General features: G+C 60.3%; 59 protein-coding genes (2 of these 59 running past the window's edge). 21 read left to right on the forward strand and 38 right to left on the reverse strand.

Annotated elements, in window-relative coordinates; translation table 11 throughout:
* On the reverse strand, nt 1–71 hold the start of the coding sequence (locus PHA8399_RS16025) for a PQQ-like beta-propeller repeat protein (RefSeq protein WP_058287102.1). The gene continues 1,252 nt to the left of window position 1, outside the view; 71 of the gene's 1,323 nt are visible here — the first part of the coding sequence; its start codon is at nt 69–71; its stop codon lies beyond the left edge, outside the window.
* 52 nt (nt 72–123) lie between these two features.
* Nucleotides 124–795, reverse strand: a complete 672-nt coding sequence (locus tag PHA8399_RS16030; RefSeq protein ID WP_058287103.1) for a hypothetical protein — start codon at nt 793–795, stop codon at nt 124–126.
* Between the two features lie 290 nt (nt 796–1,085).
* Between PHA8399_RS16030 and PHA8399_RS16035 the strand changes: the two genes are divergently transcribed.
* The 3 genes from PHA8399_RS16035 (at nt 1,086) to PHA8399_RS16045 (ending at nt 8,662) form a co-directional block, all read left to right on the forward strand.
* The gene (locus PHA8399_RS16035) at nt 1,086–2,201 is read left to right on the forward strand and encodes an efflux RND transporter periplasmic adaptor subunit (protein WP_058287104.1); all 1,116 of its coding nucleotides are present in this window, start codon (nt 1,086–1,088) and stop codon (nt 2,199–2,201) included.
* Nucleotides 2,198–6,034 (forward strand): efflux RND transporter permease subunit, encoded by a 3,837-nt coding sequence (locus PHA8399_RS16040; protein ID WP_058287105.1) that lies wholly within the window; start codon nt 2,198–2,200, stop codon nt 6,032–6,034. Before PHA8399_RS16035 ends, PHA8399_RS16040 begins: the two co-directional genes overlap by 4 nt.
* 459 nt (nt 6,035–6,493) lie before the next feature.
* Nucleotides 6,494–8,662, forward strand: a complete 2,169-nt coding sequence (locus tag PHA8399_RS16045) for a methyl-accepting chemotaxis protein (protein ID WP_058287106.1) — start codon at nt 6,494–6,496, stop codon at nt 8,660–8,662.
* Nucleotides 8,663–8,748: 86 nt separating this feature from the next.
* Here the strand turns inward: PHA8399_RS16045 and PHA8399_RS16050 are convergent, their stop codons facing one another.
* Nucleotides 8,749–10,578 carry an ABCB family ABC transporter ATP-binding protein/permease gene (locus tag PHA8399_RS16050; RefSeq protein ID WP_058287107.1) on the reverse strand — a complete coding sequence of 610 codons (1,830 nt, stop codon included), beginning with the start codon at nt 10,576–10,578 and terminating at the stop codon, nt 8,749–8,751.
* 97 nt (nt 10,579–10,675) lie between these two features.
* Entirely contained in the window at nt 10,676–12,280 is a 1,605-nt protein-coding gene (locus tag PHA8399_RS16055) for a LysM peptidoglycan-binding domain-containing protein (RefSeq protein ID WP_244270237.1), read from the reverse strand.
* Nucleotides 12,281–12,404: 124 nt separating this feature from the next.
* Between PHA8399_RS16055 and PHA8399_RS16060 the strand changes: the two genes are divergently transcribed.
* Nucleotides 12,405–12,956, forward strand: coding sequence for an LOG family protein (locus PHA8399_RS16060; RefSeq protein WP_058287109.1), 552 nt, complete (start codon nt 12,405–12,407; stop codon nt 12,954–12,956).
* On the opposite strand, the gene rarD is transcribed toward PHA8399_RS16060, so the two are convergent.
* The 11 genes from rarD to PHA8399_RS16115 all read right to left on the reverse strand — a co-directional run bounded on the left by rarD (nt 12,893) and on the right by PHA8399_RS16115 (nt 22,464).
* On the reverse strand, nt 12,893–13,804 hold the full coding sequence (rarD, locus tag PHA8399_RS16065) for an EamA family transporter RarD (protein WP_058287110.1): 912 nt from the start codon (nt 13,802–13,804) through the stop codon (nt 12,893–12,895). The two genes, PHA8399_RS16060 and rarD, sit on opposite strands and share 64 nt — an antisense overlap.
* A gap of 71 nt (nt 13,805–13,875) precedes the next feature.
* Nucleotides 13,876–14,331, reverse strand: a complete 456-nt coding sequence (locus PHA8399_RS16070; protein ID WP_058287111.1) for a host attachment family protein — start codon at nt 14,329–14,331, stop codon at nt 13,876–13,878.
* 4 nt (nt 14,332–14,335) lie between these two features.
* Entirely contained in the window at nt 14,336–14,530 is a 195-nt protein-coding gene (locus PHA8399_RS16075; RefSeq protein ID WP_058287291.1) for a hypothetical protein, read from the reverse strand.
* A gap of 155 nt (nt 14,531–14,685) precedes the next feature.
* Nucleotides 14,686–15,288 (reverse strand): superoxide dismutase, encoded by a 603-nt coding sequence (locus PHA8399_RS16080; RefSeq protein WP_058287112.1) that lies wholly within the window; start codon nt 15,286–15,288, stop codon nt 14,686–14,688.
* A 171-nt stretch (nt 15,289–15,459) separates the two neighbouring features.
* Nucleotides 15,460–15,948: a hypothetical protein gene (locus PHA8399_RS16085; protein WP_058287113.1), complete on the reverse strand. Its 489-nt coding sequence runs from the start codon at nt 15,946–15,948 to the stop codon at nt 15,460–15,462.
* Nucleotides 15,949–15,994: 46 nt separating this feature from the next.
* Entirely contained in the window at nt 15,995–16,318 is a 324-nt protein-coding gene (locus tag PHA8399_RS16090; protein ID WP_058287114.1) for a hypothetical protein, read from the reverse strand.
* Nucleotides 16,319–16,569: 251 nt separating this feature from the next.
* A complete protein-coding gene (locus PHA8399_RS16095) occupies nt 16,570–16,899 on the reverse strand; it encodes a hypothetical protein (RefSeq protein WP_244270238.1) in 330 nt (109 codons plus the stop codon).
* Between the two features lie 304 nt (nt 16,900–17,203).
* On the reverse strand, nt 17,204–17,770 hold the full coding sequence (locus tag PHA8399_RS16100; RefSeq protein ID WP_058287116.1) for a sarcosine oxidase subunit gamma: 567 nt from the start codon (nt 17,768–17,770) through the stop codon (nt 17,204–17,206).
* Nucleotides 17,763–20,795, reverse strand: a complete 3,033-nt coding sequence (locus PHA8399_RS16105; RefSeq protein ID WP_058287117.1) for a sarcosine oxidase subunit alpha family protein — start codon at nt 20,793–20,795, stop codon at nt 17,763–17,765. The genes PHA8399_RS16100 and PHA8399_RS16105 overlap by 8 nt, the downstream gene beginning before the upstream one ends.
* A 49-nt stretch (nt 20,796–20,844) precedes the next feature.
* Nucleotides 20,845–21,186, reverse strand: a complete 342-nt coding sequence (locus PHA8399_RS16110) for a sarcosine oxidase subunit delta (protein ID WP_058287118.1) — start codon at nt 21,184–21,186, stop codon at nt 20,845–20,847.
* Nucleotides 21,187–21,219: 33 nt separating this feature from the next.
* A complete protein-coding gene (locus tag PHA8399_RS16115) occupies nt 21,220–22,464 on the reverse strand; it encodes a sarcosine oxidase subunit beta family protein (RefSeq protein WP_058287119.1) in 1,245 nt (414 codons plus the stop codon).
* Nucleotides 22,465–22,652: 188 nt separating this feature from the next.
* Between PHA8399_RS16115 and ccmI the strand changes: the two genes are divergently transcribed.
* Genes ccmI through PHA8399_RS16130 form a run of 3 tightly spaced genes read left to right on the forward strand, consistent with a single transcriptional unit; the run spans nt 22,653 to nt 24,598 of the window.
* On the forward strand, nt 22,653–23,891 hold the full coding sequence (gene ccmI, locus PHA8399_RS16120) for a c-type cytochrome biogenesis protein CcmI (RefSeq protein WP_058287120.1): 1,239 nt from the start codon (nt 22,653–22,655) through the stop codon (nt 23,889–23,891).
* Entirely contained in the window at nt 23,888–24,361 is a 474-nt protein-coding gene (gene ruvX / locus PHA8399_RS16125) for a Holliday junction resolvase RuvX (protein WP_058287121.1), read from the forward strand. Before ccmI ends, ruvX begins: the two co-directional genes overlap by 4 nt.
* Nucleotides 24,362–24,364: 3 nt before the next feature.
* The gene (locus tag PHA8399_RS16130) at nt 24,365–24,598 is read left to right on the forward strand and encodes a DUF1289 domain-containing protein (protein ID WP_039130524.1); all 234 of its coding nucleotides are present in this window, start codon (nt 24,365–24,367) and stop codon (nt 24,596–24,598) included.
* Nucleotides 24,599–24,833: 235 nt separating this feature from the next.
* Here the strand turns inward: PHA8399_RS16130 and PHA8399_RS16135 are convergent, their stop codons facing one another.
* The 3 genes from PHA8399_RS16135 to dusA form a co-directional block, all read right to left on the reverse strand.
* The gene (locus PHA8399_RS16135) at nt 24,834–25,631 is read right to left on the reverse strand and encodes a hypothetical protein (protein ID WP_058287122.1); all 798 of its coding nucleotides are present in this window, start codon (nt 25,629–25,631) and stop codon (nt 24,834–24,836) included.
* 10 nt (nt 25,632–25,641) lie between these two features.
* Nucleotides 25,642–26,496: a sulfite exporter TauE/SafE family protein gene (locus tag PHA8399_RS16140; RefSeq protein WP_058287123.1), complete on the reverse strand. Its 855-nt coding sequence runs from the start codon at nt 26,494–26,496 to the stop codon at nt 25,642–25,644.
* Nucleotides 26,497–26,582: 86 nt separating this feature from the next.
* Nucleotides 26,583–27,605, reverse strand: coding sequence for a tRNA dihydrouridine(20/20a) synthase DusA (gene dusA / locus PHA8399_RS16145; RefSeq protein WP_082649559.1), 1,023 nt, complete (start codon nt 27,603–27,605; stop codon nt 26,583–26,585).
* A 98-nt stretch (nt 27,606–27,703) separates the two neighbouring features.
* Here dusA and PHA8399_RS16150 point away from each other — a divergent pair, with 98 nt between their 5' ends.
* Entirely contained in the window at nt 27,704–28,795 is a 1,092-nt protein-coding gene (locus tag PHA8399_RS16150) for a tyrosine-type recombinase/integrase (RefSeq protein WP_058287125.1), read from the forward strand.
* Nucleotides 28,792–29,037 carry a hypothetical protein gene (locus tag PHA8399_RS22365; protein ID WP_145977047.1) on the forward strand — a complete coding sequence of 82 codons (246 nt, stop codon included), beginning with the start codon at nt 28,792–28,794 and terminating at the stop codon, nt 29,035–29,037. The genes PHA8399_RS16150 and PHA8399_RS22365 overlap by 4 nt, the downstream gene beginning before the upstream one ends.
* A gap of 42 nt (nt 29,038–29,079) precedes the next feature.
* Here the strand turns inward: PHA8399_RS22365 and PHA8399_RS22030 are convergent, their stop codons facing one another.
* From PHA8399_RS22030 to PHA8399_RS22380, 5 genes are all read right to left on the reverse strand, one after another.
* Nucleotides 29,080–29,523 carry a thermonuclease family protein gene (locus tag PHA8399_RS22030; protein WP_208856319.1) on the reverse strand — a complete coding sequence of 148 codons (444 nt, stop codon included), beginning with the start codon at nt 29,521–29,523 and terminating at the stop codon, nt 29,080–29,082.
* Between the two features lie 23 nt (nt 29,524–29,546).
* Nucleotides 29,547–29,813, reverse strand: coding sequence for a hypothetical protein (locus tag PHA8399_RS16160; protein ID WP_145977048.1), 267 nt, complete (start codon nt 29,811–29,813; stop codon nt 29,547–29,549).
* A gap of 80 nt (nt 29,814–29,893) precedes the next feature.
* A complete protein-coding gene (locus PHA8399_RS22370) occupies nt 29,894–30,412 on the reverse strand; it encodes a uracil-DNA glycosylase family protein (protein WP_145977049.1) in 519 nt (172 codons plus the stop codon).
* A 356-nt stretch (nt 30,413–30,768) separates the two neighbouring features.
* Complete coding sequence (locus PHA8399_RS22375; protein WP_145977050.1) at nt 30,769–31,011, reverse strand: hypothetical protein; 243 nt, start codon at nt 31,009–31,011, stop codon at nt 30,769–30,771.
* 9 nt (nt 31,012–31,020) lie between these two features.
* Nucleotides 31,021–31,257, reverse strand: coding sequence for a hypothetical protein (locus PHA8399_RS22380; protein ID WP_145977051.1), 237 nt, complete (start codon nt 31,255–31,257; stop codon nt 31,021–31,023).
* Nucleotides 31,258–31,586: 329 nt separating this feature from the next.
* On the opposite strand from PHA8399_RS22380, the gene PHA8399_RS16170 reads away from it, so the two are divergent.
* Together PHA8399_RS16170 and PHA8399_RS16175 are read left to right on the forward strand one after the other, a co-directional pair.
* Nucleotides 31,587–32,732 (forward strand): XRE family transcriptional regulator, encoded by a 1,146-nt coding sequence (locus PHA8399_RS16170; RefSeq protein WP_058287129.1) that lies wholly within the window; start codon nt 31,587–31,589, stop codon nt 32,730–32,732.
* Nucleotides 32,733–32,745: 13 nt separating this feature from the next.
* Entirely contained in the window at nt 32,746–33,225 is a 480-nt protein-coding gene (locus PHA8399_RS16175; RefSeq protein ID WP_058287130.1) for a hypothetical protein, read from the forward strand.
* A 79-nt stretch (nt 33,226–33,304) separates the two neighbouring features.
* Here the strand turns inward: PHA8399_RS16175 and PHA8399_RS16180 are convergent, their stop codons facing one another.
* From PHA8399_RS16180 to PHA8399_RS22725, 3 genes are all read right to left on the reverse strand, one after another.
* Nucleotides 33,305–33,697: a hypothetical protein gene (locus tag PHA8399_RS16180; protein ID WP_058287131.1), complete on the reverse strand. Its 393-nt coding sequence runs from the start codon at nt 33,695–33,697 to the stop codon at nt 33,305–33,307.
* Nucleotides 33,698–33,936: 239 nt separating this feature from the next.
* Nucleotides 33,937–34,443: a hypothetical protein gene (locus PHA8399_RS22385; protein WP_145977052.1), complete on the reverse strand. Its 507-nt coding sequence runs from the start codon at nt 34,441–34,443 to the stop codon at nt 33,937–33,939.
* 23 nt (nt 34,444–34,466) lie between these two features.
* Entirely contained in the window at nt 34,467–34,727 is a 261-nt protein-coding gene (locus tag PHA8399_RS22725; RefSeq protein ID WP_208856321.1) for a hypothetical protein, read from the reverse strand.
* Between the two features lie 209 nt (nt 34,728–34,936).
* Between PHA8399_RS22725 and PHA8399_RS22895 the strand changes: the two genes are divergently transcribed.
* Complete coding sequence (locus PHA8399_RS22895; RefSeq protein ID WP_280137384.1) at nt 34,937–35,068, forward strand: hypothetical protein; 132 nt, start codon at nt 34,937–34,939, stop codon at nt 35,066–35,068.
* Nucleotides 35,069–35,531: 463 nt separating this feature from the next.
* Here PHA8399_RS22895 and PHA8399_RS22390 read toward each other — a convergent pair whose 3' ends face one another.
* From PHA8399_RS22390 to PHA8399_RS16200, 6 genes are all read right to left on the reverse strand, one after another.
* Entirely contained in the window at nt 35,532–35,720 is a 189-nt protein-coding gene (locus PHA8399_RS22390; protein ID WP_145977053.1) for a hypothetical protein, read from the reverse strand.
* Nucleotides 35,721–35,731: 11 nt separating this feature from the next.
* Entirely contained in the window at nt 35,732–35,956 is a 225-nt protein-coding gene (locus tag PHA8399_RS16190; protein ID WP_058287133.1) for a hypothetical protein, read from the reverse strand.
* Nucleotides 35,957–36,195: 239 nt separating this feature from the next.
* Nucleotides 36,196–36,636, reverse strand: a complete 441-nt coding sequence (locus PHA8399_RS22395) for a hypothetical protein (protein ID WP_145977054.1) — start codon at nt 36,634–36,636, stop codon at nt 36,196–36,198.
* An 11-nt stretch (nt 36,637–36,647) separates the two neighbouring features.
* Nucleotides 36,648–37,295 (reverse strand): recombinase family protein, encoded by a 648-nt coding sequence (locus PHA8399_RS16195; RefSeq protein WP_058287134.1) that lies wholly within the window; start codon nt 37,293–37,295, stop codon nt 36,648–36,650.
* 355 nt (nt 37,296–37,650) lie between these two features.
* Nucleotides 37,651–38,292, reverse strand: a complete 642-nt coding sequence (locus tag PHA8399_RS22400) for an SLATT domain-containing protein (protein WP_145977055.1) — start codon at nt 38,290–38,292, stop codon at nt 37,651–37,653.
* Complete coding sequence (locus PHA8399_RS16200; protein WP_145977056.1) at nt 38,285–39,793, reverse strand: reverse transcriptase domain-containing protein; 1,509 nt, start codon at nt 39,791–39,793, stop codon at nt 38,285–38,287. Before PHA8399_RS16200 ends, PHA8399_RS22400 begins: the two co-directional genes overlap by 8 nt.
* A 1,380-nt stretch (nt 39,794–41,173) precedes the next feature.
* On the opposite strand from PHA8399_RS16200, the gene PHA8399_RS22405 reads away from it, so the two are divergent.
* A complete protein-coding gene (locus PHA8399_RS22405; protein ID WP_145977057.1) occupies nt 41,174–41,986 on the forward strand; it encodes a hypothetical protein in 813 nt (270 codons plus the stop codon).
* 290 nt (nt 41,987–42,276) lie between these two features.
* Here the strand turns inward: PHA8399_RS22405 and PHA8399_RS16205 are convergent, their stop codons facing one another.
* From PHA8399_RS16205 to PHA8399_RS16230, 6 genes are all read right to left on the reverse strand, one after another.
* Nucleotides 42,277–43,446, reverse strand: coding sequence for a hypothetical protein (locus tag PHA8399_RS16205; protein ID WP_158509273.1), 1,170 nt, complete (start codon nt 43,444–43,446; stop codon nt 42,277–42,279).
* Between the two features lie 251 nt (nt 43,447–43,697).
* Nucleotides 43,698–43,889 carry a hypothetical protein gene (locus PHA8399_RS16210; RefSeq protein WP_058287137.1) on the reverse strand — a complete coding sequence of 64 codons (192 nt, stop codon included), beginning with the start codon at nt 43,887–43,889 and terminating at the stop codon, nt 43,698–43,700.
* 45 nt (nt 43,890–43,934) lie between these two features.
* Nucleotides 43,935–44,708: a peptidoglycan-binding protein gene (locus PHA8399_RS16215; protein WP_058287138.1), complete on the reverse strand. Its 774-nt coding sequence runs from the start codon at nt 44,706–44,708 to the stop codon at nt 43,935–43,937.
* Between the two features lie 403 nt (nt 44,709–45,111).
* Nucleotides 45,112–45,453 carry a hypothetical protein gene (locus tag PHA8399_RS16220; protein WP_058287139.1) on the reverse strand — a complete coding sequence of 114 codons (342 nt, stop codon included), beginning with the start codon at nt 45,451–45,453 and terminating at the stop codon, nt 45,112–45,114.
* A 17-nt stretch (nt 45,454–45,470) separates the two neighbouring features.
* A complete protein-coding gene (locus PHA8399_RS16225; RefSeq protein ID WP_058287140.1) occupies nt 45,471–47,462 on the reverse strand; it encodes a hypothetical protein in 1,992 nt (663 codons plus the stop codon).
* Between the two features lie 43 nt (nt 47,463–47,505).
* Nucleotides 47,506–49,368: a phage tail protein gene (locus tag PHA8399_RS16230; RefSeq protein WP_058287141.1), complete on the reverse strand. Its 1,863-nt coding sequence runs from the start codon at nt 49,366–49,368 to the stop codon at nt 47,506–47,508.
* 2 nt (nt 49,369–49,370) lie between these two features.
* On the opposite strand from PHA8399_RS16230, the gene PHA8399_RS16235 reads away from it, so the two are divergent.
* The 8 genes from PHA8399_RS16235 to menC all read left to right on the forward strand — a co-directional run.
* Entirely contained in the window at nt 49,371–50,585 is a 1,215-nt protein-coding gene (locus PHA8399_RS16235) for a DNA cytosine methyltransferase (protein WP_058287142.1), read from the forward strand.
* On the forward strand, nt 50,582–50,842 hold the full coding sequence (locus tag PHA8399_RS16240; protein WP_058287143.1) for a pyocin activator PrtN family protein: 261 nt from the start codon (nt 50,582–50,584) through the stop codon (nt 50,840–50,842). Before PHA8399_RS16235 ends, PHA8399_RS16240 begins: the two co-directional genes overlap by 4 nt.
* Before the next feature lie 548 nt (nt 50,843–51,390).
* The gene (locus PHA8399_RS16245) at nt 51,391–52,269 is read left to right on the forward strand and encodes a MurR/RpiR family transcriptional regulator (RefSeq protein ID WP_058287144.1); all 879 of its coding nucleotides are present in this window, start codon (nt 51,391–51,393) and stop codon (nt 52,267–52,269) included.
* A 31-nt stretch (nt 52,270–52,300) separates the two neighbouring features.
* A complete protein-coding gene (locus PHA8399_RS16250; protein ID WP_058287145.1) occupies nt 52,301–53,077 on the forward strand; it encodes an ABC transporter substrate-binding protein in 777 nt (258 codons plus the stop codon).
* 33 nt (nt 53,078–53,110) lie between these two features.
* The gene (locus PHA8399_RS16255; protein WP_058287146.1) at nt 53,111–53,818 is read left to right on the forward strand and encodes an ABC transporter permease; all 708 of its coding nucleotides are present in this window, start codon (nt 53,111–53,113) and stop codon (nt 53,816–53,818) included.
* 1 nt (nt 53,819) lies between these two features.
* The gene (locus PHA8399_RS16260; protein WP_058287147.1) at nt 53,820–54,554 is read left to right on the forward strand and encodes an ABC transporter permease; all 735 of its coding nucleotides are present in this window, start codon (nt 53,820–53,822) and stop codon (nt 54,552–54,554) included.
* Nucleotides 54,551–55,309: an ABC transporter ATP-binding protein gene (locus tag PHA8399_RS16265; RefSeq protein ID WP_058287148.1), complete on the forward strand. Its 759-nt coding sequence runs from the start codon at nt 54,551–54,553 to the stop codon at nt 55,307–55,309. The genes PHA8399_RS16260 and PHA8399_RS16265 overlap by 4 nt, the downstream gene beginning before the upstream one ends.
* A 26-nt stretch (nt 55,310–55,335) precedes the next feature.
* A protein-coding gene (menC, locus tag PHA8399_RS16270) for an o-succinylbenzoate synthase (RefSeq protein ID WP_058287149.1) crosses the window boundary here: on the forward strand, nt 55,336–55,834 show its 5' end (the start). The gene runs 653 nt beyond the window's last position; only the first 499 of its 1,152 coding nucleotides appear in the window; the start codon lies at nt 55,336–55,338; its stop codon lies off the right edge, out of view.

Raw genomic sequence — 55,834 nt, forward strand, 5'->3', positions numbered from 1 at the left:
GCCAGCACGGCCAAAGCTGCGGTTGTGCACAGAAGACCCCGTGCCCGGGAGAAAGTCTTGGTTATTGTCATTGCCCTGCCCTGTCTGCCGTAGTCTTCCGCAAGTTCCCATCCGCGGAGCGCCCTACCCCTCTGGCGCAGCGTCCCCCTCCAGGGAGCCGCCGAGCGCCACAATCACCTGAGATGCGCGGTCTTTCAAGTCTCCGCTTACGGCGGCATCGGCCGCAATATCCCGCAGCCTGGCAATCGCAGCGTCGTTGTTGCCTTCTTCGATGTCCAGCAGCGCCAGCTGTTCGGACGCCAGCAGCGCCAGCGGCGCGCCGGGCTGCGCAAGGGCTTCATATTGCAGGCGGCGGTCCGCCACGCTGAGGGTCTCCGCCTGCAGCGACAGGGCCTTGAAGCTGGCGATATGGCGGTAGATCAGCGGCAGCTCGCCATCAATGGCCACGGCCTCCAGCCGGGCCGCCGCCTCGGCGGTTTTGCCTGCTTCGGCCAGCGCGCCCGCCTCCAGCATCCCAGCGATCGCGTGGCCGCCGGCACCCGGGGCTGTCACCGCCGCCAGCGCCGCGGCCTGATATTCGCTGCCCTCAACCTTCAGCGCCGCCGTGATCTGGTCGCCCAGATCCTCAGCCGCCGCACGCTCCTGCGCCTTGTTGTATTCGCGAAACGCCGCGCCGCCGACGATCAGCGCCACAGCCACGCCGCCGATCCAGCCATAGCGCTTCAGCATCAGGAAGAGCCGGTCACGGCGAACCTCTTCGGTCACCTCGTCGATAAAGCTGTCGGTATCGCTCATGAAAAGCCCCTGGTATGCGCGGCCCGGGCCTGCGCCCCTGCCGGTATTGAATGCGTCGCGCCCCTCTTACCCCGGCTCAAACGCCAAGCCAAGTGGCCCGTTTGCATCAGAAACATCCGTATTTGCGCCGCAAATGCAAGAAATGTGAACTAAACCACTTAGTTTAGAATGGACATATCCTATATCAGGCCTATCACATACGCGCGACTCTCCTTGTAATCAGGCCCTGCCGCCCGGCGGCACCAGAGCACAGCACACAGGGAGCTGACAGAAATAAGGAAAGGCCCGACATGCGTATCATTCCGATGCTGACCGCGGTGGTGGTGACAGCCAGCCTCTATATGGTGGTCATTCAGCGTGACGAACTGATGGCCTTTGCCCGCGGCGAAGATGCCGCGGACGCCGCCCAATCCGAAACGGCGGAGGGCGAAGGCCAAGTCCTGGCCCAGGCGGAGGAGACGCGTGTGGGGGTTGTGGCGCTTAAAAGCAAGGCGCGCACCATCGGCAGCGCGGTGATCCTGCGCGGCCAGACCCAGGCTATCCGCCAGGTGGAACTGAGGGCCGAAACCACCTCGACCGTGATTTCCGAGCCGCTGCGCAAGGGCACCCATGTTAAGAAGGGCGATGTGCTGTGCCAGCTGGATCCGGGCACACGCAACGCCGCGCTGCAGGAAGCGCAGGCGCGGCTGAAAGAAGCCGGAATCAACCTCACCGCGGCCTCGAAACTGTCCGAAGGCGGCTATGCCTCTGAAACCCGTCTGGCCGCCTCCGAAGCCGCAGAACGCACCGCCATTTCCGCGGTTGCGGCCGCGCAAAAGGAGTTGGACCGGCTGACCATCACCGCCCCCTTCGCGGGTCTGCTGGAAAGCGACACGGCCGAACTGGGCAGCCTGCTGCAGCCCGGCAGCCTCTGCGGCACAGTGATCCAGCTCGATACCATCAAGCTGGTGGGTTACGTGCCGGAGGCTGAGGTCAACAAGGTGGAACTGGGCGCAACCGCAGGTGCGGAACTGTCCACCGGCCAGACGGTTCAGGGCAAAGTCACCTTCCTCAGCCGTTCTGCCGATCCCACGACCCGCACCTTTGAGGTCGAGATTACTGTGCCGAACCCGGACCTCAGCATCCGCGACGGCCAGACCGCAGACATCGCGATTTCCTCGGCCGGCTCGCTGGCGCACAAGCTGCCGCAATCGGCGCTGACGCTGAACAACGAGGGCCAGCTGGGCGTGCGCGTTGTCGGCAGCGACAGCACCGTGGTATTCTATCCCGTGCAGCTGCTGCGGGATGAGGCCGACGGCGTTTGGCTGGGCGGCCTGCCCGAAACCGCGGACGTGATCGTCGTGGGGCAGGACTTTGTGACCGAAGGCGTCGCCGTGGCGGCCACCTACCGGGAGACTGAACAGTGATTGGCATCGTCGATTGGGCCGCCGGCCGCGCCCGGATGGTCCTCGCCTTCATCGCAATTTCGCTGCTTGTCGGCGGCTTCGCCTATTCGATGCTGCCCAAGGAGGGCGAGCCGGACATCGAAATCCCGGCCCTGTTCATCTCGGTCCCCTTCCCCGGCATTTCCGCCGAGGACGCCGAATCCCTGATGGTCAAGGTGATGGAGACCGAGCTTGCCGACCTCGACGGGCTCGACAAGATGACCTCCACCGCTGCCGAAGGCTATGCCGGGGTGGCGCTGGAGTTCGAATTCGGCTGGGACAAGACCGCAATCATGGCCGACGTGCGCGACGCCATGGACAAGGCCGAGGCGGAGTTCCCGGAAGGCGCCGAGAAATACTCGATCACCGAGATCAACTTCTCCGAATTCCCGATTGTCATTGTGAACCTGACCGGCGCCGTGCCGGAACGCACGATGGCGCGTATCGCCAAGGACTTGCAGGACGACCTTGAGGCGCTGGATGCGGTGCTGGAAGCCGGGATCGCCGGCAACCGCGACGAGATGGTCGAGGTGCTGATCGACCCCCTGCGGCTGGAGGCCTACAACGTCACGGCGCTGGAGCTGATCAATGTTGTGCAGAACAACAACCAGCTGATTGCGGCGGGTGAGATTGAAACCAGCCAGGGCGCGTTTTCGGTCAAGATCCCCTCCTCCTTTGACGATGTGAAGGATATCTACCAGCTGCCGGTCAAGACCAACGGCGACCGCGTGGTCAAACTTGGCGAACTGGCACAGATCAACTTCACTTTCGAGGACCGCGAAGGCACCGCCCGCTTCAATGGCGAGGACACGGTTGCCCTGCAGGTGGTGAAGCGAAAGGGCTACAACCTGATCGACACCGTGAACCTGGTGAAGGCGACCCTGGAAGAGTCCAAGTCCAAATGGCCTTCGGAGCTGCAGGCCGCGGTTGAGGTCGGCACCTCCAACGACCAGAGCCGCGTGGTCGGCTCTATGGTCAGCCAGCTGGAGGGCTCGGTCCTGACCGCGATTGCGCTGGTGATGATCGTGGTGCTGTCGGCGCTTGGCAGCCGCGCGGCGCTGCTGGTGGGCTTTGCGATCCCGACCTCCTTCCTGCTGTGCTTTGCCCTCTTGGCGCTGATGGGCATCTCGATTTCCAACATCGTGATGTTCGGCCTGATTCTCGCCGTCGGCATGCTGGTCGATGGCGCCATCGTGGTGGTCGAATACGCCGACAAGCGGATCAAAGAAGGCACCGGCCCGATGCACGCCTATGTCGAGGCGGCGCAGCGGATGTTCTGGCCCATCGTTTCCTCCACCGCGACCACGCTCTGCGCCTTCCTGCCGATGCTGTTCTGGCCCGGCGTTCCGGGGGAGTTCATGGGCATGCTGCCTGTGACCCTGATCTTCGTCCTCTCGGCCTCGCTGGTGGTGGCGCTGATCTACCTGCCCGTCATGGGCGGCGTCACCGGCCGCATCAGCCGCACGTTCGAGGGCGCCTCCCACGGGCTGCGGACGCTGGCGCCCTGGTGGCTGCGCGCGGCTTTGGTGCCGGTTTCCATGTGGGGCATGTTCGCTGGCGCCATGCAGATGCTGAACCCCTCCTACCTGCTGGGTGACGGCACCGGCCCGATGGCGGGTGTCCTGTTCGGCGGCCTGGTCTTCACCCTTGCCGCCTTCGCCGCGTCCATCACCCTCAGCGCCGTCAAGATCGAGCGCGAGGAAAAGGAAGTCGCCCCCGGCTACCACCACACGCCGTTCGGCCACGTGATCAAGTTCATCGCAGGCAACCCGGTGATGCCGGTGGTGACCATTGCCGCGGTGGGTTTCGCCATCATGACCGTGTTCTCGATGTTCAGCGAGAACAACTACGGGGTTGAATTCTTCGTCGACTCGGAACCGGAACAGGCCACCGCCTATGTCCGCGCCCGCGGCAACATCTCGCTGCAGGAAAAGGACAACATGGTCCGCGCCGCCGAAGAGGTCATTCTGGAGCACCAGGCGGTCATCAACGTCTTCTCCTTCGCCGGCGACGGCGGCCTCAACACCGACAGCTCCGGCGCGCAGCTGCCGCCGGACACGATCGGCCAGGTCCAGTTCGAGATCATCCCGTGGGAAGAACGCCCCACCGACAGCGAGCCGCTGGACGGCTGGTTCGGCGGGCTGCTGAGCAAATACCTGGGCTTTGAGAAGGAAATCATCGCCGAGGACTATGACGGCAACACCGTGATCGACCAGCTGAACGCCCAGCTTGCCAAGCTGCCCGGGTTCGAGGTTGAGGTCCGCGCCCTGGCCCAGGGTCCCGCCTCCGGCAAGCCGGTGCATCTGCGCCTGCGCGGCGACGGCTGGGAGGATCTGACCGCCGCCACCCTGACCGCACGGGAGAAGTTCGAAAACACCCCCGGCCTGATCCTGATCGAAGACAGCCTGCCGCTGCCCGGCATCGACTGGCAGATCGACGTGGATGTCGAGAAAGCCGGCCGCTACGGCGCCGATGTGGCGACCGTGGGCGCGATGGTGCAGCTGGTCACCCGCGGCATCCTCTTGGACACCATGCGGGTCGACAGCTCCGACGAGGAGATCGAAATCCGTGTCCGCCTGCCGGAACAGGACCGGGTGCTGTCGACGCTCGACAACCTCAAGGTCCGCACCTCCGACGGGCTGGTGCCGCTGTCGAACTTCGTCTCCCGCCAGCCGGTGCCGAAACTGGCCAAGATCAACCGCATCGGCCAGGAACGGTTCTATGACGTCAAGGCCGACGTCGAGGCGGGCCTGAACAAGGTCATCGTGGAAGACCCGGACACCGGTGAAATGACCCGGCTCGCCCTGCTGAAGGAAGTGCCGGAAGGCACGGCGGCCAACGGCGACAGCCTCACCGCGCCGAACGGCCGGGTGATGGAGCTGGTGACGCTGACCGGCGCCGAAAGCTTTGACGCGGTACTGGCAGCGCTGGACAATGGCGCCAAGATCAGCCCGGTGAACCCGAACGAGCGGATTGCCGTCCTCACCGAATGGCTGGAAACCGACCCGCTGCCACTCAGCATCGGCTGGGAATGGACCGGCGACCAGGAGGAGCAGGAGGAATCCGGCGCCTTCCTGTCCAAGGCCTTTGCCGGTGCGCTGGCCCTGATGTTCGTGATCCTGCTGGCCCAGTTCAACAGCTTCTACAACTCGGTGCTGGTGCTGCTGGCGGTGGTGCTGTCCACCACCGGCGTGCTGATCGGCATGATGGTGATGCAGCAGCCGTTCTCGATCATCATGACCGGCACCGGCATCGTGGCGCTGGCGGGCATCGTGGTGAACAACAACATCGTGCTGATCGACACCTATCAGGAGTTCAGCCAGCAGATGCCGCGGATCGAGGCGATCATCCGCACGGCCGAGGCGCGCATCCGTCCGGTGCTGCTGACCACCATCACCACGATGGCGGGCCTCACCCCGATGATGTTCGGCGTCAGCCTGGACTTCATCAACGGCGGCTACTCCATCGACAGCCCCACCGCCCTGTGGTGGAAACAGCTGGCAACCGCCGTGGTCTTTGGCCTGGGCATCGCCACCGTGCTGACCCTGGTCGTCACCCCGTCGCTGCTGGCAATCCGGGTGTGGTTCGCCACCTACATGCGCGCCCTGGGCCGGCTGCTGTCGCGCCTCACCCGCGGCCGCTCCAGCCGGATCGCGCAGGACTCGCGCCTGTTCAAAAAGGCCCGCGCGCTGCCGACCACGGAAATCCTGTGGGAGGGCGGCGAAACTCCCGCCGCGGCGGAGCCGGAGCCGCAGGCCGAGGATGGCGATGAGCCGTCGCCTCCCTCCGAAGGCCGACTGCGCGCCGCTGAATAACCAGCGCCCCGCCATTTGGCGGGGCGTTTTCATTTCAGCCGTCAAGTCTGCCTCAAGCGCCCCCCCCCCCCCCGCATAGCACCGGCAAAGGCACCGCTTCCCGGCAGCTTGCTGCACCGCAGGTGTGATTTTCCCGACAATTGCTACGACCCGGAAAAAATCTGCGTCGCCTTCAACTTCCCTAGCATCCACCGGCAAGCCTCTGAAAAACCTGAAAATTTCAGAAGCCCCCGGACCGCCGTTGCGTCGCAAAATTGACTCCGGATCACACCTTTGCGCCGGTTTGCGTCAGCGGCCGCCGCTGGATGCCGCAAACGCAGCATCCGGGATTTTCACGTGATTTCAAAGGCTTTCAGGCCAATGCCAACGTTCACAGTTTGTTAGCCCCTGCGTGCAACGGAGCGGCAGGAGCCGGAATACTGCCGCTCCGCATTTTCTTTCTGGTTGGGAAAAAGAAGAATGTCACTACGCTCGCAAATTCTGGCGCTGATCATAATCCCGCTTCTTGCATTAACTGGTGTCGGAGGCCTCAAGGCGCTGTCAGACTGGGACCGCTTTCAGGACGCGCAACTGACGCAGACCGAGACACAGGAATCCGTGGCTTTGATGAAAGTCATTCACGACCTGCAGGTCGAACGCGGCCTGTCTGCCGTCTTTTTGTCCTCCGGCGGCACGGCAGCCTCCCGGGCGCTAAAGGAGGCCCGGGCCAAATCCGACAACGCCATCCGGCAGGTGCCGCCCGCCGCTGCCGCCTCCTTGAAACATCTGGACGGGCTGTCTGGCCTGCGGGAAACTGTGACCGGCCGCCAGCTCCAGCCGGGCCAGATGGGTGCGCGCTACTCGGAGGCAATCGCCAATCTCCTGAGCGGCGTCAGCATCCGGCTGCTGCACCCCAAAGATGCCGAACTGGCGCAGCTTGGCACCGGGCTGGTGAGCCTCGCCTACGCCAAGGAAGCCGCAGGCCAGCAGCGCGCTGCCGGGGCCTCCGGTTTCGGCCAGGGCAGCTTTTCCCTGGAAACCTACCGCTGGTTCACCCGCACAGGCGCGGTTGAGGGCCAGCTTCTGGACATCGCCGCGCATGCCTTTGGCCAAAGCCTCCCGGCGCTGGATCTGCGCGCAGGCCTGGCCCCCAGCGGCCTGCCCGGCATCCGCGAGCAGGTTCTGGCCGCAGGCCCGGGCGCCCCGGCTCCGGAAGTCGCCGTCACAGACTGGTTTGAGCGGGCAACGCGCTGGGTCAGCTCCCTGCGGGCGGCAGAAACCGCCGTCACGGACGCGATGATGGCCCGCGCGCAGCAGGAGGCGTCGCAAGCCCGCCAGGCGTTGATCGTGACCGTGGCGGCGGTTGCGCTTGCCCTGATCCTCAGCGGTTTGACGGGCCTGCGCCTGATCCTGTCCTTCACCCGGCAGTTCGGCAGCCTGCAAGCGGACCTGGACCGGCTGGCGCGCAAGGAGTTCGACTTTGAACCGGCCCATTTGAACGACCGGACCGAAGCCGGCGGCCTGAGCCGGGCGATGGAAAAAACCCGCGCCGCCCTGGCCGAGGCCGAGGACCGGCTTGCCTCCATCGAGGCCAGCCGCATCGCCAACCGCGGCGCCGTCGTGGGCACGCTGGACGACCATCTCTCGCGCCTGTCCCGCCGCGATCTGGACTGCACCATCGAAGAGGCCTTTCCGGAGGAATACGAACAGCTTCGGCACAGCTTCAACACAACCGTGGAAACGCTGAAGGACACCATCGAACAGGTGATCGCGGCAACCCGCAGCATCCACAACGGCGCCACCGAGATCAGTTCCGCCTCGGACGATCTGTCGAACCGCACCGAAAGCCAGGCCGCAACGCTGGAACAGACCGCCGCGGCGCTGGAGGAGATGACTGCCTCGGTCAAATCCTCCGCCAATGGCGCCCGCGATGTCGAGCGCACCATGCAGGAAGCCCGTCAGGAGGCCGAAACCAGCGGCGAGGTGGTTCGCAACGCGGTCTCCGCGATGACCGGGATCGAACAGTCCTCTGTCCGGATTGCCCAGATCATCTCCGTGATTGACGACATCGCCTTCCAGACCAACCTGCTGGCGCTGAACGCAGGCGTTGAGGCGGCGCGGGCGGGCGAGGCCGGCAAGGGCTTTGCCGTCGTCGCCTCAGAGGTGCGGGCGCTGGCGCAGCGCTCTGCCGATGCCGCGACCGAGATCAAGGCGCTGATCACCGACAGTTCGGCGCATGTGAAGCAGGGGGTCGATCTTGTCGGCAAAACCGGCGAAGCCCTGACCAGCATTGCCGCCCGCGTCAACACCATTGCGGAACTGGTCTCCAACATCGCCGAAGGCGCTGCGGAGCAGTCCACCGGCCTTGGCGAGATCAACACCGGCGTCAGCCAGCTGGATGAGGTCACCCAGCAGAACGCCGCCATGGTCGAGGAAGCCACCGCCGCGGGCCACATGCTGCACACCGATGCCAGCAAACTGGCGGAGCTGATGGGGCAGTTCCGGATAAACGGCTTGGCCGGCGCCGCCACGCCCGCCGCATCAGTCCAGGCGCCTGCGGGCCCAAGCGCGCATGGCGGCGACATCGCATTCGGCGCCGCCGTTCCGATGCCCGCACAGGCCGCAAACGCCGCTTGGAGCAGCTTCTGAGGCCTTCCGGCAGATCAGCAAAATAAAAGGCCGGTCTCAGGACCGGCCTTTTCGTTGGACGCAGCAGGCCCGGGCCAAACCCGGTTTCAGGCCGCGTCCTGATCCGCCTGCTGGCGCTGCCACAGCCGGGCATAGCGGCCGTCCCGGGCCAGCAGTTCCTCGTGGGTGCCGGTCTCGGCAATCTCACCCTGCTCCAGCACCACGATCCGGTCCGCTTCGGCGATGGTCGACAGCCGGTGCGCAATAGTCAGCACCGTGCGCCCCTGCCCGGCGCGGGCCAGCGCCTCCTTGATCTCCTGCTCGGTATCGGTGTCCAGCGCCGAGGTCGCCTCGTCAAGCAGCAGCACCGGCGGGTTCTTCAAGAGCGTCCGGGCAATCCCCACCCGCTGCTTCTCCCCGCCCGACAGCTTCAGTCCGCGCTCGCCCACCTGGGTGTCATACCCCTCCGGCAGCGTCACGATGAAGTCGTGGATCTGCGCATCGCGGGCCGCCTGCTCCACCTCTTCCTGGGTGGCGCCATCCCGGCCATAGGCGATGTTGTAACGGATCGTGTCGTTGAACAGCACCGTGTCCTGCGGCACCACGCCGATTGCCTGATGCAGGCTTTTCTGGGTCACGTCGCGCACGTCCTGACCGTCGATCTTCAGCGCCCCGCCGGTAACGTCGTAGAACCGGAACAAAAGCCGCCCGATGGTCGATTTGCCCGACCCGGTGGAGCCGACAATCGCCACGGTCTGGCCCGGCTCCGCCTGCAGCGAGACGCCTTTCAGGATCTCGCGCCCGGCATCATAGGAGAACCGCACATTCTCCAGCGTGATCCGGCCGCCATTGACCTTCAGCTTCCCGGCGCCGGGCCGGTCGCTCACATCCGCGGGCTGTTCCAAAAGGTCGAACATCTCGCCCATGTCCACCAGGCTCTGGCGGATTTCGCGGTAGACGGTGCCAAGGAAATTCAGCGGCACGGTGATCTGGATCATGTAGGCGTTGACCATAACAAAATCGCCAACAGTCAGCCTGCCCTGCTCCACCCCGATGGCCGCCATCACCATCACCCCAATGAGCCCCCCGGTGATGATCACGCTCTGGCCGAAATTCAGCGCCGCCAGCGAATAGGCGGTCTTGAGCGCCGCCCGCGCATAGCCGCGCATGGCGCTGTCATAGCGCTCGGCTTCCCGCTCCTCGGCGACGAAATACTTGACCGTCTCAAAGTTCAGCAGGCTGTCGATGGCCTTCTGGTTGGCATCGGTGTCCTGCTGGTTCATCTCCCGGCGCAGCTTCACCCGCCATTCGGTGACGGCAAAGGTGAACCAGACATAAAGCCCGATGGTCACGGTCACCACGACCAGATACCAGGCGTCAAACAGCACCGTCAGGATCACCGCGACCAGCGTCAGTTCCAGGATCAGCGGGCCGATGGAAAACAGCATGAAACGCAAAAGGAACTCGACGCCCTTCACCCCGCGCTCGATGATCCGGCTGAGACCGCCGGTCTTGCGGGTGATGTGATAGCGCATCGACAGGCGGTGGATGTGGGTAAAAGTCTCCAGCGCCAGGCGGCGCAGCGCCCGCTGGCCCACCGGCGCAAACACCGCATCGCGCAGCTGCTGAAAGCCGGTGGTCAGGACCCGCGACACGCCATAGGCCACGGTCAGGCCAACCGCCCCCAGCGCCAGGGGCGGCACGCCCTCGCCTGCCAGGCTGTCCACCGCGCCCTTGTAGAGCATCGGCGTATAGACCGCGATCAGCTTGGCCAGCACCAGCACCGCCAGCGCCAGCACCACCCGCACCTTCACCGCACGGTTTCCCTCGGGCCACAGATACGGCCCTACTTTACGCAGGGTGCGCAGGCCGGAGCGGCGCTCTTCCTTGGCGATGTCTGCTTGGGACGGCACGGCCGCCTGGTCTGTCTGGGTCATGGCGTTTCCTGGCTAGACCGCTTCAGATATTCACCTGTTCACGGATTTGCGAGGGGCAGGCAGAAAAAACGCGCCGCAAAGGCGCGTTTTCCCGGGTTTATTCGGGGATGGTAAAGACCTGCCCCGGATAGATCAGATCCGGATTGCGGATTGCGCCCTTGTTGGCCTCGAACACCCGCACATACAGGAAGCCGCTTCCGAATTTTTCTTGCGAGATTGCCCAAAGCGTGTCGCCCTTCTGCACCGTCACCGCCCGCACCAGCGGCACCGGCTGATCCGGTGCGGCATCGCCCGCAGGCTGCGGCAGCGCATCCGGCGCCTCGCGCTTGAATGGGGTTTCCAGGCGGCTCACGACCTTGCCGCTGCCCGCCTCGATTTCATCGACGCGCAGCGTGTAGAGACCGGGCGGCACATTCGCCAGCTCACCTTTCCAGCGGCCGTCCTCAGCCGTGTCAATCTCGGCAACCTGCGCATTGTCGACATAGACCCGCACCCTCGACTTGGGCCGCGCCCGGCCCGTCAGCTGCACCGCGCCGGCACCGTTATAGCTGATCGCATCCAGCGCCACCTCGTCGCTCAGCTCCGGATCGTCCGGGACCGCGGGCTGCACCACTTCAATCCCGTCCTGCCCGGCGCGCAGCACGGCAACAGCTTGGCCCTGCAGCTGCGGCGCGGCAGGGTCAGCAGCAACCGCCGGGGTCTGCGCTGCCGGTGCGGTGCCTTGCTGGACGCCGGCCGCAGCTATGCCCGCGGCCTCTGCGGTTGCGTCTTCTGCGGCGCCAGCGCCATTCGGTTCCGCCTCAACTGCAGGTGCAGCCGGCTGCGCTGTTTCCGCTCCGGCCGCCGGTTCCAGCACCGCAACCTGATCCGCGGAGACGGGCGCGGCTGCTGCCGCCTCTGCCGGAACGCCGGTGCCCGCGCCAGAGGCGATTTCCGCCGCCGCCGGGCTGACCGGCGCCAGAATGAAGGTGTCGCCTGAGGCGCTCTGCTGGCCGCCGTGCTCTGCCAGCAGCGACACCACCCGGGCATCGGCACTTGGGGCAATGGTGGTCAGCGAGACAAATTCGCCGCCTGCCGGAACCTCCAGCTGCTCCAGCACCTTGCCATCCAGCATTACCGAAATCCGGACACCCGCCTGCGCGCGCCCGGCAATCACCACCGCGCCGTCGCGGTCCACCCGCACCAGATCCAGCTCCGGCGCTTGCAGGACAAAAATGTCGTCCTTGCTCTCCTCTGCCGCAGGATCAGAGGGCGCGGCCAGGGCAATCTCCTCACCCGCTGCAGGGACTTCAACCGGTGCGATTTCTGTTTCTGCACCGGCTGTTACCGGCGGATCTTCAGCCGCAGCCGCCGTGTCTGGGTCCACGGAAACCGCCGTTTCCCCCGCCGCAGGCTCCTTTGAAACCGCTGCGCTTTCCACCGGCTCTGCCTCCGCAGCCGCGCTGTCCTCCTCCGCGTCCACCGGCGCGTTTGCTGTGCGGTTCTGCAGCGGCTGGCCCGACTCCTCACCGTCGCCCGTGAACTCTTCACTGCCGCGTGCCGCCTGGCCGCCAGCCTGCCCGTTCGCGGCGTCGCCGTCCGGCTGGCCGGTGCCGAACACGCCTAGCTGGAACAGCACCACTCCGCCCAGCACCACGGCTACCCCGGCAACAGCGCCAAGTGTGAGAGCCCCCAGCCCCCCGCTTCCAGATGCATCCGCCATGTCTTCCCCTTCGAAGTTTGCGGAATGTTCCCTTCCGCTTAGTTGAGCAAACCTACCAATCCCGCTATCACGGGTCAAAACAGCAATTGCGTTTCATCTTGAAATTCCACGGAAAGGCTGGCCGATGAGCATCAAATCCGTCTGTGTCTATTGCGGATCGCGCGCGGGCGCGCGGCCCGCTTATACCGAAGCCGCCCGCGCCCTGGGTGCCGCGCTTGCCAGCAACGGCATGCGGCTGGTCTATGGCGCCGGTGATGTCGGGCTGATGGGCGAGGTTGCCCGCGCGGCCCAGCAGGCCGGCGGCGAAACCTTCGGTGTGATCCCCAGCCACCTGGAACGGCGCGAAGTCGGCAAGTCGGATCTCACCACCTATGTGGTGACCGAGACCATGCACGAGCGCAAGAAGGTGATGCTGTGGAACGCCGATGCGGTGATTGTGCTGCCCGGCGGCGCCGGATCTTTGGATGAGCTGTTCGAGGCGCTCACCTGGCGCCAGCTTGGCCTGCATTCCAAGCCGATCGTGATCCTGAACACAGCCGGCTACTGGGACAAGCTGCGCGCCCTGGTGGAACAGCTCATCGGCGAGGGCTTTGCCGGGCAGGACCTTGCGGATTACCTGATCTGGGCCGACACGCCAGTGGCCGCCATCGCCGCCCTGCGCGACGCCCGCTCCTGACGCAAGGCCGAGTAGGAAAACACCGCAACCGCGCTCCAGATCAAGGCAAAGGCAGCGCCGTGCCAGGAGGTGAAAGGCTCGGCAAACAGCAGCACCGCCACCAGGAACTGCAGCGTCGGGTTCAGATACTGCAAGACGCCCACGGTGCTCAGCCGCACCCGTTTGGCGGCAAAGCTGAACAGGATCAGCGGCAGCCCTGTCAGGATGCCGGAGAACGCCAGCATGGCCGCATCCGCCGGGTCGCCGAAGAAGCCCGCGCCGCCGGTCAGCCAGATCACCGCCAGCGCCACCGGCAAAATCAGCAGAACCTCAGCGGTGACCGACACCACCGGCCCCAGGGAAAGCCGTTTCTTGGCAACACCATAGAGCGCAAAGCTGACGCTCAGCACCAGCGGGATCAGGGGCGCAGCCCCCAATCCGAACGACAGCACCGCAACCGCGGCGCCGGCCAGCAGCACCGCCAGCAGCTGTGCCCGGGCCAGCCGCTCGCCGAACACCAGACGCCCCAGCAGCACGCTCAGCAAGGGAAAGATGTAATAACCCAGGCTGGCCTCGGTCGCATGGCCGGTCTGGACGGAAGAAATGAACACGAACCAGTTCAGCGAGATCATCGCGGTGGCGAACGCCAGAAGCAGCGCGCCGCGCCGGTCCGAGAAAGCCGCCCGCAAGGCGCCGATCCGCCCCTGCACCAGCAGCACGCCCGCAAAGAACAAAAACGACCACAGCACCCGGTGCGACAGCACCTGCTCCGGCGGCACGTGCGACAGCGCCTTGTAATAGATCCCCGACAGCCCCCAAACCACGCAGGCCGCGATCATCGCCATGACGCCTAACTGTGTGTCCCGCATGATTTGCCCCTGCCCGTGCGCCCTTTGACAGACACCGGACAGGGGCAAGGGTCAAGCCCCCGGCTCAACCGTCAGCCGTTCTCAAGCGCGTCTTTCACCATCTCCTCGATCTTGCTGGTCTCATGGTTGGTCAGGTTCTTCGCGACCTCGGCCACCACGCGATCGGCAACCTCCTTGTGAAGGTTCTTGCGCAGCTCGCCCAGCACCTCGGGGGCTGCCACCAGAACCAGCCGTTCAAACTGGCCCTTATGCGCCATCTTGTACAGCCGGTCCGCCAGATCCGACGCGAACCGTTCCTTGGCCAGCTGGTGCCAGTCGGTGTCATCCACCGCCGAACGGTGCACGCTGGGGCCGTCGTTGAACCGCCCCGGCCGGTTTGCCGACTGCTCGCGATTGGAGGGGTTTTCCTGCTCGTCCTTGCGCCGCACCTTCAGGTTCGGGTTCTGCGCGTCCGTGGTGTTTTCGAGAAACAGCGCTTTTTCGCTGTCCGCAACCAGCACCCAGGTGCCCTGCGTCAGAAAGGTCATGATGTCACTCCTCCTCCTTGGATTTCGTCACGCGTGTTGATCCCGCCGGACGCTCCTTGGCCCGTTTCAGCTCGTCTTCAGAGGCGATATCGCGCTGCAGCCCGCCGCCAGCCCGGCCTTGCTGCGAAACGCTCCCTTTCGCACCGGGGATCTCGTCCGTCTCGCGGCGTCCATCCGTCGATCGTTTGCGTTCAGCCATGGGAGCCTCCTTCTTATTGCACATGTGGAAGTTCAACGCGCAGCAGCAGGCCCTTGTTCCTAAGACAACCACGAAAAAGCCCGCGCAGCAACGCTGCGCGGGCGGAATCTTCTGATGCGGTGCCAGCCTGGAAACCGGCTTCCGCTCCTGCTGCCTTATCCCAGGCGGGAGGCGACGTTTTCCCAGTTCACCAGGTTGTCCAGGAAATTGGTCAGGTAGGCCGGACGCTTGTTGCGGAAGTCGATGTAGTAGGAATGCTCCCACACGTCGCAGCCCAGCAGCGCGGTCTGATCAAAGCACAGCGGGTTCACGCCGTTTTCGGTCTTGGTCACCGCCAGCGAACCGTCTGCCTTCTTGACCAGCCACGCCCAGCCGGAGCCGAACTGGCCTGCGCCTGCGGCAGAGAATTCTTCCTTGAACTTGTCGACCGAGCCGAAGCTTTCGGTCAGCGCCTTTTCCAGCTCACCCGGCATCTTGCTCTCGCCCGGGCCCATCATCTCCCAGAACTGGTTGTGGTTCCACAGCTGCGAAATGTTGTTGAAGATGCCGTTCTGGGCAACCGCGTTGGCGTCGTAGGTGCCCTTGATGATTTCTTCCAGCGACTTGCCTTCCCACTCGGTGCCGGCGATCAGCTTGTTGCCGTTGTCGACATAGGCCTTGTGGTGCAGGTCGTGGTGGTATTCCAGGGTTTCCGAGGACATGCCCTTGGATGCCAGAGCGTCGTGGGCGTAGGGAAGATCGGGAAGTTCAAAAGCCATTTTGGGCCCCCTGTCAAAATTGTTTGCGTTCCTGCGCAGATACATGCTGTGTGCGCGCTATCAGGTCAAGAGGCCAAGGCGCGAAAACCGTGCAGGCCCAATGTTCATCTATCCTCTCAGATGCTCAGGCAGTAGGTGCCTAGCCGCGCAGGTACACAGCCGCTTTCGAAGTCAGTATTGCAACTGATCGAGGCCGGGAATTTCGCTTTGAGCAATCTGCTCGCACTTCAGATCGCCACGGATCCTTGAATGGTATCCGAGAGACACTTTTGCCCGCATTACACCCGTTTTGGCTTGGGGATCTACCTCTGCGCGAAAGCCTACTGATGTCCAGATGTCTAAGCTTGTCGGGCGGCTAATCCGCCATTTGAACTTCAGCCTCCCATCTTTCAACTGTTTCACTTTTGCTTCGGCCTTTCCTTCCCGAGAAGTCACAACGCGTGAATCGATAACCTGCACCTGCCGCCAATCGTCAGAGAACTCAAAATAAGTCTGGGCGGGAAGCCATCCGCCACCGCCTTCAGACGTGGGTTTACCTCCGCCGAACCGGTCAATCTCACAACGAAAAACAGCATCCACTCCCGAAGCGCCAACCGCCGCCGGAAACCCCAGCAACAGCACGCTGACAACTCCGGTTGCAACAAAAATATCCTTAATCATTCTTTTCGTCCCAAAACTGTTTGCCGCAAAAAGTTAGCCAAGCGTATCAACCCTGCTGGACCTTGCACTTCCCGCGCCCGCGCGGCGCGTTTGCAAAGCCGGTGATCACACCCCGGATCGACAGAGTGCTTTTGTCCATGTCAAAGACGGCCGAATACAGCCCGTCCACCTTGGTCCGCGCGTTGGAAACCGGGATGTCATTCACCCGCCACGCCAGGTCATAGGAATTCCCTTTCCGGTGTTCGACCTTGGCGGACAAGGGTTCACCGACCAGTTGGTGAATGTAGCCGTCATAGACCTTTGCAGTTTTAGTGCTGTCGTCCCACAGCACCATAACCCGCGGCGCAATCCAGCCGTTGTTTGTAAACATCTTGATGTCGCAATCAAAAACGGTCTCAGCCGAGACCGCTTGACCAAGAAAACCTGCAGCCGCAATACAACCAGCTTGAACAAAACATTTCATTTGCCGTAGCCCTCAAATCAGTTCCTGAAAACCGAATGCAACCCGGTTGAGCAAAATGCAACCACGCTCCCGGGTAAGTTGGGTTTAAAACAGCCGCAATAGGCGATCCTGCGACAGGCCTTGTCCGTTCGCGGTGCCGCGGCACCCCAAGGCACCGGTTATTGCAAATAGACCTGGAACTGCGCCAGCAGCGACAGCGAGTCCAGCCGCTCGCAGCTGCCGGAGCCGCGGGGCAGCATCGTGCCCTCTTCCGGGCGGATCGACTGAATGCTCATTTTCAGGTTGGACATATTGAGCACCGCCCGGAACCGCGGCTCAGCCCCGCCGCTTTCCATCAGCACCGCAAGCCCCGGCAGCGACCAGCTGAGCGCATATGACGATCCGCTGCGTTTGACCACCTTGGCGGGCACAGAGACACCAAAGGCGGCATCGGTGATCTGCGCCGTTTTGAAATTGTCGGAGAAATAAATCGCGATTTTGCTGGGCACCCAGGCGTCGCCGGAAATCGGTTCAAGGTTGCAGCGGAAACTGGAACCCGCTGCGGCAGCCGCCCCGGCGAGCGTAAAAAATAGTGCAACATAGCTGCAATTCAGCAGACCCATCAACCGCCTCCGAAACATCTTCACACAGCCGCCCCACAGACAGGTAACCGGCTGTTAAATATAACTTTTTTAATCCCTGCGAAGGAACATCTCCAGCGGCATCGGTTCAAATAAAAAGGTGCCCCGGATCATCTCCAGGGCACCGTAGTTGACGCGTCATGGCGTCACAAGCAAAAAGCGAGTGGCAATTTTAATAAACACCCACTTTACTTTGCGGGTGAGCGGCCGCGCTCAGCAGTTTGAACACGTACTCGCCCACAGAGCGGAAACAGACGATGCAGAAGCTGCCATCCTCGTTCAGCCAGTAGGCGCCAGCCACCTGTGCCAGGCGCGAGCGGCGGAACTGGCCGGGGGTGAAGGCGGCAGCGTCAAAGTCGACCGGGCTCACCTTGCCCAGCACCTCGCGCGCGCCCTCACCGGACAGGCGGAAGAACGCACGGGCGTCGGAGACGTTCACCGCCAGAGCGTGCTCGCCCTTCAGAGCCTCGGCCACTTCGGCGGTCTTGGCCACTGCATCTTCGTAAGGCACCAGCAGCAGCAGCTCATCCGGGGACATCCAGGCGGCGGCCCCGTTCTCGGCAACCGAGATGGCGCCCTGTGCCGGAACCCCGGCGCCGGTGGCGGCCTTGACGGCTGCCTTCAGCGCTGCGGAGCCCAGATCGCCGCGCAGGGTGATCATCCCCTGCAGACCGGCATCCTCGACCTTGGCCAGCCCGGAGTACCGGGCGCCGTTCAGTACGGAAACAGCCTTAGACATTCTGCTTCTCTCCATCCTTGTCGTAGAAGACCGGGTCAACGATCTTGGCTTTGTAGGTCTTGCCGTCGGTGCCCGGGAACTCGATCACTTCACCCATTCGCTTGGGACCGTGCTTGACGAGGCCCATGGCGATGCCGCGGCCCAGCGTTGCGGAGTGATAGGTCGAGGTCACCCGGCCGATCATGTTGCGCTGGCCGTTGGCATTGACGCCTTCACCCAACGCATAGGCGCCGTCGGGCAGCACCGATCCGTCCACGGTTTCCAGGCCAACCAGCTGCCAGCGGTCCGGATCCGTCATGTGGGACCGCGCTTGCGCGCGTTTGCCCAGATAGTCGTCCTTCTTCTTGGACAGCGCCCAGTGCAGCCCCAGATCCTGCGGGATCACGGTGCCATCGGTCTCATCCCCGATCATGATGAAGCCCTTTTCGGCGCGCAGAATGTGCAGGGTCTCGGTGCCATAAGGCATGACGCCGAATTCCTTGCCCGCGTCCATCAGCGCATCCCAGAACGCCTGGCCCTCAGAGGCCGCAACCGCGATCTCGTAGGACAGCTCGCCCGAGAAGGAGATCCGGTAAGCACGGGCGTCGAAGCCGCCGATCTGACCGTCGCGCCATTCCATGAACGGCAGCGCCTCTTTGCTGACATCCATGCCGCCGCCCGCTTGCGCGTTCAGCTTCTCCAGCACCTTGCGGGCCTTGGGGCCGACCACGGCGATCTGCGCGTACTGCTCGGTCACGTTGGCAACGTAGACTTTCCAGTCCCACCATTCGGTTTGCAGCCATTCTTCCATGTGCCCATGGATGCGCTCGGCGCCGCCGGTGGTGGTGTGGCACAGGAAAGTGTCCTCGTCGATGCGGGCCACCACACCGTCGTCCATCAGGAAGCCGTTCTCGGTGCACATCAGGCCATAGCGGCATTTGCCCGGCTTCAGCGTGGACATCATGTTGGTGTACAGCATGTCCAGGAACTTGCCGGCATCGGGGCCCTTGACGATCAGCTTGCCAAGGGTCGAGGCGTCCAGCAGGCCGAGGTTCTCGCGGGTGTTCTTCACCTCGCGGTTCACCGCAGCATGACGGTCCTCACCGGGTTTGGTGATCGCAAACGGGCGGCGCCACTGGCCGACCGGCTCCCAATCCGCGCCGTTCTTGTCGAACCAGTCGTAGATCGGCGTCTTGCGCACCGGCTGGAAGATCTCGGCCCGTGCCTCACCCGCGATCGCGCCCAGCGAGATCGGGTGGTACGGCGGACGGAAGGTGGTGGTGCCCACCTGCGGGATTTCCGAGTTCAGGCTGTCGGCCAGAATGGCCAGGCCGTTGATGTTCGACAGCTTGCCCTGGTCGGTGGCCATGCCCAGCGTGGTGTAACGCTTGGTGTGCTCGACGCTTTCATAGCCTTCGCGGGCCGCCAGCTGCACGTCCGACACTTTCACGTCGTTCTGGTAGTCCAGCCAGGACTTCATGCGCAGCTTGATGTCCGCCTTGGCGGGCATCAGCCAGACCGCTTCCATCTGCGCTTCCGCCTCGGACTCGCCCTTGGCCGCCGCCACGGATTTCGCCGGAAAACCGGCAGCTTCCGCTGCTTTCGAACCAGCCGCCGCTGCATCTTCCAGCAGCGCGCCCAGGCCGAACTCGCCGTTCGCGGCACCTGCCGGAACCACAAAGCCGTTGCCGTCATGGCCCAGCGGCGGGCGGGAGGCATCGGGACGGAAGTTGGCGTTCACCTCGTCCCAGATCAGCTTGCCGCCGCAATGGGACCACAGGTGGACCACCGGCGACCAGCCGCCGGACATGGCAACCGCGTCGGCCTGCACGACCTCACGCGCACCGCCTTCGCCGTTCTGGGCGCAGATGGCGACCTCGGTCACGCATTTGCCGTCCTTCACCTTGGCGATGGCGCGGCCCAGCTCGACCCGGATACCCTTTTCGCGGACCGCTTCCATCAGCGCGCCGCCGCCGGTTTCGCGGGTGTCGACCACGCGGACCACTTCGACGCCCGCGTCATGCAGCACAAGTGCTGTGCGGTAGGCGTCGTCGTTGTTGGTGGCAACCACGACCTTGTTCCCCGGGTTGATGCCCCAGTTCACCACATAGTCGCGCATCGAGGCCGCCAGCATCACGCCCGGCACATCGTTGCCGGCAAAGGACAGCGGACGCTCGATCGCTCCGGTCGCGGTGACGATCTGGGAGGCACGGATCCGCCACAGGCGATGGCGCGGGCCGCCCTGCCCCGGCGCGTGGTCGGTCAGGCGCTCATAACCCAGGGCATAGCCGTGATCATAAACGCCGGAGCCCATGCAGCGGTCGCGCAGGGTGACGTTGCCCATTCCACGCAGCTCTGCCAGGGTCTTTTCGATCCAGGCCTCGGGCGCTTCACCGTCGATGGTGCCGCCGTCGACCGGCGCGCGGCCGCCCCAGTAGTTGTTCTGCTCCAGCACCAGAACCTTGGCGCCCGAGCTAGCTGCCGCCTTGGCCGCCTGCAAGCCGGCCACGCCGCCGCCGATGACCAGCACATCCGCAAAGAAGTAGAAGTGCTCGTAGGTGTCGGCGTCCTTCAGCTCCTTGTCGGGGGCAGCGCCCAGACCGGCAGACTTGCGGATGATCGGCTCATAGACGTGTTTCCACAGCGGGCGCGGGTGGATGAACATCTTATAGTAGAAGCCAGCGGTCAGGAAGCGGCTCAGCTTGTTGTTGATCGACAGGACGTCGAACTCCAGGCTCGGCCAGTGGTTCTGCGACTGCGCGGTCAGCCCTGAGAACAGCTCGGTGGTGGTGGCGCGCTGGTTCGGCTCGTAACGGTCGCCCACACCCAGCTGCATCAGCGCATTAGGCTCTTCCGAACCGGATGCGACAACGCCGCGCGGGCGGTGGTATTTGAACGAGCGGCCCATCATCACCTGGCCGTTGGCCAGCAGGGCGGATGCGAGCGTATCGCCGGCATAGCCCTTCATGGACTTACCGTTGAAAGTGAAGGCGATCTGTTTGGAGCGGTCGATCAGCCGGCCGTGCTTGGCAAGACGCGTGCTCATGTGCGCAGACCTTTCAAGAGAAAAGCGGATGTTTCAGTCAGGCGGCGGATCATTTCTGACCGTCCGAAAATTCGCGCCAGGTCCAGCCCGGGCGTTTGGCAGAGATCTTCTCCTGAAGCTCCTGCGGCGGCTCAGTGGTCTGAGCGCTGTAGGTGCCAAAGACCTCCAGCGTCATGGTGCAGCGGGCGGCGTGGAACCACTTGCCGCAGCCGTTGGCATGGCGCCAGCGCTCAAAGTGAACGCCTTTGGGGTTTTCGCGCATGAACAGGTAGTCATGGAACGCATCGTCGCTGGAGCCGGGGCCAAAGCGCTTCAGATGCGCTTCGCCGCCCGCGGCCAGTTCGGTTTCTTCGGCTTTGACGCCGCAATAGGGGCATTCAAGGATCAGCATGGTGCTTGCTCCGTAAAATTGAATTCTGCAGCGTTAGTGCGCCACACCGGCCGCGACGCTCTCGTCGATGAACTTGCCTTCCTTGAAGCGCATCATTGAGAACTCCTCGGTCAGCGGCGAATGGCCGGTGGCCATCAGCTCCGCCATTGCCCAGCCGGAGCCCGGGATCGCCTTGAAGCCGCCGGTGCCCCAGCCTGCGTTGATGAAGCAGTTCTGGACCGGGGTCTTGGAGATCAGCGGCGAGCGGTCGCCGGTCACATCCACAATGCCGCCCCACTGGCGCAGCATCTTGAGGCGGCTGACCATCGGGAACGTCTCGACCAGCGCGCGCACGGTTTCCTCGATGTGGTGGAAGCTGCCGCGCTGGGTGTAGTTGTTGAACCCGTCGGTGCCGCCGCCGATCACCATCTCGCCCTTGTCGGACTGGGACATATAGCCATGCACGGTGTTGGCCATCACGACCACGTCCATGCAGGGCTTGATCGGCTCGGACACCATCGCCTGCAGCGCCACGGATTCCATCGGCAGGCGGAAGCCAGCCAATTCAGCCAGAACCGAGGCGTTGCCCGCCACAACCATGCCCAGCTTGTCGCAGTCAATCGGGCCTTTGGTGGTGTCCACACCCACGGTGCGGCCGCTCTCAACGCGCACGCCGGTGACTTCGCATTTCTGGAGGATGTCCATGCCCATGTCGGAACACGCCCGCGCATAGCCCCAGGCCACCGCGTCGTGACGGGCGGTGCCGCCGCGCTCCTGGTACAGGCCGCCCAGCACGGGGTAGCGGGGGCCGTGCAGATTGATGATCGGCACGATTTCCTTGACGCGCTCGGGCGTGATCCACTCGGTCTGCACACCCTGCTGCTGGTTGGCATGCGCGGTGCGCTTGTAGCCGCGGATCTCATGCTCGGTCTGGGCCAGCATGATCACGCCGCGCGGGCTGAACATCACGTTGTAGTTCAGGTCCTGCGACATGGTCTCATACAGGCTGCGGGCCTTTTCATAGATCGCAGCAGACGGATCCTGCAGGTAGTTCGAGCGGATGATGGTGGTGTTCCGGCCCGTATTGCCGCCACCCAGCCAGCCTTTCTCGATGATCGCGACATTGGTGATGCCGAAATTCTTGCCCAGGTAATAGGCGGTGGCGAGGCCGTGCCCGCCCGCGCCCACGATGATCACATCGTAGTGGCGTTTGGGTTCCGGCGAGCGCCAGGCGCGCTCCCATCCGGTGTGATAGCGCAGGGCTTCCCGCGCGACAGCAAAGACTGAATAGCGTTTCATGAGCGAATCCGATGGTTCGTGTCTGTTAGCGGGTATGCCTGAAACGCATGGCCGGCCAGTGCCGTTTATCGCCCTGTTTCTGCGCTATTGCGACATAGACCCATGACGCATTGCAGCATCCCGCGGCAGTTTGGCCCTTTTGTTCGGGCCGCCCCGCATATAGATGAAAACCAAACTTCGGAGACGGCATGGTTTTCTGGACAGTCACCGCCCTTATCGCATTCTCGGCAGCGCTGCTGCTGGCAATGATCATCATTCGCGCCCGCGAGCAAGGCGAACCTGCTGCGGCCTTTGATCTGCGGGTCTACCGCCAGCAGCTGCGCGAGGTCGACAAGGACCTGGCGCGCGGCGTCATCAATGAAGGCGACGCAGAGCGCATCCGCACCGAAATCTCGCGCCGCATTCTGGCGGCCGACGCCCAGCTGCAAAATCGCAAATCCGGCCACGCCCAGCCCAAATCCCTGTCGCTGGTCTCTGCCGTGGCCATCGCGCTGCTGATCACCGGCGGCACCCTGGGCCTTTACTGGCAGCTCGGCGCGCCTGGGTATGGCGACCTCGGCCTCAAGGACCGCATCCGCATGGCGGGCGAGCGCGCCGAGAACCGGCCCTCGCAGGCGGAGGCCGAAGCCGGGATTCCCGCCCTGCCGGAACCGCAGGTGGAGGAAGGCTACATCAAGCTGGTCGAACAGCTGCGCAAGACCGCAGGCGAGCGCGAAGGTGACGCCCGCGGCCAGGCGCTGCTGGCCCAGCACGAGGCCAACCTCGGCAACTTCAAGGCCGCCTATGAAGCCAAGGCCAACTACATCCGCCTGGCCGAAGGCAAGGTCAACGCCCGCGATTTCACCGAACTCGCCGAGCTCAAGATAATGGCGGCCGGCGGCTATGTTTCCCCCGAGGCGCAAACCGACCTGCAGAAGGCCCGCGCGATTGACCCCGCCCACGGCCCGGCCCGCTATTACTGGGGCCTGATGCTGGGCCAGATCGGCCGCCCGGACCTCGCCTACCGCGAATGGGCCGCTACCCTGCGGGACGGCCCGGCGGACGCGCCGTGGGTCAAGGGCATCCAGGGCCAGATCGAGGAGATGGCCTTCCGCGCCGGTGTGGAATACCGCCCGATCACGCCCGGCGGCGGCACCCCCCCCGCCCTGCCCGGCCCCAGCGCCGAGGATATGTCCTCCGCCAGCGAACTCTCCGCCGAAGAGCAGCAGGAAATGATCCGCGGCATGGTCACGCGCCTGTCGGACCGGCTGGCGAGCGAAGGCGGCAGCGCCGAAGAATGGGCAAGGCTGATCGGCGCCCTGTCGGTCCTTGGCGAAACCGAGCGCGCCCGCACCGTCTATGCCGAGGCCCGCGGTGCGTTTGAGGCTGACGCCGAGGCGCTGGCCCTTCTGGAAACCATCGCCGCCCAGTCCGGAATTACCGAATGATCCACGATGTCTTTGAAGACTTCGCCGCCGCCCTGCCGCCGATGAGCGCGCTGATGGGGCTGGACCTAGGCACCAAGACCATCGGCGTCGCCGTCTCCGACCGCATCGGCGCGGTGGCCACGCCCCTGGAAACCGTGAAGCGCAAGAAGTTCTCAGCGGACGCCGCGCGCCTCCTGGAGATCATCAAGGACCGTGACATCAGCGGCATCCTGCTGGGCCTGCCCCGCAACATGCACGGCACAGAGGGGCCCCGCTGCCAGTCCACCCGCGCCTTTGCCCGCAACCTGATGCAACTGACCGATCTGCCGATCAGCTTCTGGGACGAGCGCCTCAGCACCGTGGCGGCCGAAAAAGCGCTGCTTGAGGCGGATACGACACGCAAACGCCGCGCAGAGGTTATCGACCACGTCGCAGCCTCCTATATCTTGCAAGGCGCATTGGACCGGATGCGGCATTTGAAGAACGGGTGAATGATGACAGACGACGTTTGGAAACGGGACGAAATCCAGTCCCCCTGCATCAAGATCTGCGTCGTCCACCCCGAGGCCCGCATCTGCACCGGCTGCTACCGCTCCATCGACGAGATCCGCGACTGGTCGAAAATGACCAATGACGAGCGCGCCGGCATCATGAACGACCTTCCCGCCCGCGCCAGCAAGCTGGTCAAGCGCCGCGGCGGCAGGGGCGCGAGGTTAAAACGCAGCTAACGCGGCGCGCGGTCAGGTAACCGTTTGCAAATCATGCGGAATAAGCACTGACCCAATGTTTCGCGCGCGAAACATTCAGGCAGGATTGCTGACCTTTTCACCAAGGTGGCGATGGCCATAGCGAGGCTGATTAGATACCTTGCAACCTCCCAGCGGACCGGCGTTCAAAAAGTGCAACTCAGCCAGGACCTACGTCGGGTTTCCACCGGACGGTCTCTGATCGGTTGAGGTAAGACTACCCTTCCGCCAGCCACCCCGTGGTCCAATCCTCCAGCTCCGGACGGAAATAGGCGATCATACGCCCCTCTTCCGGCGCGCTGGCCCCCTCGCCCCAGGGCGCAACCCCGTGCAGGCACAGCCGGTGCATCAGATAGGACTCGCCGGGTTTGGCATGAACGGTGATCCGCAGGCAGGTCTCGAACACCTCGGCGCGGGCTGCTGTGTAGGCATCGGTCACATCCACATCTGCCCAGTCCGCCTGCGGCACGCCTTCAAACGCGGTGGCAAAGGCGCGGCGCATGATCCTGTGGCTGCCCTCCCAGACTACCAACGGCGAAGCATCCGGGCTGCTTTCATTGAGCGGGATACCCAGCACCCAGGCATGCGGCTCCTCCACCTTGCGGCGGCGGTGCTCGCCATACATCTTCACCCCGTCCACATGCGCCGCATCGCGCCTGACGCGGTAGCGGAAGGCGGCCTCCCCCTCGCCCGGACGCGGACGCGGGTAGCCGGGGAAGACCGAGGACACCTGCGCCCGGTGCAGATCCGGAATGGGGCCGAGGTTTTGCGCGATTAAGCCGACCGGCGCCCCCGCCAGCGGCGGACCGCCGGGCAGGCGTCCTGCGGCATCATTCGGCAAGGCATCAACCCCGATGAACCAAGTGCGCTCGCATTGGAACCACTCTGCGTTTTCGGGGTCGTCCAGCGCCTTCACCCCATGCGCCAAGGCATCCGCCGCCCAGGCCGCGATCTGCGGATCATGGGCAAACCTCACCCAGCCCTTATCCCCATACTGCGCAAACGGATCTTGCATCTTCACGCCCTCAGTAGCCAAAAGCTTTGCGCAGCATATTCAGCGCCACCAGCACCAGGAACGCCCCGAACACCCGCTTCAGCGGCTTGGGATCCATCGCATGGGCCAGCTTCACGCCCCAGGGCGCGGTGATCAGGGTCATGGCAATCACGATGAAAAAGGCCACCAGATTGACCGCCCCGATGGTGAAAGGCGGCCGTGTCGCCGGGTCCACCTCCAGCAGCAGGAAACCGGCTACCGAGGGCACCGCGATGATCACGCCGAACCCGGCGGCCGTCGCCACCGCCCGGTGCACCGCGACCCCGTGCAGGGTCATCAGCGGCACGCCGAAGCTGCCGCCGCCAATCCCCATCAGCACCGACAGGAAGCCGACCGCAGGCGACAGCACCATCCGCTTAGCGCCCCTGGGCATCGCCTCGGCCAGCCGCCACTCCGACCGGCCCAGCCCCAGGTAGCAGCCAATGACCAGTGCCAGCCCGCCAAACACCCCCTGCAGCACGGTGGAGCGCAGGGAGGACGCAGCCAGCACGCCCGCAACCGCGCCCAGGGCAATGCCGATCCCCCAGCCGCGCAGGATCTCCCAATCCACCGCGCCCTTCTTGTTGTGGCTCATGACAGAGCGCAGCGAGGTCACGATGATCGTTGCCAGAGAGGTCGCCAGGCAGATCTGCATCAGCTGATCGCCGCCATACCCAAGTGTCTGAAACGCATAGAAAAACGCAGGCACCAGCACGATGCCGCCGCCGACGCCCAGTAGCCCGGCCAGAACGCCTGCAAAGGCGCCGATCACCACCAGAAGCACCGCCATCTGGATCAGCAAGGCGGGCTCCGGCCACAGGGCGGCTGTCAGGGCGGGGTCGGTCATGCGGAGCACCTCGGGCTTTGGTTCACCGGCAAAGGGTTAGCCGCCGCTCCCCGCTTGCACAAGGCACTAGCGCGTGAGGCGTACCGTCACGCTGCGGCGCGCTTGCCGACCTGCACCAGCGCCTCCTCTACCAGCTCCGGCCCGGCCCCGGCCCGGCAGGCACCCTCTGAGAGCATCCGCCGCCACTTCCGCGCCCCCGGCTTGCCCGCAAACAGCCCCAGCATGTGGCGGGTGATCTGGTTGAGCCTGGCCCCCTCGCTCAGGCGCGCCTCGATATAGGGCAGCATCTGCCGCACCGCCTCAGCCGGGTCGCTGACAGAGCCTGTGCCATAGATCTCCGGGTCCGCCGCACACAAAACATCGGCAGGCTGGTGATAGGCCGCACGCCCCACCATCACCCCGTCCAGGCCGCGGTCCAGATGCGCCTTGGCCTCAGCCAGCGTGGCAATGCCGCCGTTGATCGAGACATGCAGGTCCGGGAACGCCGCCTTCATCCGGTGCACCAGCTCGTAGTCCAGCGGCGGAATGTCCCGGTTTTCCTTCGGAGACAGCCCCTGCAGCCAGGCCTTGCGCGCATGAATGGTCACCCGGCCGCAGCCCGCGGCGCGGATCTTTTCCAGGAACTCCGGCAGCACCTCTTCCGGCTCCTGCTCATCCACACCGATGCGGCATTTGACGGTGACTTCCACATCCACCGTTTCCCGCATCGCCGCCACGCTATCGGCCACCAGTTCCGGCGTCTGCATCAGCACCGCCCCGAAAGCGCCGGATTGCACCCGGTCGCTGGGGCAGCCGCAATTGAGGTTAATCTCATCATAGCCGGCCTCCGCGCCCAGCCGGGCGGCCTCTGCCAGTTCCCCCGGATCCGAGCCGCCCAGCTGCAGCGCTACCGGATGCTCCTCAGCAGTGAACTCCAGCAGATGCAGCGCCCCGCCGCGCACAAGGGCCGGCGCGGTCACCATTTCGGTGTAAAGCAGCGTTTCCAGGCTCAGCAGCCGGTGCAGATAGCGGCAGTGCCGGTCGGTCCAATCCATCATCGGCGCAACGGAAAGGCGTGCAGAGCGCCAAAGAGGCTCATTTCCCTTATTTTTAGAGCTAACTCCACTCATTCCACTTGCCCATTCACAGTCGGTTTTTGCTTGTTTTTGCCCATTTTGCCGGATTAGAACAACAAAAGTTGTCCCGATTTTGAAAAAGTTGTTCCGACATGGCCCATATTATCGAGCGCAAGCGCAAAGACGGTTCCACCGCCTATCTGGCACAGATCGCCATCAAAAGAAAAGGCCGGTGGGCACACCGCGAATCCCGAACATTCGACAAGAAGCCCGCCGCAAACGCCTGGCTGAAGAAGCGGATGAAGGAAATCGATGCGGCGGGCGATGACCTGCGCAAGATCAAGGCCAAAGGCATAACCCTGCGGGACGCGCTGGACAAATACCTTGACACCGCAGGCGACAAGATAGGCGCCACCAAGGCCCAGGTACTTCGCACCATCAGGGACGAATATGATCTTTCGGACAAAGTGGCAGACGAGATCCTAAGCAGCGATATTGTGCAGTTTGCCCAAGAGATCGCCGCACGGCCGGGCGTTGCCTCTGCCGCCACGGTTCAGAATTACCTCTCCCACCTATCGGCTGTTTTCCGCATTTCGCGTTCTGCCTGGAGCATCCCACTGGACTACTTGGCCATGCAGGAGGCGATGCACGCCTGCAAGCGCCTGCAGATCACCGCTAAGTCGAGGTCAAGGGACCGTCGACCGACCTTGGTCGAATTGGAGGCCCTGCTGGCCCACTTCATAGAAGCCACGGCAGCGAACCCGCGCACGATGCCCATGCACAAGGTGGCACTGTTCGCCCTCTTCTCAAGCCGCCGCGAATCCGAAATCACTCGCGCAAGATGGGACGGGCTGGATCAAGAGCATTCCCGGGTGTTCGTGAAGGACATGAAGCATCCAGGACAAAAGGTCGGGAACGACGTGTGGTGCGATCTGCCGGAGCAAGCCCTAAAAATTGCGAAGTCCATGCCCCAGAAGGATGAACGGGTGTTCCCCTTCAACCCTGATACCATCTGCACACGGTTCACCCGCGCCTGCAAACTTCTACAGATCGAAGACCTGCGGTTTCATGATCTACGGCACGAAGGCATTTCCCGGCTCTTTGAGATGGGCAATTCAATTCCGCAGGTTGCTGCAGTCTCCGGCCACCGTTCATGGGCTTCACTCCAGCGATACACCCACCTCCGCCAAACAGGGGATAAGTACGAGGGCTGGGATTGGATTGACAGAGTGTGCCGCGCATGAAGGCCAAAGACTATCCGCTGCCTGTGGTCGAAATAGCCTGCGATCACTGTAGGCGGCACGGCAAATACAGAAAGAGCAGGTTCATTGATCTGGTCGGCGAAAACACAGAACTGCCGCATGCGCTTTCTATCATCGCTGCTGACTGCTCAGAGGATCGAGTTACCCCGGACAGCATGCGCGGGCGCTGCCGCCCCTACTACGCCCAGAACTGGTGGGGTGCTGTCTGCAAGGAACCAAGCTGACCCCGCCCTCCTCTTCTAGATCTCAGGTGGAACTTGGGTAGTTTACGGATTGCAGTAGCCGGGCATCTTTCCGCGGAATGGCCCAGCAGCGCGCTGTACAGAGAAATAGGCACCGCCCCGGTCATACTGAGCACATCGCCCGCATTGCCCTTGCGCGATCAGTACGATGCCCAAATCGCGCCCATCTGGCAGAGAGCAGCGCCCGACCTCCCGGTCATATGTTTTTTCGCCGGTGAGATCGCAGGAAACGGCCTTGCCGCGAACCAGCGCCTTCATGGCGCGAGTGGCACTGTCGCCCAGCGGACTTCCGCGTTCATCACAGGTGAGGCCCTGCAATCGCACGGGAACACCGCTCACCTCAATTGTGTCGCCGTCCCGTACACGAGTCACTGCGCCGACCAAATCGGCATCGGGTTGATCCGTAGTGATGCAGGCGTGAAGCACCAGGCCAGCCAGAGCTGAGAACAGGAAGGGCTTAAGGGTCATTTCACCACTCTATTCGCCGCGGGTTAAGATTCATCCTGCTCATCATATTCGGCGCCCCATTCCGAAACACCGCGCGCGATCTGCACCAAAAGTCCGAGGACAACAGCGCCCAGAATGTACATCAGGCCCTGGTTGATAGCCTCTCCCGTTGTGTCTGACGCAAGATACCGGCGCGCCGCGAACTGGTGGTCGGTGACGGTCGCAGCAAGGTACAGGCCGAAGCCAGCCTTGTAGGTGCCGAGCGCCAGTATGCAGTAGCTCAGCAGAGATCCTAGCCTGATGAAAATCATTGCCATGCTCCTTTGATGGACAATCATGAGAGCAATTCTGAGCCAAACGTTCAACCAAGCCTCTACTCAATCGCTCCAAACTAAAGCACAGCTTGAGCGAATCGTTCATTGAAGGCGCGTTTCGCCGAGGCGAAATCCGGTAGCCCCTCTCGACGCCGGAAACCTTGTATTCCTCTAGTGGACGGGTGCGGCATGTGGGCAATCTTGACGTCCTGATCCAAGAGGGGCGCCAAATACTTTTCACTACGTTGCGCCTCGTTCCCGAACAATAATACCCTCTTTATCCGATGCGTGGAGATCAGCTCTGCATTCATTACTGCGCCTTCTGCGAGTCCTTCAGCAGTTGCAATTCCATCGTACCAAGGAATCGCATTCATGGGCAGATATGCCGTGAGAGGCAGGCCAGCGGCCAGAAGAGCGGCATGGCAATTTTTTGCCGTTTGGTCATTCGGCTTCACGCGGTAGTTTAAAACGCCGATTTCACCGGTAATTTCCGCACCGCATCCAGCTTCGGGCCGACCGGGATCGCGCAAAACCGCTGCTACCCTGTAAGGTCCGGAGTGATAGGGTGCAATTATCGGGTATCGCCGCTGGTTCATCAGATGTTCCTATTTGGACAATCCATAAAACAAATTCCACCACACGGAGGTACGTGGCTGAACATCGCGAAGGCACTCAACAGCTTCAGGTGAAATGCTAACCGATGGGCATAAGCCAAGTATCAACGCGTACCTCTGGCGCTCAACATCCGCGAGCCTCAGAGATACGAAGGTCAAAGACACAGCTAGACCCAGAACCAGGATTACTCTCACCGCCCGCTCCTTTTTCAGACCGCACCCCATGGGGCAGACGAACGCGGGTGGCTCATCTCGGCGACCGGCGGCCGCCTCCAGGCCTTCGAACCATCACCCAATACGCCAAACCCCATAGGACCTCTCCCCTTTCAGACTTTCGATTACCCGGTCACATACTTGGAGCCTTCAGGCATCACCATGTACCCGGAGCCTTTAAAGCCGCCGCCGACAGATCCGCCGGTAAAGTACTCTGCATAGCCTATACGACGGAGTTCGTGACACGCTCTCTTCACGCGCTCTCGCGGCAGTTCTGAGTACGAAGAGATTTGTTTGAAGTTTAGAATTTTACCATCCTTGGCAGCAAGGATGCGGATTACGGTATTGGCATCTACAGAAATCGACACGACTTGCTCCTATTTGGACTTCTGTTTCGCCGCCCGCTGCAATTCGGTCCAGCGATCGACAGCATCGTTGATGTCTTTGAATGGCGGCGTTTTCGTCCAGCAGTAATTGCACACGATCCGAACCCCAGTTTTCGTCGGCTCCGGCGTTACGGGGCCGCCCTGATCGCAGTGCCGGCAACTGGCAACACGGTCCATGCGCGCACCATGAGCGACGAACTGTTCGTTGATCAGATCCCGTGACGCCATATCGCCAGCACTCCTTAGATGGAAACCCGCTCGCCGCAAGTCGGGCACGTAGGTTTCATGGCATTGACGGCCTCTTCGAGTGTACAATGCGGCTCAACGTAATGTGTGCCTCCGCCAAACCCGACCAGACTGTAACTCTCATAGTTTGCTGTGAACGGAGCATCATTCTCCTTCATCTTTACTTTCCCCTTGTGCCCACAGCTGCACTCAAGATCGTAGTAAGTTCTGGTCGCCATCTAACGCCCCTATCATGCCAAGAATTGCCAGTTTGCGATTTTTCGCATATCGCCCATTGCTAGGTCAACAGCCCATGGCTATATACTGCAGATATGGAAGACTCAGAATACAAATCGCCAGGACAGATGCTGACTGCGCTCCTCACCGAGCGCGATTGGAGCAAGCGCACGCTTGCTGTGATATCTGGGCTTGACGAAACCGCAATCAGCAAAATCGCGTCCAACGTCCGCAAGATCGACGCAGAGACCGCCCTCATCTTTGAGGACGTTTTTGGCATTCCAGCAGAGCGTTTTCTGCTCGTTCAAAAGACGTACGAACTGGCTGTCGCTAGGATCGACAATACGCCCAATCCCGAGCGGAAAATTAGGGCTAACCTTATCGGCGATCTGCCGGTCAGTGCCATGATCAAGCGTGGGTGGATTGACGCCAAATCCGTGAAGGACATCGAGAATGTCGAAAGGTCACTGCTCAGGTTCTTTGACGCCAACCGCCTCGAGGATATTGAAACTCTCCCTCACGCCTCAAAGAAGACTGATGTAAGCATATCAGCCACACCAGCCCAATTGGCCTGGCTGTACAGAGTGAAGACACTTGCTTCCGAAATGCTGGTAGCGCGGTACTCTCCAGCGTCAGTTAAGTCCGCCATTTCAAAGATTAAGACGCTCATCCATTCTGCAGAAGAGCTTCGGAAAGTTCCCCGAATCCTAGCAGAAGCTGGGATCCGGTTTGTTATTGTGGAAGCCTTGCCCTCAACGAAGATCGACGGTGTTTGCTTCTGGTTGGATGAGAAATCCCCGGTGATTGGTATGTCGATGCGGTTCGACCGCATCGACAACTTTGTCTTTGTCTTGCGCCATGAGCTTGAGCACGTTCTCAACCGCGACGGCTTGGAAACAATGATGCTCGACGTTGACGTAAACTCTGGTGAAGCAACGCAGGTCACGCAGGAACTTGTAGACCAAGAAACCCGCGCCAATGAAGCAGCGGCAGAATTCTGCGTCCCGAAGAAGATGATGGACGCTTTCATCGCTCGAAAGGCTCCTGTTTTTGCCAAGCGCGACATTGTCGGCTTCGCGAGAATGCTGAAAGTCCATACCGGCCTGGTGGCCGGCCAACTTCAATTCAAAACTCAAAAGTACCACCTCGGGCGAGAGTACCTTACCCCCGTCCGATCCATCATCACCCCGAATGCTGTCACCGACGGCTGGGGCGATGTCGCCCCTACAGATGCCTATTAACTGGAGGACCTTCATGAGTAAAAAGAAAGACATGCAGAGGCTTATCCGCCACTACAAAGATGAGACCGGTGAAATTGAAGTCGACATGAAAAAGGTTGCCAAGTTTGCGCAACTTGTCGGCTGGAAGATGCCGGTTCCGAAGGACCCTTTGGACATTCTGGCTCAGGAGTTGGCCAGGGCAGCTCGCGACGAGATCAAGCACGACAAGGACACCGGGCGTCCCTACCGGGTCAATCATGCTGTCCCGCAGAAACAAGGGCAGCAGACTGTCTTCGTCTGGGTTGATATCGACGAAGCACCCCGGAACGTGATGGTAAAGTCCCTCAATCTAAGGAGGGAGCAGATGATCGGTGACGGCTTGCAGCTTACATACGATGCTGACCACTGGAACGCTCTCCACCCAAAGGAGAACCAAATCCAGTTGGAGATGGACTTATCCTTCGACATCGAAATCCGCAAACATGCGGCAGACGCAGAAGACGAAGAAACGTAGAAGGGGCCGATCTATTCGGCGCCCTCTCCTTTTCTGGACCGTATCTTCACGGCTAGCCTCCATCACAAAATCGATAGAGCTATACATGCGAAGCAATAATCGGACCAAGCGTCCATATTGAGTAAACAAAGGCCCCAACGGAACAAACACCCGCTAGAACGGCCCCAACAGCCAGCGATTTCCAGAACCACATTCTTGGCCCTTCGCCAGCGTTAATGCGGGCGACTGCTTGATACTGGGCATGGATACACCAATAGGTAAACATCAAAGCCAGAGGCGCAAGAGCCGCACCGATTGACAGGTTCACCAATGCACCAGCGACACCCCGAACAATCTCAGGCTTTCTTTGAATGTTCTCGGTTGCAAGAAAACCCAGCAAGGCGACCGCCCCCGCCCCATTCAGCAGGAATGCGAATTTGACCGCCTCTAGGCCAACCGTTACCGCCCCACTGCCGCTTTCCACTTTTGCCATAGTGCGACCTCTCCTTTACTGGCCTCTAGCCGTCACGTCGAACGGACCAGATCTCCGCACCACTCCCGTCAACATCAATAATTCGCGCGAAGTCGCAACTGTGCCGGATCAGACCATCACGAGCGAACTGCTTGGTTGCCTCTAAGTCCTTGTCCCACGGCGAGCTACCAATGAGCTTACCCTCTCGATAGTATTCTACTTTGTACGCCATTCTCTTTCCTCCTTTGTTGGATCTGAAACTAAGCTAGTACCGGCATTCCAAACACATAAGGCAAAAGGCCTTGAGGCCGCACCTTAACCAGCCGCTCAAGGTTCTGGATAACGACCTGATCGCTGGAACACGCTGCAAGCCATTCTTCAACAGCTTCACAAAACTTGTCGCAAAAAACGCTCACTGTTTCGACGTATGCGTCTTCCAGCCTTCCATCTGAAAAGGTTGTATCAGCGTCGGACAGCACTAGAATGTAGCGTCCAAAACTATCAGTTGGATCTCCAAACCTACCAGAGTGCGAAACACCACAGCGCAATGACCAAATGTCTTCTGGTGTAAGATGCGGGAAAGCTGTCGAAAGATTGTCTTCGCACCACTTCTTGTAACGCCGACCTCGATCTCGATGGTCGTCTCGAGGATCAGACAGGGAAACGCATAAATCCGGCAGCGTTAGCGCGGCCGAAACAGCCAATTGGGCGAACGGCGAACGCGAAGCCGCTTTTATCTCCGTCAAAAATGGCGCCAGTTCACTCATTTATTTCTCCTTTTCTGGATCTGCTACTCGACCAGGTTCGCTGAGTAAAAGCCATCGCCACTGTCAACTTGAACCGGCAAGCCAAATCCGGCGCGATCCAACACTGCAGAGCGCTGCCTACTTCCACGCCGAAGTGAAGCGCTTAAGATCTCTTGCGGTTTCAATGACATGCAGGCCAAGCGCTGGAGAACTTGAAGAATTTCACTTTCACTCAGGTTCCCAGGCATCTCCCCCACGCTCTTCTCTGAAGTTCCATCCCAGTGTCTTATTTCCCATTTTGCCATGAGCCGCTGCTCCTTAACTGGACAATTCTAGGTGTAGTCCTAGCTCCCCTACCATCCCACAACTTTCCAAGGGGTGGGGCAGAGCGGCCTGCACAACCTGGTATAGTTCCTTCGCAGGCCGCTCGACGATCTGGGAGCTAGTTCTGAACCCAGTCTTGCACCTTATAGTCATAGCGCCACTCTTGAGTGGGGGTAGGCAAGGCGGCACCGTGGCCGATGGCAACAATCCGGCACGAACACTTCTTGCAAATCTCCTCATCGGCATGCGCCATAGCCTCGGCGAGTGTTTTGCAACCTTTCGCGACAAGCGCACCCTCTACAAACAAATGGTAAATCAATGACTTAAGTCCTTTCTTGGACTGCTCCGCTTACAGAGCTACAATCTTTACATCCCGATCTTTCCGGGGCGGGATAGAGCGGCCCGTGGTACCATCTTCACAGGTGCGAATGCCCCGCGGGTCGCTCGCTCTCCTTAGCTGGATTGGGGGCGGGCCATCCCAGACAACCGCCCGCCCCTACCTGTAGCGCCCCGAAAAGGCGCATGAATTCCAATTCATTCGCCGTCTTCTGGTGCCTGCCAGGGTAAACTTTCAATTGGGGGCTCATATCGATTTGCCCGATAGCGCGACTCCGGAAGGTCATACCCCATACCGCGGTCATCGACCCAAACGTCGTCTTCGACCCCGAGTGAGCGCTTTGTTCGGTGAATGCCCGTTGGCCTCTTCATAACCATTTCCTTAGCTAATTTTCTTGCGGCGCTTGGCCACCTGTTCGTTCATTAGTTGGCTTGAATGCCCCTGCTCCCTAGCCAGACTGGCGTTTCAGTACTTCACCAACACCAAAACATTCCGTGCACGCTTGCGTGTCATCGCTCCCCGGCACCGGAATTTCACGCGAGCCAAGGCAGAACGGGCATGTTGCAACCTCGCCTTTGGCCTCTTGAATTGCTTCAGGGCTGCGCTCAGCAACCAAATTTGTCTCATCTACAGACACTTAAGCTCTCCCTAGATAGACAATCCAGTCTCGGCGCTATCCATGTCACGCTCTAGCTGGTCGGCAAGCTCATCGGGAACTTCTGTAGCAAATACAAGCCTCCTCACGTCTTCGACGAGGAGATTGAGCGCTCTCAAGGCATCAACCGGGTCCTTACAAACTGTATCCTCGGCCGTCTGCAAAGACCGAGACAACTCCTGAACTTGATCAGCAGGAATATAGAATCTGCTTGCCATTTTGCTCTCCTTTTCCCTAAGCAGCCTTGCCGACAGCTATAATGACGACAATAAGCACGATGACGGTGAGCAACACTTTCACCGAATTCTTAAGCACCCAGTTTAAAAATTCCCTCAACTCATTTCTCCTTACTTGGATTGCGCCTTGACCAGAGATCGCAGCATTGCGTCAATCTCGGTCAGAATTTCCTCGGTTGCCAGTTCGTGGCCGCTCGACGACCAAACGGGCAGCTCTCAAGTCACAGAATTTCGTGGGCATCTAAACCTATCCAAATAGTAATCCCCAGAAGTCCCAGCCAGAACACTACCCTAAATAACAACGTCCACCCCCCTTGACCCTGGGATGCACAATAGTTTTCCCACCCTGTATTGGACGCCTGGCAGCTACATGAAGCGGCAAGATGATCCTCAATCTTGCGTGTATATTCCGCGGCGGCACGGATGTAGGAGCGCTGCATAGCCATACGCAAACCTGCCAGTAGGATGAACACTGGTGGTATCCACAAGGTCTTCTCAACAAGATCTAGGTAAGCACCAGCTTTTCCAACAATTGAAACGTACCAAGCGTAGAAGATCGCAGGGGCTAATATTGAATATAGCTCGATTTTCTGAACTTCTGACACTGCAACAGCCATCTTGGCATGGAGAAGTTCAAGCTCCTTCAGCCCAAATTCACACATCTCTGTAGCTCCTATTCAGACCCATCATCCGGGGCGCTGCCGCCAGCGCGGCCGGCATCCCAGTCCTTTTGCCAGGCATAGTATGCGGCCCGGCTGATCGGCGGCCCCTTCAGATCCTTGATCTTTTCAAACACGGTCATTCCGCGGTCGCCCATCTGCAGCATCATTGAGGCGACCTCGGCACGCTCCTCGGTCATTGAAATCGGGCGGCCAGGCTTTTCGCCCCGCGCCTTGGCCCGTTCGATCCCGGCCTTGGTGCGCTCAATGATCAGGTTGCGCTCCAGCTCCGCCACCACGCCCATCATCTGCAGCATGGCCTTGCCCATAGGGGTTGTCACGTCCACCCGCTCAGTCAGGCTAAAAAAGGAAATGCCGCGGTCACTGAGCAGGTTCAGGACTTCAAGAATGCCCTCAAGCGTGCGCCCCAGGCGGTCGAGCTTCCAGACGACAAACTCCGTCCCGGGTACCTGCGCCAGCCGCAGAGCGCGGATGAAATTAGGTCGATCCATGGCCCCGCCGCTGGCCCGGTCCACAAAGATCAGTTCTTCCGGGACGCCGTAATCCTTGAGCGCTTGGATCTGCATGTCGGGGTTCTGGTCCGCTGTCGAAACGCGGGCATAGCCGATCTTGCGAACCGGTTCTTTTTCGGATTCGGACATCGCTTTCTTACTCAAAATTCGGCCTCACGCGGCCAATCTGGACAGAATTTCTGGACAAGGCAACCTGTGCGATACCGTCCCCCACTACTTTCCCCTATGGGCGCACTACGAGCGTAAGGCGGGACCAACCCGACATTCGCCGCAGGTGCAGCTTAGGCTACCTCGCGCGGTCGCTTCGGGCAGTGAGCAGGCGTTGCAAAGTCGTGGTGGGATTGCTCGGGATAAAGCACAAGGCAAAACTGACAACAGCCGCATGTCGTCTCTCCATGAAGCTCAAGTTCCAGACTGATATTCTTTCGCACCGCTTTTTGTATGCGAAATTAGAATGTGCAAGAATGCAGTAAGAGCATCTAACCTATGAGTACCCAATTGCTCGGAGGAAAAGAAAGTAGAAGCCGATAGCGCAAATCCCAAGAATCAACAAATAGAGCCACCAGTCCAAGAGAAGGCGTTTCGACCAAAGATATTTATGCCAAAAGTAAAACCAGAGACGACTAAAAAATCCATCGCGCCTCATGCCTTCTAAAGTTTCGTACAACTCATTATCCCAAGCTTGATGGTTCTGTCCCTGGCGTTCAATTGCGCTATGATACTCTCCAACAAAACCTTTTAAATTGTCAGAATCGGGCGCAGAAGACACCAGCTCACAGTCCATTCTGGAGACAATTTCAAGAATCTTTTGAGCCGATTCTCTCATTTCTCGGGCGTGAAGCGCTCTACCTTCTGCGTTATCAAGGAGGTTGACAACGAGGAGTGAGACCGAAGCAATAATACCTATCAATGTTACTGCATGCCCATCTGCAGACGACGCAAGGTTACCGTTTGCAAAGAGTGCTACAGAAGAGCAAATCAGATAAACACTCAATAGAGCCGAGAAGATAACCGATCCTTTTTCGTATCGATCCATTCGCTCTGCAAGGTTGAACCTTATATATGCGGTTTTCTCCATCTTCCCCTTAGTCTTGAAGAAATGGTTTTTCTCGCTTTCGTTAATCACCGCTGTCACCTCCCGGCTTTTCGACCCCTAGCGAACCATGTTGCGCCCAACACTTTTTAGAAGCTCTCCATGCCAAAACAAAACTAGGCGCACTAACTTCATACTCATACTTCTTCCGGTCGAACCAAGAACCAGAAATAATTTCGCTCTTCGACAAAACATCCCAGTTACTCTTGGAGCATTTTTGTTTGATAATCTTGGCCCGTTTTACAAGCGCACGCTCGATTGCCCAGACAAGCCAACCGTCAAGTCTAGAGAAGTCAGACACAGTATCGGATAGGCAGTAGTAGGAGACACATCCCGACAGCACTTTAATTCTCTTCTTGCCGTCAAGAAATGCCTTGAGTTCCTCGTTGGTGTAGGGTCCATTAATGTAACTTCTCAACCTGTGAATGCAGGAGACAAAATCCCAGTCCAGCTTGTTTCCGTCAAGCCTTTTGCAGTTTAGTGCACTGTGTCTCTTTGGATAAAGAAGCAGAGATTCATATATTATCTGAGCGCAGCGTTTTTTTATACGCTCCACTCCCGGATCGGAGATCGTTATCCTGTCTTTCGAGAAGCTATACCCCAAAAACTCAACGATTTTTACCGTTCGCATCTCTTCTTCCCTTGTCGAGAATATGCTTATACCGGTAGTCTTGAGTTGATTGACCACAACACCCGTTTCGCGTGAGAATTCGCGATAGGCAGAAATCGCACCTACCGCATCCTCATAGCTATAGTTTACCAGAACGCTGTCATCTGCATATCTGATATAGTTCCCACTGAGTTTATCAAGCTCGGTGTCGAGTGCATGGCCAACAGCATTAGCCAGGAATAAGGAAATAGAATTTCCCTGCGGTATTCCTATCTCGCGCACCCCTGTGGTTCCATCTTGATCTTCATATTCATGATCAAGATATCCACGAATCACCTTTTCTTCAAACTTTGTGATCAAAAAACTCTCGGATTCGAGTACTTCTCTCTCAATGAAATCTGTGCGAATCGATCCGAAATAATCGGAGAAGTCGTATTTTGAGATGTAGACTTTGCCTGAATCCAGATATTGTTTAAGCCGAAATACGGCATCCAGAGAGGTCTTGCTGGGCATGTAAGCGAAGCTGGTAGACGAGAAAATCTTTTGATTTCGAGATCTCATAGCCTCGCTTAAAAGGCTTGCAAGTGCCGAATCCGGTATTCCAAAAACATCAACGCGCCTTCTGTCGCCAGAGGATTTTCGAAAGCTAAACCTGTAGGATTTTATCGGCCTATACTTTCCCTCCCGAACGGATTTTACGATTGATTTTGCTAAGAAGCGAGCATGACTAAGGCAATATGCCGGGTCAAACTGTCGATGATAGTTCCAGATTTTTGGTCTTGCTACGATCGGTGAGCTAACTCCGACACCGGTTCTCTTCTTTACTCTTTCCAGGTATTTTCTGCGATACTCGAGCCGTTCTTCATACTTGTGAAGTCGAATCTTAGCTTCTGCGATTATTTCTCTTTCTAGAGCTTTTTCCAAAGGAACATTCCAAGAGGTGCGCCAGCAGGGAGCTGTAGTATGTTGTCGTTTCCATTTCGAATGACGCGTGGATCACGTCAAACTGCAAAGATACGCCGCCCCTTGCTGACGACTAACGCTTCTCGCATATAGACTACTTACTCACTCAAGGGTTGGTCCTTGTCAAGGAGCCCCTCTACAAGCTTGTAATTCTGCTTTGCAACGTTGAGCGCCATCCAAACTGCTGGAGGCGCTTGCCTACGCATGACTTTATCTCTGGGAGTGTCCGCTCTGACTTACGTCCACGACATGCTGCACGAACGAACTCTGACACTGTGACCAAGGTCCGCTGAGGGCTCGTTGCTGCCCTTCGCTGACTTCCGCAGGCAGGAGTCCAGAAACCGCCAGCACGAGCGATCGCTGTGCGGGACCTTGCGGACTTTGGCTGCAAGCGCAATTGAGTCGACAATAAGCGGCCGTCTCAACTCCGACGGGCGAGCACCGGACATTCGCAGCAGATCGAAGCGAGGAGCCAGCTGAACAGTGAGTTACGCGCCGTTACTCGGTGGCGGTGTCGAGGTCCCAGGCAACCGGTACTGGGAATCTTAAGACGAGAACCGCCAACACCGTTAAGCAATACAACAATTTATGCTATACTTCTCTTAGCTCAACTCTGCCGCAAGGTTTTTTTGATGTCCATCAAACGCTTACCATACCTAATCGCAGTGCCATCACTTATTCTCTTATGTTCTAATACTGGGCGAGCTGATTGTTATGATCAATTTAGGTATTGCGTAGATCGCAGCCACGAAAAAGAAGATACCTGTTGGGAAAGGTGCGAATCAAGATTCGACCACAATTACGAGGCCTGGGATAGATGCACCGATCGTTGCGCGGATACTGCTGACGCGGAATGGTCTAGATGTGAACGCCAGGAAGAAGCATGTGATTCCGGTTCAACAGCTGAGAATGGCAGCAATGGAGACGGGGCTGTCCCGGGCGCGGAAATAGTTGGAACATATCAGGAAATCCCCAATCCCCAACTGGGAGATATTGCGATGGTGACTAATAGGCCAGATGGGATTCCGGTTATTATCTATAACCCTGTGTTGTGCCAGAGGCTTGGGTACAATCTGTGTGAGTTTTATAAGTATCACGAGTACGGGCACATTGCTCTGAGCCATACAACGAGCCGACGACTACACCCCGTTGCCGTTGAAGCTGAAGCCGATTGCTGGGCTGCGCGACATGCTCCATGGAGTGCAGTAGAAGCTGGATTTCAATGGTTCATGCAGGGTGGCGGTTCCGGTTTGCACCATGGAACTGGTCGTCAACGCGCAGCACGAGTACAAGATTGCGCCGCGAGTAGGTAACACTCATTCAAGTCAGGAGTTGAAACCAATGAGCAGTTCAGAAGGCCCGTATGTAGCAAATGAATATGGTGAAAGAATTCGAGCATTGGAGGTCAGAATCGAAAATGATGAAAAATCGACGATCAGACGATTTGGCGCTTTGGGAGGCATAATAGCCCTCGTACTGTCTATAGTAATGGGCTTTATCAGCTTCGCGGACAGAGTTTACTTTCAAGGAGTTAAAGATAGAGAGAGCTCCAGAGCTGAACTGCGCGCCATCACGGCGCGAATAACGGAAATCAATTGGAAACTGTTATCTAATTCAGATCTTAATAGCGCTGCATCACAAGCGATTTCGAAAGTTGCGAACGGGGAAAAAGTTTCGCTTATCGTGAGGGCCAATGAACTATCTGAGGAGCTATCTTATGATCTTGGCTTTGCCGAGTTGATTGTGCTATCAGCAGAAAGTCTTAACTTCGGAATGAATGAGGTTGCGAGGAAGTACGCTCGCGTTGCAATAAAAAAATCTGAGATTCCCGCATTTAGATCTGAATCTGCGCGGTATTTGGCTCGATCACTATTTGCTCCGGGAGAGGGCTCAGATCCAGAAAAGGCCCGATCTGTGTTCAGAGAATCTATAGCAATAGGTAGTCGATCGCTGGACTTGGCTGCGCAATACGCAGCACAAAATGCTTATGTCGATTGGATAATTTCAGAGGTCAGCCATGGGAATTGTGATGTCGCGCAAGACTTGCTGGACGAAGCAATATCTGAGTCCGGCTTGCAAGAAACAACCGTTGTTTACTTTCTGAAAGGTTCTCTTGTAACCTCAGGAAAATGCAGCGATCTCGAAGGCTCCTAAACTTAGGGCTATCATTGCAATCATTGCGACCCAAATACAGACAGCCCAACACACAAAATAGGAGGAAGGGAGAAGGATTGTAAGCTGTGCATCAATCCAATTCCGCTGCAGCATCGCGCCCTGCCACCGAGCCTTTGCGCCTGCGGCATCCAAGAAAATGGGGAATGGCAGCAATGGGCTCTCTTGCCCTTCGCTGGTTTCCGCGGCCAGGAGTCCAGAAACCGCCACCGGATCGGTCTGGAGGTATGCCGGTTAAGTCCGGCTCCCTGCACGGATCAGACCGGCTACACTCAACTAGCCCTCCACGCGAGACGCCGACCATTAATCTGGAAGCGAAACCCCTGCCGCTTGGCCGAAACCTCACGCCAACGATCTAAGGCGTTTGCACCAGCTATGTTGATTGCCAGCAGGTACGAGCAGGGCGTCAGCCAATAACCACCATCTGCGCAGCTCATCGCCAAGTAGGTGACCACGCCGTACTTGGCTGGGGACATCTTGTGAGGCCGCAACGCCAAGAAAACGATCGCGTAGAAAAGTAGCAACCCTGGCAGACCGAAAAACTGAAGGATGGACAGCGGCAAGACTTCGAAAATTGACACTTGCGGATTCAAATCCCCAAGGACCATCAAAGATGGATCTGCCCGCACATTTGACCACCAGATTGCCGTTTTGATCCATCGCCCGTTCACGGAGAAATCCCGGTCTAAAACCCGGTACTCGATCAAACTGAATGCCTGCTCAAATGCACCCGAAGCTATTCCAGCAATGAAGCCGACTGCGCCGATCGCTACGAGCGCATTGACGATAACTCGCGGTGCCCGTCCCGCAAGCAGCGCTTTAGCCAGGAAAAGAAACGTGAGAAATATGAACCCAGCCATAGCGCCGGCACTTCCAGAAAACACCACCAGCATACCCGCCACAAAGTATGCCGCCACCGCCACAGCACGATTAGGCTCGGACGCGAACACCAGTGGGGCGCAAAGCACCAGGGCGACACCGAAGAGGTTGCCGTTTTGGTAGGTCCCGAAGATCTTGCTGGCATCTTCCCCTAAACCGTGCAGCACGTTGTGTTTGTTGAGAATGTCTTCGAACGATTCAGCGTAGATCGCAGTCACGTTCCTGATTGCGACCGCTTCCGAACCGAACGCAATCTGCAACAGGCCGTATGCCAGCAGGAAATAGTATGCTCGCCTAAAAAACCGAAGAAATGTATCGCAGGAATTCTGCGACCTGATCGGATAGAATACTAGCCCGACCGAAAGCAGCGCGACCACGTTGAACATAACCCGCACAAGTTCGGAAAACGTCAATCCTTCAACTATAGTCTGCGCTAGGCAAAACGCAGACCACAGCGCAAGTACCAGATAGGTCGCCTGAACAACACCACTGTGCAGGAGGCTGCGCCCAAGCGCCTGTAGTGTAAGGAGGCTTCCGAGCAGGATGGAAATGTAGATCGGCACCCCGCCAGCGAGAAACCCAGACTTTGGGAATGCAACGATGAGCACGGCAATTGCCGCATGCGGGAGAATATATCGCTTAACTATCAATTCAATACACCAGGAATACAACTCCTGAGCGCGTTACTACATTTGGAAGGTAATGTCATTCCCTTTCCGTTCTGCGGGCCATGATCATCTACCCACGGCCTGGCCAGATGAAAGAGAGATAGCCCCGGTTTTCGCCGGGGCTTTGCTTCGGAAACCTGGCGGCCTTACCGGAAGCGGTTCAGCAAGCCGGAATTGATACCGCTGCGCAGAGTGCCAAGCCCCAGGGCATTGAGAACCAGCAAGAACCAATCATCGCCCACCTCAATGCCCGGCACGTCAATGCCAAGGCCCTTTTCGACGAGGACACTCAGCAGGATCATTGCCGCGATGATGTATGTCTTCTTTCCCTCAAGCATGTGCTTTCCTTTCGTATGGTTTTGGGAGAAAAAACCGGCCCGCGATTAGCCGCGCAGCCGGGTGAGGAACTTCTGAAGCCAGGCAGGCAACCAAGGCAGCGCGGCTGCCTGAGGCGGAAGGATGGGCGGCATAGCGACCAGCGCCTTGTGCATTGCGGCCCGGGTGTTCGGGCCGATCTCGCCGTCAGCGGCCAAGCCCGCGACCCGCTGGAAGCCGCGAATGTCGGTCCTGGCATAGCCCAGCAGCACAAGCTGGGCTTTGTCGGTCCAAAGCTGCCTCTCAGTGAAGTGGTTGTAGCCGCCGTTGATCCGTTTGGTGACTGCAAGCGTGTCTCCCGCATCGGCCGGCACATTCATGCTGCGGGTGCTCCAGTACCACAGCGGCCCCAGGCCCTCCCAAGGATCGCGGTTCACCGCGTCCGGATCCGCTTGAAAGTCCGGGGCGGCGGGATCCAGGCGCCGCGCCCAGACAGTGAACTCACGGTAGTTTGCCCGCCCGGTGATCTGGAAGGGCCCGCGGCCCCGGAAATCGAATCCATCGCCATCCGCTTCAGGGGTGTTTCCGAGATCCTGGCGCACATCGTACCGCACCTGCGCGGGCGTCGGGCCCCATAGCTCCCGGTCATACCGGAAACCGCCGCTTTCTACGATCGACTGCCCGAGGAAATGCGCCAACCGGTGATAGCGGTTCAAGCCGCACTGGAAGCCGAAGGTATTCAAACCCAGGAGGAAGGAATTGGCATTCCGCTCCTGACCACTCCCAAGCTTGATGGGCCCGATGATTTTCTTCAGCGTTGCGAGATCAAGAATTTCTGTCATTTGTCCTCCAAAAGAAAAGCCCCGCGAAAGCGGGGCCGGTATCAGTGAATTTCTGGATGCTAGGTCAGCGGATCTGAGGCATACGCTCCATTCGCTCCAAGCGGCCATCGATCCTGCTCAAGGCAGTCAGGATCAGCGAAAGGCACTCATTCTGACGCGTAAGGCCGGTTTCATCAGCACACGCGCGGCGTGCCGCTAAGATGCCTTCCCAGCGCACCAGACGCCAAGCAGACCGCCTGCAGACCCTCAATCCGTCAACGCATCAGCAGCACCTCTCAAAAGGCGCGCGGAGCAATGACCAGGACCACCACCAGAAAGATGAAGCACACCCCGCCGACGCGGAGAGTGTGCCAAAAATCGGCGCAAGGGTTCCGCTTCTCGCGCCGGATCTTCGCGGCGGACTTCATTGTTCAGCTCCGTCCGGGTGCCGCTGGTTCTGTGACTGATCCAGGAAACGTTCAATGATCGTGACTGCCAGCAAACCGACCAGAAATGCTGCAGCGCAGAGGGTTCCCAATGCGCCAGCCATCCCGTCAGGAAGGTCCCCTATCCACGGCTTAACAAGGTACGGCGCCAGCGCGCCGACACCGAAGCTGGTCACAGACCCAATGAAGACTACCCTCACCCCCTCGCGCCAAGTCGTCTTGAGCGCCGCAGACCGCACCGCGCCGCCCATGGCCCCGAAGATCGCCAGCAGCGCGCCGCGTTCGTTGAAAATTTCAGAGAACAGATTGAGATTGTTCATTGCCTCACCTCAGCCCGTTAGTTTCGGGAAACCAAACCTTCGCTTGTCGGCCAAAGGTCAATGATTTCCCCCATCTCCGCCGCCAATCCCTTCACGATGATCGGCGTCTCGAAATAGACTTGAACGCCCCCCGAGACCGTGAGGTGCAAGTGCAGCTCTCCGTTTGCAGGAACCGTCACGTTGAATTGCCTCCGGAAGCGCGTGGAAGTTGTGGTCCCGGATCCGCCAAGCGTGCGGGAGACGATATCAGTAGTCCCGTTCGACACGCGGTATGCGACATTGGTGACCGCGGCCGTGAACGGGGCAATCACCCACAAAAACACCGTGTAAACATCGCCTGGGGTCAGGCCGGTAAGGGAAGCCGTTGCGGTCTCCCCGCCACCGAGGCGCAGAGAATAGTCGTCCTGGACATGGATGTTGCCAACGCCATCCCCAGACCAACCAGCATTGAGAGCGCTCCCCGGCCCTGCCCCAAAAGGAGGAAGAAGGTTGCGCATCTGCGGAGACGCCTGGACGGTGTCTGTCACTGCAAACGGCAGCTGGTTCCAAGACACGGCCGTAAATGCAGAAACGTCGCCTTGCGGGCTGTAAGTCAAGGGGAAGCCGAACATTGTAGCCTCCTCGTTCAGCCAGGACACGGGCAGGTCAGCGCGGGTCAGCTTGAACGGCGCATAGTATTTCCATTCCACATTGGCGTTTTCCTGCTGAACGTACCCCTCAATCGACACCGGTGCCTGCACCTCGACTGCCGCGATGGCGAACGTCTTCAATCCATCAACGTGCAGCGTCATATCATTCCGCGGGTTAGTCATATCCCCGAAACGGATTTCGCCGTTTTGAAGGCCGCTGCCGCCCTCCAGTGTCCAGTTTTTCCCGAAAGTGGAGCGGGAAGCGTTGAAGGCCTGCGGGACCGGGTAGCCCTCGACAAACAGATCAGTGATCCGTTGGTTTCCACCTGGCGTCCAGAAGCGGTTGAGCGCGTCTGTCGCCGACTTCTTGGCACCGATCTTGATTCCGCAGCCGTATTCCGGGCTTTCCTGACCATAGATGTGAACGCCGGTCACGTTGAAATCGACCGAGCCGGAGGCGATTGCGAGCCCGCCTGCGCGCTCATTGTCTCCAAGAGCCTGAGCGCCAATCTTGCCACATTCCCGCAGAAAGAGATTTTCAATCGACGACAGGCCCCAAAACTTGTAGCAGTAACACCCCCACCCGCTCATGTTCAGAACTGACACGCCGTCGATCTTGATGCCACCCACCCCACCAGCGGAGGTCTCTGGCGTTGGGTCATCTGTTTTCTGCATGAAGTTGTGGTTCCGGCCCAGCCAAAGGCCAACTTGATAGGGGAAATTCTCTTCATCCCAGAGGTCGATGGGAAGAACCGCACCACCCGCTGCCGCAATGGTCCACCCTCGCCAGTGGGTCTGGTGGAAAGTTTGCGCTGTCGCTGCGTTTTTGGCGCTATCAACCGCGGGGTTCCCGTCGGAAAAAATTATTGTTCGGGACCGGCCGGAAAAGTCCTCGTGTATGCCGCCCTGCCCCCAGACTGTAGCGCCCCCGAAGAATAGGGTATCAGCTGCATACCCCCCGGTGCCATCGATCATGAAAATCCACCCGCTTTCACGGGAAATCTTAGCGCCAAGGTTCAATGCTGCGGCGTCGTCTGTCACGCCGTCGAAAGTCACACCAACCTGGGTTGCTGCCACCATTCCAGCGTGCGGACGCGCGTACAATTTGACGCCGCCGACCGTGAGCATGTGGTGATCTGTAGCCCCGCTGGCAGCGACTTGATACCGGTGCCCGCCTGCCTCCAAGTAATCCCCGGCGGTGACATAGTGGATGCTCCCCGGAGCATAGGAAAGAACATTGTCAGCCAACAGCTCCGCGACAGTCGCGCGAGAATGCTGCATGTTCTGAAACAAGTCCGCCAGATCCTGTTTGGATGGCTGGCTGGTCGACACCTTCGGATAGCCGAAAAGGACATTTTCGGCGGCGGTTTTAAGGCTCATCTGCGATGCTCCGGTTTGGCGAATTGATCGGTTTTTTGGGGACCTACGGTCCCGGCTCGTTAAGGGTGACGGTTTGCGGCCCGGACAGCGGCCCGGCCAACTCGCTGCCGTTGATCGGTTCAGCCCAATAGTGAAATGTCCCGTATCCGGGCGCAGGATCCGTGTAGCTGTCCCCATTGCTGGCAATGCCGTATTCGGTGTGGATTAACGCTGCGTTGGAGAAATCCATAGGCGCCAGCACCCGGTAGATCCGGGTTCCGAAATAGTGGGAATCGTTCGGCGCAGTGAAGGAGATCAGAACATCCTCGCCTGATTTCACCACGCTGAAAGAGGTCAACGCGCCTGGTGCCACCGTATCCGAAACAGCGCTGATGACCTTCGGATCTTCGGGCCCCCAGTCAGATGCACCCGCGCCCGAGGTCCTGTTCCTGATCTGAGCTTCATATGCCTGGCCATCCACCAGCCCGCCGATGCGAATGCGTGTAGCCAGTTCGGATGTCTGCTGCGTCAGCCAGTAGCTGTCACCGGCAGGACGGTAACGCACCTCCTGCGTATAGGCAGCATCCTGCAGATCCCAAGTGAACAGAATGGAGCCGTTGTCCTGGGCAGAGCCGCCGAAGTTGGACGGAACCGGAATGCTGCTATCGCTGACGACAGACCCGTATTTCGGCCGCTCTGGTTCCTCCGTTGCCGCATCAAAGTCAAAATCCTCGGGCTTCACGCTGTTCGCGGTCAGAGTGAATGTCCCAACGCCTTCGCGCGCCAGCTCCCCGACTTCGAAATACTCATCCAGGCCAATTTCATCGCTCCGCACCCGGATAAACCTGTGCGCCCGCCCGCCTTCCCGGCCGCCCAGGATTTCGTATCCGGCCATGCCGATTGTGGCGCGCAGCTGATACCTCGCCCGCTTGGTCTTCGCGATACGCTTGTTCAGCCGCGACGCCTGGTTGTGGTTGTGGACCATGTAAAGCTGCGGCTCATCCCGGACGGGCTTTGCCGCAGCATTCTCAACCCAGGTGCCGCTTGGGGTTTCCCGCCAGGCATTCTGGGGCTCGACATAGACCGCAGACACCTCATCCGGCGCATCCGCCCCCCACTGGCCTTCTGACAGCTCCACCGCAAAGCAATCGTCCGCGGTGAGCGTCAGCGTCGGCTCAATCCACCGCCCGACCGTGAAGCCGACCTTCCCGTCTGTGCGCTCGTAAATGAACGCATCACACGCTGCGGCCAATTGCGCGCGCTGGTCTTCATACGCCTGCTCATCGGAAATCGTGCCGTTCAGCGTCCAGCGCGGCTGCAGCTCGCCTTCGGCATTCATCACCAGCGGGTCGCAGGCATCTGCCTCGTCGGCCACCTCATCCCAATCCACGGCGCGGCCGAGAACATTCACCACCCAATCGGCCAGAACCAGGGCGGCATTGTTCGAGTAACCCTTGGCGCCGGTGCGCGGGTCATAGAGGTCATTCTTCCCATCGAACACCGGCGCATAGGCCCACTGCCGGCCATTCGGGTAGATCTTGGAAAAGCTCTCCTGAGGCGGCCGCTTCGCCCACAGCACCGCCCCTGAAAGCCCCTTGAAATCATGCGCCTCAGTGATCTCTGTGAAAGCGGCCTCAAGGCCCGGGTCAACGACTTGACCGGCGGCCCCTGTGAACACGTTGATCCGGCCATGCCCGGCTATGGGGGCGGTGCTGATATTGCTCGCGCTTTGCTCCACTTCTGCAGTCAGAGCCACCGGACGCTCATCCAGCCAATGCTCGACAATGCCTTCGATCTCATGAGCAGCGAGGATCGGGACATAGTAGCGCCGGCCGTCCGCGAACCCGGTGAAGCCCAGCGGGCCACCCTTGCGCGCCCTGCCGTAGACATATTCCGCATAGGCCACCGGCTGCGCAAAGTTTACCATCCGTGCGGCCGGGGGCGGCAGAGAAGGCCTGCCGCCCCAACCGCCCCTGCAAGGAGCGCCGCGGCCAGACCTTCCGCCATTGGGTAAAGGAACTGCAGCGCCTCGGCTACAAGGTCGAATGGCAGGAGCTGCGCGCCTGCGACTACGGCGCCCCCACCATCCGCAAACGCCTGTTCCTGATTGCCCGCTGTGACGGTCGGCCGATTGTCTGGCCGGAACCGACCCACGGCGCACCGGACAGCGCCGAGGTGCTGACCGGCCTGTGCAAACCCTGGCGCACGGCGGCCGAAATCATTGACTGGACGCTGCCCTGCCCGTCGATCTTTGACACCAGCCAAGAAATCAAACAGCGCTACGGGCTGCAGACCCGCCGCCCCCTAAAACCCGCCACTTTGCGCCGGGTGGCCCGCGGCGTCATGCGCTATGTGATCGAGGCGAAAGAGCCGTTCCTTGTGACCTATGCACAGCAAGGCGGCGGGATCCGCAGCGGCTTTGCTCCGCTCCACACCATCACCGCCAGCCCCAAGGACCAGAACGCCATCATTGTGCCAACCTTGGTGCAAACCGGCTACGGCGAACGCAAGGGCCAGGCGCCGCGCGTGCCCGGCCTGAACAAACCACTGGGAACCCTAGTGGCAGGCGGCACCAAGCACGCCCTTGTGGCCGCCTTCCTAGCCCAGCACAATTCCGGCGAGCGCATGAAAAACAACGCCGGGCGCCCGGCGACCGCCCCGCTCAGCACCCTGACCACCAGGGGCACCCAGCAGCAGGTAGTGGCTGCCTACATGATGCCCCACTATGGCGCCAGCGTGGCCCGCTCTGCGACGGCGCCTGTTGGCACCCTCACCGCGGGTGGCGGCGGCAAGCAGGCATTGATTGCTGCGTTCCTGCATAAATATTACGGCACAGACCAGGATCCGCGCTTGGATCAGCCAATGCACACCCTGACCACCCGGGACCGTTTCGGCCTGGTGACGGTCGTGATTCAGGGCGAACCCTACGCAATCACTGATATTGGAATGCGGATGCTGACCCCGCGCGAACAATTCCGCGCCCAAGGCTTCCCGGAAACCTATGAGATTGACCAAGCAGGCGGGCGGAAGCTCAACAAGACCGACAAGACCCGCATGTGCGGCAACAGCGTCGCACCGGCGATGGCAGAGGCGCTGATTCGCGCGAACTGCGCCCACCTAGTGGAGCAGGAGGCCGCAGCATGAACACCGCCTTTTTGCTCATGGCCCAATACAACGGACGCGCAGTAATCCCCGCGGACGTAGTGGTGCAGGACTATTTCCAGCACCTTACCCTTCCGAAATTCCTTCGCAAGGTGAATGAAGGTCAGATCGCCTTGCCGCTTGTCTCGATCGAGGCAAGCCAAAAGAGCGCAAAGGGAGTTCACCTGCAGGATCTGGCCGAGTACCTGGACAGAAGGCGGGAGGAAGCCCAACGGGCATTCCGACAGATGCACAGCTAGGACAAACTAACCCCAGCCATCCTGTAAAAGCGCCGCCATTGAGCGGCGTTTTTTGTTGTTCCGGACGGGGAACAACTAAACCCGGAACAACTTTCGGGACAACACGCCCAATCCACACAACGCAAGAAGCTGATTTAATGGGAATTTTTCTAGCAAGCCGCCCCATCCATCATCGGCGCAACGGACAGACGCGCAGCGCGCCGGACATCGGAAAACCCTGATCTTTCGCGGTTTTTTGAATTCGCCATTTTGTGCGGCTTCCCCGTTTCGGCCCCATTCAGCCCCGTTTTTGACAGCGCTGCTGCAGAACGCAGCGCCGACGCCGCCGCTTAGCACTTTTTGCACCCCAAGTTCCAGCACCCCGCTGCGGGCACTGCCGGGACGCCGCCCGGCAGGCCGAAAACTGTCCCGGCAAGATCCCCATTTATTTCAGCGCTTTATGTGTCGCCCGCTGGCACGGATGTAAGTTTTTTAAATTACCTTGACCAGGTGACAGTTTTCTTGCAATTTCACTCAAACGGTTCATCCCCATCGCAAGGTCCGCTACGTTGCCCGCCCCTGTCCGCTCAAAACTTGCCCATGCCCTTGAAACCGGTTCGAAAGCCGAGCGAGCCATTGCCAACTATATGCTGAGCGCCTTGGAGCAGGTTCCGTTTGAGACCGCCGCCAGCCTCGCCGAGAAAGTCGGGGTGAGCGAAGCCACCGTTGGCCGGTTCTGCCGCAGCAACGGATACGCCAGTTTCAAGGATCTGAAAGAGCACCTGAAGGACGACTTGGGCGACCATCCGTGGCTGGTGAGCGACCGGCTGAATGAACTGCGCACTACCGCCCGCGACGACGAGGGCCATCTTTCTCAGGGAATGGAGCTGGAAATCGCGGCCGTCGTGCGGATCTATGAATATGCCCGGTCCGCTGAGTGGCAAAATGCGGTTGCCAGGCTGGCCAGGACGCAGCACGTCTACGTGGCTGGTTTCCAGACCGAACGCGGGCTTGCCCAGTATTTTGCCAATCAGATGCAATACCTGCGCGACGAGGTAACCCTGATTGACCTGGCGGCGGGAAACTTTGCCGAAATACTGGCCTCCGGCCGGGAGGCCTGTCTGGTGATCTTCGAGGCCCGCCGCTATTCCCGGCTGGCCAAGCTTCTGGCGCGCGAGGCGAAGACCGCCGGCATTCCGGTGACTCTGATTACCGATGTGTTCTGCGACTGGGGCCGCGAAACCGCCGACGAGGTTTTTGCCGTACCGACCCAGTTCAACCAGTTCTGGGATTCCACGGCGCAGATGGCGAGCCTGTCCAATCTCCTCATCAATGGCGTGTGCATGGAACTGGGGCCGCAGGTCGAAGAGCGTCTGAACCGGATTGCAGCGCTTTACGGCCGCTTCACCGGTCATGTCGGCGATCCGGTCGCCGCCGTCGAAAAATAATCAAAACTTGGAAACGACAGGAGGAACTCCCATGACATTGAAGAAGACACTGGCACTCGCCCTGGCGTCCGCGGCGATGGCCGCCGGCACAGCCTCGGCGGACGGATTGCGGCTGGGCACCGAAGGCGCCTACCCGCCGTTCAACTACATCGAATCCGACGGCAAGATTGCCGGCTTTGACGTTGAGATCGGTCTGGAGCTGTGCAAGCGCATCGGCGAGGACTGCACCGTGGTGGCGCAGGATTGGGACGGGATCATTCCCGGTCTTCTGGCCAGCAAGTATGACTTCATCATCGCCTCGATGTTCATCACCGAAGAGCGCAAGAAGCAGGTCGATTTCACCGATCCCTACTATCTGGCGGCGATGACCCATGTCGTGCCGAAAGGTTCGGACATCACCGAATTCACCAACGAGGCGCTGGCAGACAAGGTGATCGGCGCGCAGTCGGGCACCACCCAGGCCGATTTCATCGAGGCCGCCTACCCGGATGCCGACATCCGCCTCTATCCGACCCAGGACGAGGTCAACCTCGACATGGCCTCGGGCCGTATCGACCTGCAAGTCGGGGACATGCTGCCGATGCTGGACTGGACCAAAAAGTCCGATGACGGCAGCTGCTGCGAACTGGCGGGCGAGCCGATCACCGATCCGGCCTTCGTTGGCGATGGCGTGGGCATCGCCGTGCGCCAGGAGGATGACGCGCTGCGCGAGAAGCTGAACACCGCCCTGGCCGAGATCCGCGCCGATGGCACCTACAAGACGATCAACGACAAGTACTTCGACATCGACGTCTACACGATGAAGTAAGCGGAATGTCCCCTCAGCCTGAAAAGGGTATCCATGTTTGAACTGTTCTCATATGGCGATGCAGGCTGGGGGGACGAAATCCTGCGGGGGTTGGCGATCACGGTGCAACTGGCGATCGTCACTCTCCCCGTCGGGCTGTTCCTCGGGTTTCTGGCCGCCGCCGCCTCGATGTCTCGGCTTTTGCCGTTGCGGCTTCTGGGGTTCGGCTACACCACTGTCATGCGCGGCCTGCCAGAGATCCTGACCCTCTTTGTGGTCTACAATGGCGCAGGCCTTCTGATAAACGCGGTCCTGCAGTGGTGGGCGCCGGAGGCCGCGCCCACGGACTTCAGCCCCTTTGCGGCCGGGGTCGTGGCTCTTGGCATGGTGTTCGGCGCTTTTGCCGCAGAGGTGCTGCGCGGGGCGTTTCAGTCGCTCGACAGCGGCCAGGCCGAAGCCGGGCGGGCGATCGGCATGACGGAGCGCCAGATCTTCCTGCGCATCCGGCTGCCACAGGTCTGGCGCTTTGCGCTGCCGGGCCTGGGCAACCTGTGGATCAACATGCTGAAAGACACCGCGCTAGTTTCGGTCATTGCGCTGGATGACCTGATGCGCATGACCAAAGTCGCCGTGGGCGTGACCAAGCAGCCCTTCACCTTCTACCTTCTGGCCTGCCTGATCTACTGGGCGATGTGCGTATTGTCCGAACTGGTGCTGGGGCAGATGGAACGCCGCGCCAATCGCGGCATCCGGAGGGCCTGAGATGAACCCCCTCGAAATCCTCGCGCAATACTGGCCCCGGCTGCTCGATGGCACGCTGATGACGATCAAGCTGACGCTGCTTGGCGCGCTGATCGCCGCATTGGTGTCACCGGCCTTCGCGCTGATCCGCGTCCACGCCTCCCCGATGGCGCAGGCGCCGCTCCGGCTCTATGTCTCGTTCATGCGCGGCACGCCGATCCTGGCGCAGCTGTTTCTGATCTACTACGGGTCGGGCCAGTTCCGGCCCCTGCTTCAGGACTGGGGGCTGTGGACCTTCTTCCGCGACCCGTTCAACTGCGCGCTGCTGGCGTTTGCGCTCAACTCCACCGCCTATCAGACCGAGATCCTGCGCGGCGGTATCCTGGGTGTTGCGCGCGGCGAAATCGAAGCCGCCAAGGCCATTGGAATGAGCCGGTTCACGGCCCTGCGCCGGGTGGTGTTCCCGCATGCCTACCGCATCGCCTGGCCCGCGCTCGGCAACGAGGTGATCCTGCTGATGAAGGCCAGCGCGCTGGCCAGCGTGGTCACGGTTTTTGACGTGATGGGCCGCACCCGGCAGGTCTTTTCCAAGACCTTCGACTTCTCGGTCTATCTCTGGGCGGCCCTGATCTATCTCTGCATCACCGCGGTTTTTGTCCTGCTCTGGCGGCAGGCTGAACGCCGCCTCAGCCGCCATATCGGCGCCCGGCATCAAGCCCCAGCCACCGTCCAGCCTTTGAAGGAGACACGGGCATGACCCCACCGGACATCATTCTGAAAGCCGAAGACATCCACAAATCCTTCGGCTCTGTCGAGGTTCTCAAGGGCATCTCGCTCGCGGCCAGGAACCATGACGTGATCTCCATCCTCGGATCGTCGGGCTCGGGCAAATCGACCTTTCTGCGCTGCCTGAACTTCCTGGAAACGCCGACCTCCGGCAAGGTGACCGTGCATGGCGAAGAAATCCTGGTGAAGAACGGCAAGCCGCAGAATGCGCGGCATATCGAGGCGATCCGCGCCCGGCTGGGCATGGTGTTTCAGCAGTTCAACCTCTGGACCCACCGCACGGTTCTGGAAAACGTGATGGAAGGCCCGATCCAGGTCAAAGGCGAACCCAAGGCCGAGGCCCGCAGCAAGGCGGAGGCTTTCCTGAAGCGGGTCGGGCTGGAAGAGCGGATGCATATGTATCCCTCCCAGCTTTCCGGCGGCCAGCAGCAGCGCGTCGCGATTGCCCGCGCCCTGGCGATGGAGCCCGACGCGATCCTGTTTGACGAGCCGACGTCAGCCCTTGACCCCGAACTGGTGGGCGAGGTGCTGAAGGTGATGCAGGATCTCGCCGCCGAAGGCCGCACGATGATCGTCGTTACCCACGAAATGGGGTTCGCCCGCGAAGTGTCCTCCGAAGTGGTCTTCCTGCACGAAGGCCGCATCGCTGAACAGGGGCCGCCCGGCGAGATGTTCACCAATCCCAAAACAGAAGAATTCCGCCGTTTCATCGCCAAGGCGATGTGACCCCGGCCCCTATTCAGGTTTCAGAAATGACCAGCGATTCACCCCAGCCCCCCGCCCCCTCGCGCCCCGGCATCCGCATCGAGAGCGCCGAGCTGCGTATTGTCAGCCTGCCGCTGCTCACCCCCTTCGTGATTTCAACCGGCACCATGACCGCCAAGACCTTCCCCCTGCTGATCCTGAAGGGCGAAGGCATCGAGGGCGTGGCCGAAGCAGTGATGGACCCAACCCCGGATTACCTGGAGGAGACCATCCCCGGCGCGATGGCCTTTCTGCGCGAGGTGCTGCTGCCGCAGATCGTCGGCAAGCGTTTTGCCTCGCCCTATGAGCTTCAGCCGATCCTGTCGCCCTGGCGCGGCAACCGCATGGCCAAGGCGGTGGTGGAGATGGCGTTCTGGGATCTCTGGGCCAAAAGCCTCGGCCTGCCGCTGAAAGCCGCCCTGGGCGGCACCGGCGATCATGTCGACGTGGGGGTGAGCCTTGGCATCGCGCCGATTGAAACTTCGCTGGAACGGGTCCGCACCGCGG

It is taken from the genome of Leisingera aquaemixtae (assembly GCF_001458395.1).
GTDB lineage: Bacteria > Pseudomonadota > Alphaproteobacteria > Rhodobacterales > Rhodobacteraceae > Leisingera > Leisingera aquaemixtae.

Bases quoted from the DNA above. Each gene is read 5' to 3' on its own strand.
- PHA8399_RS16180 (WP_058287131.1), bottom strand. From the start codon at position 33,697: ATGGCAAAAGTGGAAAGCGGCAGTGGGGCGGTAACGGTTGGCCTAGAG.
- PHA8399_RS16230 (WP_058287141.1), bottom strand. From the start codon at position 49,368: ATGGTAAACTTTGCGCAGCCGGTGGCCTATGCGGAATATGTCTACGGC.
- PHA8399_RS16265 (WP_058287148.1), top strand. From the start codon at position 54,551: ATGACCCCACCGGACATCATTCTGAAAGCCGAAGACATCCACAAATCC.
- PHA8399_RS16225 (WP_058287140.1), bottom strand. From the start codon at position 47,462: ATGAGCCTTAAAACCGCCGCCGAAAATGTCCTTTTCGGCTATCCGAAG.
- PHA8399_RS22395 (WP_145977054.1), bottom strand. From the start codon at position 36,636: ATGTGTGAATTTGGGCTGAAGGAGCTTGAACTTCTCCATGCCAAGATG.
- PHA8399_RS16190 (WP_058287133.1), bottom strand. From the start codon at position 35,956: ATGGCAAGCAGATTCTATATTCCTGCTGATCAAGTTCAGGAGTTGTCT.
- PHA8399_RS16250 (WP_058287145.1), top strand. From the start codon at position 52,301: ATGACATTGAAGAAGACACTGGCACTCGCCCTGGCGTCCGCGGCGATG.
- rarD (WP_058287110.1), bottom strand. From the start codon at position 13,804: ATGCGGGACACACAGTTAGGCGTCATGGCGATGATCGCGGCCTGCGTG.
- PHA8399_RS22385 (WP_145977052.1), bottom strand. From the start codon at position 34,443: ATGAGTGAACTGGCGCCATTTTTGACGGAGATAAAAGCGGCTTCGCGT.
- PHA8399_RS16255 (WP_058287146.1), top strand. From the start codon at position 53,111: ATGTTTGAACTGTTCTCATATGGCGATGCAGGCTGGGGGGACGAAATC.
- PHA8399_RS16215 (WP_058287138.1), bottom strand. From the start codon at position 44,708: ATGACAGAAATTCTTGATCTCGCAACGCTGAAGAAAATCATCGGGCCC.
- PHA8399_RS16160 (WP_145977048.1), bottom strand. From the start codon at position 29,813: ATGATTTTCATCAGGCTAGGATCTCTGCTGAGCTACTGCATACTGGCG.
- PHA8399_RS16260 (WP_058287147.1), top strand. From the start codon at position 53,820: ATGAACCCCCTCGAAATCCTCGCGCAATACTGGCCCCGGCTGCTCGAT.
- PHA8399_RS16050 (WP_058287107.1), bottom strand. From the start codon at position 10,578: ATGACCCAGACAGACCAGGCGGCCGTGCCGTCCCAAGCAGACATCGCC.
- ruvX (WP_058287121.1), top strand. From the start codon at position 23,888: ATGATCCACGATGTCTTTGAAGACTTCGCCGCCGCCCTGCCGCCGATG.
- PHA8399_RS16240 (WP_058287143.1), top strand. From the start codon at position 50,582: ATGAACACCGCCTTTTTGCTCATGGCCCAATACAACGGACGCGCAGTA.
- PHA8399_RS16195 (WP_058287134.1), bottom strand. From the start codon at position 37,295: ATGTCCGAATCCGAAAAAGAACCGGTTCGCAAGATCGGCTATGCCCGC.
- PHA8399_RS22030 (WP_208856319.1), bottom strand. From the start codon at position 29,523: ATGACCCTTAAGCCCTTCCTGTTCTCAGCTCTGGCTGGCCTGGTGCTT.
- PHA8399_RS16130 (WP_039130524.1), top strand. From the start codon at position 24,365: ATGACAGACGACGTTTGGAAACGGGACGAAATCCAGTCCCCCTGCATC.
- PHA8399_RS16055 (WP_244270237.1), bottom strand. From the start codon at position 12,280: ATGGCGGATGCATCTGGAAGCGGGGGGCTGGGGGCTCTCACACTTGGC.
- PHA8399_RS16110 (WP_058287118.1), bottom strand. From the start codon at position 21,186: ATGCTGATCCTTGAATGCCCCTATTGCGGCGTCAAAGCCGAAGAAACC.
- PHA8399_RS16085 (WP_058287113.1), bottom strand. From the start codon at position 15,948: ATGATTAAGGATATTTTTGTTGCAACCGGAGTTGTCAGCGTGCTGTTG.
- PHA8399_RS16060 (WP_058287109.1), top strand. From the start codon at position 12,405: ATGAGCATCAAATCCGTCTGTGTCTATTGCGGATCGCGCGCGGGCGCG.
- PHA8399_RS16150 (WP_058287125.1), top strand. From the start codon at position 27,704: ATGGCCCATATTATCGAGCGCAAGCGCAAAGACGGTTCCACCGCCTAT.
- PHA8399_RS16170 (WP_058287129.1), top strand. From the start codon at position 31,587: ATGGAAGACTCAGAATACAAATCGCCAGGACAGATGCTGACTGCGCTC.
- PHA8399_RS22725 (WP_208856321.1), bottom strand. From the start codon at position 34,727: ATGGCAAAATGGGAAATAAGACACTGGGATGGAACTTCAGAGAAGAGC.
- PHA8399_RS22365 (WP_145977047.1), top strand. From the start codon at position 28,792: ATGAAGGCCAAAGACTATCCGCTGCCTGTGGTCGAAATAGCCTGCGAT.
- PHA8399_RS16175 (WP_058287130.1), top strand. From the start codon at position 32,746: ATGAGTAAAAAGAAAGACATGCAGAGGCTTATCCGCCACTACAAAGAT.
- PHA8399_RS16220 (WP_058287139.1), bottom strand. From the start codon at position 45,453: ATGAACAATCTCAATCTGTTCTCTGAAATTTTCAACGAACGCGGCGCG.
- PHA8399_RS16090 (WP_058287114.1), bottom strand. From the start codon at position 16,318: ATGTTTACAAACAACGGCTGGATTGCGCCGCGGGTTATGGTGCTGTGG.
- PHA8399_RS16140 (WP_058287123.1), bottom strand. From the start codon at position 26,496: ATGACCGACCCCGCCCTGACAGCCGCCCTGTGGCCGGAGCCCGCCTTG.
- PHA8399_RS16035 (WP_058287104.1), top strand. From the start codon at position 1,086: ATGCGTATCATTCCGATGCTGACCGCGGTGGTGGTGACAGCCAGCCTC.
- PHA8399_RS16100 (WP_058287116.1), bottom strand. From the start codon at position 17,770: ATGTCTAAGGCTGTTTCCGTACTGAACGGCGCCCGGTACTCCGGGCTG.
- PHA8399_RS16045 (WP_058287106.1), top strand. From the start codon at position 6,494: ATGTCACTACGCTCGCAAATTCTGGCGCTGATCATAATCCCGCTTCTT.
- ccmI (WP_058287120.1), top strand. From the start codon at position 22,653: ATGGTTTTCTGGACAGTCACCGCCCTTATCGCATTCTCGGCAGCGCTG.
- PHA8399_RS16210 (WP_058287137.1), bottom strand. From the start codon at position 43,889: ATGCTTGAGGGAAAGAAGACATACATCATCGCGGCAATGATCCTGCTG.
- PHA8399_RS22405 (WP_145977057.1), top strand. From the start codon at position 41,174: ATGAGCAGTTCAGAAGGCCCGTATGTAGCAAATGAATATGGTGAAAGA.
- PHA8399_RS22380 (WP_145977051.1), bottom strand. From the start codon at position 31,257: ATGGCGTCACGGGATCTGATCAACGAACAGTTCGTCGCTCATGGTGCG.
- PHA8399_RS16105 (WP_058287117.1), bottom strand. From the start codon at position 20,795: ATGAGCACGCGTCTTGCCAAGCACGGCCGGCTGATCGACCGCTCCAAA.
- PHA8399_RS16135 (WP_058287122.1), bottom strand. From the start codon at position 25,631: ATGCAAGATCCGTTTGCGCAGTATGGGGATAAGGGCTGGGTGAGGTTT.
- PHA8399_RS16075 (WP_058287291.1), bottom strand. From the start codon at position 14,530: ATGGCTGAACGCAAACGATCGACGGATGGACGCCGCGAGACGGACGAG.
- PHA8399_RS22370 (WP_145977049.1), bottom strand. From the start codon at position 30,412: ATGAACCAGCGGCGATACCCGATAATTGCACCCTATCACTCCGGACCT.
- PHA8399_RS16080 (WP_058287112.1), bottom strand. From the start codon at position 15,288: ATGGCTTTTGAACTTCCCGATCTTCCCTACGCCCACGACGCTCTGGCA.
- PHA8399_RS16030 (WP_058287103.1), bottom strand. From the start codon at position 795: ATGAGCGATACCGACAGCTTTATCGACGAGGTGACCGAAGAGGTTCGC.
- PHA8399_RS16115 (WP_058287119.1), bottom strand. From the start codon at position 22,464: ATGAAACGCTATTCAGTCTTTGCTGTCGCGCGGGAAGCCCTGCGCTAT.
- PHA8399_RS16070 (WP_058287111.1), bottom strand. From the start codon at position 14,331: ATGACCTTTCTGACGCAGGGCACCTGGGTGCTGGTTGCGGACAGCGAA.
- dusA (WP_082649559.1), bottom strand. From the start codon at position 27,605: ATGAGTGGAGTTAGCTCTAAAAATAAGGGAAATGAGCCTCTTTGGCGC.